Consider the following 56,719-nt stretch of genomic DNA (forward strand, 5'->3'; position numbering starts at 1 on the left):
GGATGACCGGCCGTTTTCGGGGAGGCAGGGACAGCCGACTCGAAAACCCCCAGTCGGAGCCCGACCCGGCCGAAGGCCATTGAAATACGGCCGCGGAGCGGCCCTTCCCTGAGGGGTCGCCGCAGGCGTGGACGCGAGGGTGGCACCCGCTGGCTCTCCAACGCGACACCACACGCCGCGACAAAACCAAACGCGAAGGCGCAAGCCGAGCCCGGCAACCTACCCAGCAACGGCGAACAAATCGGCGATCGGCTGGACCTCAGGCTCGAACCACCGCTTCACCGGCGCAAAACTGCGGCGATGGGCATCGCACGGCCCCAGACGGGAAAGCGCATCGAGATGCTCGGGTACGCCGTAACCCTTGTGCTTCGCAAAGCCATAGCCAGGATGCATCGCATCCAGCGCATGCATGTGCCGGTCGCGGCTGACCTTGGCCAGGATCGAGGCGGCGCTGATCGCCGGCTCGGTGGCGTCGCCGCCGATGACCGCGCGGCCTTCGCAGGGCAGGGTGCGCGGCAGGCGGTTGCCGTCGATCAGCGCGATGTGGGGAGTGTGCGACAAGCCCATCAGGGAACGCGTCATGCCGACCATCGTCGCCTGAAAAATGTTGATCCGGTCGATTTCCTCGCGCTCGACGAAGATCACGGACCAGGCGATCGCGCGTTCGATGATGCGCCCGTAGAGCTTCTCGCGGACGTCCTCGTTCAGCTGCTTGGAGTCGTTGAGGCCACGGATCGGTCGGGCCGGATCCAGGATGACGGCGGATACGACGACCGGCCCGGCCAGCGGGCCGCGGCCGGCCTCGTCCACGCCCGCAACGACGAGGTCGCGGGCGAGCTGGGAGCTGACATTGCGCTTGCGGGGCATGATGCGAAGCCTAGTGTCCGGCGCTGGCCGTCGGCAAGTCCGGTACCGCGATCAGGTCGGCGATGGCGTCCGCCGCGTGATCGGCGGCGCGGCCTTCCAGGCCGCCGCGCAGTTCCTGGTGCAGGAACTCGAAGGCGGCGACGATGGCGCCGCGGCGTTCGCTGTCGCCGAGGAGTTCCAGCGTCGCGCGGGAGAGGTTGTCGGGGGTGCACTCATCCTGCATGAACTCGGGGACCAGCAGGCGTTTGCCGAGGCCACAGGCTCGCGCAAGGATGTTGGGCAGGCTGTAGACGTCCGTTTTCAGCATGCGCAGCGCGACGGCGATCCGGTAGCTGGTGGGCGAGACGCGGTAGCCGACCACCATCGGGCGTTTTGCCAGCATCGCTTCGAGCGTGGCCGTGCCGGAGGCCAGCAGGACCGCGTCCGCGGCCAGCATGACGTCGTGTGCCTGGCCATCGGTGAGTATCGGCGGGGTACCCGGGAAGTTCGCGAGCAGGGCTTGCAGCTGCGCGTGGACGCGTTCGTTGGCCGACGGCACGACGATCCGCACGGCTGGCATGGCTTCCGCGACACGGCGTGCGGCGGCGATGAAGATCGCGCCGACGCGTTCGATTTCGCTGGGTCGACTTCCCGGAAGCACGGCAAGCACCGGGGCGTCGTGGGGCAGACCCAGCGTCTCGCGGGCAGCGGCACGGTCGGAAACCATCGGGAAGCGATCGGCCAGCGGATGGCCCACGAAGCGCGCGTCGATGCCATGCTTCGCGTAGATCGGCGGCTCCATGGGGAACAGGCAGAGCACGCGGTCGGCGGAGCGACCGATTTTCTCGGCACGCTTTTCGCGCCAGGCCCAGACCGAAGGGCTGACGTAATGCACGGTGCGCAGACCGGCCGCCTTGAGCTTGCGCTCCACCCCCAGGTTGAAGTCCGGCGCGTCGATGCCGACGACGACAGCGGGACGCAGCGAAAGAAGTTTGCCAAGGAGCGCTTTGCGGAGGCCGAGCAGGCGGGGCAGGTGTTTCACCACCTCGGCAAAGCCCATGACGGAGAGTTCGCGGATGTCGTACCAGGACTCGAAACCCTGGGCGAGCATGCGCCGGCCGCCGATGCCGACGAAGCGGGCGCCGGGATAGCGCGTACGAAGCGCCTCGATGAGCTCGGCACCGAGCTGGTCGCCGGAGTCTTCGCCCGCGATGAGCGCGATGACCGGTGCGTCGGTGGAGGAGGGGGTGTGCTGCATGGTGTACGGGTCTCCCTCGACCGGCGTGCCGGCCTGGCGAAGTGTCGGCGCCCCCTGGCGCCGACGGGCATTACCGGGCGAGCGAGCGCTCGCTGCGATCCAGGAACTCGAGCATCTGGCGGACGTCTTCGCTGTTCTCCGCTTGCGAGAGCAACTGCTCACGCGCTTCGGCCAGAGGCAGGCCGGCCATGTACAGCGTGCGGTAGGCGCGCTTGATGGCGGCGATGCGGGCCGTGTCGAAGCCACGACGCTTGAGGCCTTCGCTGTTGATGCCGCGCGGACGGCCACGGGTTTCGTTGGCCATCATGACGAACGGCGGAACGTCCGAGCCCACGAGGCAGCCCATGCCGATGAACGCGTGCGCGCCCACCTTGCAGAACTGGTGCACGCCCGAATAGCCCGACATGATGGTCCAGTCGCCGATTTCCGCGTGTCCGGCCAGCGCCGAATAGTTGGAAAACACCACGTGATTGCCGACCTGGCAATCGTGCGCGATGTGCACGTAGGCGAGCAGCCAGTTGTCGTTACCGATGCGCGTGATGCCGCCACCGTCGCCGGTACCGCGGTTGATCGTGACGAACTCGCGGATGAGGTTGCGGTCGCCGATGATGACCTCGGTGCGCTCACCCTGCCACTTCTTGTCCTGCGGTGCGCCACCGATGGAGGCGAACTGCGAGATGCGGTTGTCGCGACCGATGACGGTGGGGCCTTCGATCACCACGTGAGGACCGATGGTGGTTCCCTCGCCGACGACGACGTCCGCACCGATCACGCTGAACGCGCCGATGCTGACGTTATCCGCGATGCGCGCCGACGGATCGATCTGCGCGGAGGGATGAATCATTTGTCGTTCCTCGCTGCGCACATCAGTTCGCAGCAGGCGACGACCTTGCCATCGACGAGGGCCCTGGCTTCGAACAGGCCCATGCCGCGGATGAGGCGCTTAAGCGAGACTTCCATACGCAGCTGGTCGCCCGGGGCGACCACGGCGGAGAAGCGCGCGTTGTCCACCTTGACCAGGTAGAACAGCGGGCTGCCGCTCTGGCCATCCATCTGACTGGTGATCTGCGTGAGCAGGCCGGCGGTCTGTGCCAGGGCTTCGACGATCAGGACGCCGGGCATGACCGGATGACCCGGGAAATGACCCTGAAAGAACGGCTCGTTGATCGAGACGTTCTTGATCGCCACGATCGACTTGCCCGGCTCGATCTCGATGACGCGATCGACCAGCAGAAACGGATAGCGATGCGGCAGGAGTCGCTGGATCTGCTCCACGTCGACGGGGAGCGTCACGGCGGCTTTCGATTCGGTCATTGCCCTTTTTCCTTTTCCAGCGCCGCGATGCGGCGCACGTATTCGTCGAGATGTTTCATGCGCGCCGCGTTCCGCCGCCATTGGCGGTTTTCCTGCAGCGGGGTGCCGGAGGAGTACTCGCCGGCTTCCCTGATCGATGACGTGACCAGGCTCTTCGCCGTGATGGTAACCCGGTCGGCCAGTTCGAGGTGGCCCAGCACCCCCGCGTTACCGCCGATCAGGCAGTAACGGCCGATCTTCGCGCTGCCGGCGACCGCCGAGCACCCGGCCATGGCCGTGTGGGCACCGATATGCACGTTATGGGCGATCTGGATCTGGTTGTCGAGGCGGACATCCTCTTCCAGCACCGTATCTTCCAGCGCGCCGCGATCGATCGTGGTGTTGCTGCCGATCTCGCAGTCGTCCCCGATACGGACCCCGCCGAGCTGGGGAAGCTTGATCCAGTGGTCGCGGTCGAAGGCCAGGCCGAAGCCGTCGGAGCCGATCACCGCGCCCGGGTGGATAAGGACGCGCCTGCCCAGGGTCACGCGGATCACCAGAGTGACCCGGGCGACGAGGCGCGAACCCGCGCCGACCACGCAGCCCGGCCCGATCGTGCAATGCGGGCCCAGGATCGCGTTTTCCTCGATGACGGCGTTGTCCTCGACCACGCAGCACGGACCCACCGATGCGGTGGGGTGAACGCGGGCGGACGGTGCCACCACCGCGCTGGGGTGAATGCCGCGCGGTGACGCGGGGTGTTTTTCGAAGAGGGCGGCGATCTTCGCGTAGGCCACGTAGGGGTCTTTCGCGACGAGCGCGGCACCGTTGCGCAGTGGCAGCTGGTCCGCGCCGAGCACGACGATGCCGGCCTGCGATTCGGCCAGCTGCGAGGTGTATTTCGGGTTGGACAGGAAGGTGAACTGGCTGGCCGTAGCCGCGGCCAGCGTGCCGACGCCGTCGACCGTCGTGGTCGGATCGCCGTGGGCCTCGAGGCCGAAGCGCTCGGCCAGCTCGGCCAGGGTGTACTGCGGATTTCCGCTCACGGGGGGCTCCCAAAGAAAAGGGGTGGCCGGGTTTGCACCGGCCACCCCTCTTATTATCGTACGAAACGGCTATGCCGCTTCGTTGGCTTTTCGCGCGCGGGGCGCGCTCCGACGGTGTTGCTTAGAACGTGTTGCCGAAGGTGAACTGGATGCGCTCGACGAAGCGGTTGTCGGCGTCCTTCTTACGGAACGGCACGGCGAAGTTGATGATCAGCGGGCCGATCGGCGCCTGCCACTGCAGCGACAGACCGGTCGAGGCACGCAGCTCGCTGGCGTCGAACGAGCCGTAGTCCTTGTAGACGTTACCGACGTCGACGAACCAGGAGACGCGGGCGGTGTTCACGTCCTTCAGGAACGGCAGCGGCAGGAACATCTGCGCCGTACCGAGCACCTTGAACGCGCCACCGACCGGCTGGCCGTAGCTGTAGTAGCCGCCCGTGCACTTGCCCTTGCTGTCCGGCGTGGAGGAGGTGCTCCCGCCGTCGCACAGGCGGGGACCCAGGGTGTTGTCCTGGAAGCCGCGGACGTCACGCACACCACCGGCGTAGTAGTTTTCCCAGAACGGGAACGCCACCTTGTCGCCCTTCTGGTACTCGACGATCGGGTTGCCGCTGGCATCCTTCGCGATGGTGCCGTCGGCATTCATCTGGTACGACGTGTTGCTGTAGGTCGTGCCGTAGGTCTTGCCGTAACCGACCTGGCCGTCGAGGTAGAGCACGAAGCCCTTGCCGATCGGCCAGTAGTGGTTGGCTTCGCCGAACAGCTTGTAGTACTGCACGGTGGAACCCGGCAGCGCGCCGGACACCGAGGCCGTCAGCTGGCCGCCGCGGGTCGGAGCCCAGTAGCTGTTACGCGTGTCATGCGTATAGCCGAGGCTGGACGTCCACGAATGGATCGTCTTGTTGCCCAGCGCGTTCTGATAGCCGACCAGCGCTTCCGGCGTGTAATACGACGTGTTGATCAGGTTGGAACTGACACCCAGGCTCGTCGACACGGAGTCGAAGTCGGTGATCGGGAACGACAGGGTCGTTTCGAACGACTTGGTGCTGTACGTGTAGTTCGCCAGATCGGTATCGCCGTAATCCAGCTTGCTGTAACCGAGGTTGTAGCCGAGCTGGATGCCGGAATCCGTGAGGTACGGATTGGTGTAGCTGGCGTTGACGCGCTTGTAGTACGTGCTGGTTTCCGCGCCGATGGAGAAGCGGTCGCCGGTGCCCAGGAAGTTGTTCTGCGACACGGAGGCCGAGAGGATGATGCCCGAGTACTGCGAGTAACCGACGCCGAACATCAGCGAGCCGGCGGACTGCTCCTCGACCTTGGCGGTCAGATCGACCTGATCGACGGTGCCCGGCACGAGTGCCTTGTCGATGTCGACGGTCTTGAAGTAGCCGAGGCGCTGCAGACGGGTCTTCGAACGATCGATGGCGCCCTGCGAATACCACGCGCCTTCGAGCTGACGCATTTCACGACGCAGCACCTCGTCTTCCGTGCGGGTATTGCCCTGGAAGACCACGCGACGGACGTACACGCGCTTGCCCGGCTCGATGAAGAGCGTGAGGTCGGCGGTGCGCTTGTCCTTGTCGAGCTTGGGAATCGGGGTGACCTTGGCGAACGCGTAACCGATGTTGGCGAGGATGCCCTTGATGGCGTCATCGCTGGCTTCGATCGCGCCGCGGTTGAAGGTGTCGCCCTTCTTGATGAAGACCAGCTTGCGCAGGGTTTCTTCCGGAAGGATCAGTTCGCCGAGGAGCTTCACGTCGGAGACGGTATAGACCTCGCCTTCCTTCACCGACGCATCGACGTACATCGCGCGCTTGTCGGGGCTGATCGCGACCTGGGTCGAATCGATACCGAAGTCGGCGTAACCGCGATTCATGTAGTAGTTGCTGAGCTTCTCCAGATCGCCGGAGAGCTTTTCGCGCGAGTACTGGTCGTCCTTGGAGTACCAGGACAGCCAGTTGCTGGTGTTGGACTCGAAACCTTCGCGGATGGCCTTATCGGTGAAGGCCTTGTTGCCGACGACGTTGATCTCCTTGATCTTCGCCGCCTTGCCTTCGCGGATTTCGATGTCGATCGCCACGCGGTTGCGGTCGAGCTGGGTCACGTGCGGATCGACCGACACGTTGTACTTGCCGCGGTTGTAGTACTGACGGATGAGTTCCTGCTGCACGCGGTCGAGTGACAGGCGGTCGAAGGTCTCGCCTTCGGCCAGGCCGATCTCCTTCAGACCCTTGCGCAGGTCGTCTTCCTTGATGTCCTTGTTACCGCGCAGCGTGAGCTTGGCGATAGCCGGGCGTTCGACGACCTTGATCACCAGGATGTCGCCCTGGCGGTCGAGTTCGACGTCGCTGAAGAATTTGGTCTGGTACAGGGCGCGGATGGCGGCCTGGGCCTTGTCGTCGCTAAGGGTTTCACCCTTTTCGATCGGCAGGTAGCTCAGCACCGTGCCTTGCGCGATACGCGTAAGGCCATCGATACGAATGTCGGAAACGACGAACGGCTCGAAAGCGGCAAGCGCATTGGCGGACAGGGAGGCGAGCAAGATCAGGGCGGCGATACGCTTCATCGTCGATTCCGTTGGGTTAATTCCAGTCGCCGGCGGACGAGGCCGGTGACCGAAGAGGAGCACGCGCCGGACTCGTGCCCGGCGTCGTTCGGCTACGGGCGCGGGAGCGTCCGGGGCCTGGGTGATACGGATGTGTCAAGAAACAAGCAGTCGCTGGATGTCGTTGAAGAACGCCAGCCCCATCATGGTGAACAACAGGGCGATGCCTACGTACTGGCCAGCGATCATGGTGCGCTCGCTGACCGGGCTGCCTTTGACCAACTCGATAAGGTAATACAGCAGGTGTCCACCGTCCAAGACCGGGATGGGCAGGAGGTTCAAGATCGCAAGACTCAGCGAGACCAGGGCCAGGAAGCTGAGGAACCAGCCCAGGCCGCGGTTGGCGGAATCGTTGGCGACCTGCGCGATGCCGATGACGCCGGACAGGTTCTTGGTGGACGCCTGACCCGACAACATCTTGCCGATCAGGTTGAAGGTGGAGGTGGTGCCCGCCCAGGTCGCGCGCAGCGACTCGCTGAAAGCCCGTACGGGGCCGTAGCGGAGCGTGGCGGCTTCCATGGCCTGGCTGCTGACGCCGATCAGCCAGCGGCTGGGCTGGCCCTGTTCGGAGCGCATGCGTGCGGTGACGTCGAAGGTCTTCGCCTGGCCGTCGCGCACGATACCGATGGCCAGCTTCGGCGAGATGGCGGCCTGCTCGGGGACCAGCGTGGTGAAGTCGGAGAAGTCGGCGACCGGCTTGCCGTTGACGCTGACGATGCGGTCGCCGCTATGAATACCGGCGGCGGAGGCCGGATCGCCCGGAACCACCTGGCCGACCACGGGCGGCGCCTGCAGGCCGAGGCCGAGCTGAGTCAGGCGCTTGCCGATGTCGTCGCTGTCGGCGAGTTTCTGGATCGGCAGGACGACGTCGCGCTGCGAGCCGTCGGTGCCCTTCACGTGGACAGGCAGTGGTTCGTTGCCGAGCAGGCCGTTGACCACGCCGTTCAGCGCGTCGCTCCAGGTGCCGACGGCCTCGCCGTTGACGGCGAGAAGGCGATCGCCGGGGCGAATGCCGGCCTGTTCGGCGATGCTGCCCTTTTCGGCGGCCACGATGGGAGCGAAGTCGGGCTTGCCGATCATATACATCGCCCAGAAGGCGGCGATGGTGAAAATCAGATTGAATGCCGGACCGGCGGCGACGATGGCGATGCGTTTCCACACGGACTTGCCGGTGAACTCCTGGTCGCGCCAGGCCGGATCGACGTCACCCTCGCGGGCATCGAGCATCTTGACGTAGCCGCCGAGCGGAATCGCCGCCACCTGGTATTCGGTGCCGTCCTTCGCGACGCGACGCCACAGCGGCCGGCCGAAGCCCACGGAAAAGCGGAGCACGCGAACGCCACAGCGGCGTGCGACCCAGTAGTGGCCGAATTCGTGGAAGGTCACCAGCACGCCAAGCGTGACCAGCAGCCAGAACACGGAACCGAGGAAGGGGCTCATCAGGAAAAGAGGGTCTCGAAGATAAAAAACGTTGGAGTGGAGCGAGTTTAGCAGTAAGCGCGGTGGAGCACGCCCCGTGCCGCCCGGCGAGCTTCCCCATCACGCTCCACAAGCGTCTGGACATCGACCACGGGTTTGGCCGGCAGTTCCTCAAGAACGCGTTCGACCACCTCGGAAATACCGAGGAAGGGCAGCGTTCCGGCCAGGAACGCGTCTACCGCGACCTCGTTGGCGGCATTGAGGATGGCGGTGGCGTCGCCTCCGGCCCGGAGGGCGTCGAAGGCCAGGGCCAGGCAGCGGAAGGTGTCCGTGTCGGGTTTTTCGAAGTCGAGACGGGCATGGGCGGCGAGATCGAGCGGTGCGACGCCGGCCTCGATCCGCTCCGGATAGGCGAGGGCGCAGGCGATGGCCGTGCGCATGTCGGGGTTGCCGAGCTGGGCGAGCATCGACCCGTCGACGTAGTCGACCATCGAGTGAACCAGGCTCTGCGGATGCACCACCACGTCGATGGCGTCCGCGGGTGCACCGAACAGATGATGCGCCTCGATCACCTCCAGGCCCTTGTTCATCAGGGTGGCGGAGTCGACCGAGATCTTCCGGCCCATCGACCACTTGGGGTGCGCACAGGCTTCATCGGGCGTGATGCCGCCCAGTTCCGCCCGGGTGCGGCCGCGGAACGGGCCGCCCGAGGCGGTGAGCACCAGCCGGCGCACGCCGGCGCGTGCCAGTTCAGGCCGGCCGCCGGGAAGGCACTGGAAAATGGCGTTGTGCTCGGAGTCGACCGGAATCAGATCGCCGCCACCGGCGCGCAGCGCCTCGAGCAGCAGGGCGCCGCCCATGACGATCGATTCCTTGTTGGCCAGGAGCAGGCGTTTGCCCGCACGTGCGGCGGCCAGCGTCGAGTCGAGTCCCGCGGCACCGACGATGGCGGCCACGACCGTGTCGCAGAGCGGCCCCGCGGCCGCCGCGCTGACCGCGTCGGCGCCGGATGCGACGTCGCAGCGGACGCCAAGCGCCGCGAGGCGACGGGCGAGGTCCGCTTCCATCGAAGGGTCCGCGACGATGGCGAGGTCGGGACGGAAGCGTGCGCAGAGGGCGGCCAGCGCTTCGGTGCCCCGGTTGGCGACGAGGACGGTGGCGCGGAAGCGATCCGGGTGCCGTGCGATGACGTCGAGCGTGCTGCCCCCGATCGAGCCCGTGGCACCGAGGACGGCGACGTTGCGGATAGCCATGGCCTACAGGCCCAGCAGCATCTTGCCCGCCACGAAGATCGGCAGGGCGGCGAAGACGCTGTCGAGGCGGTCCAGCAGTCCGCCGTGGCCCGGGAAGAGGTTGCCCGAATCCTTGACCTCGGCGTGGCGCTTCATGAGGCTCTCGAAAAGATCCCCGACGACGGCGATCGCGACGGTCAGCACGCCCAGCACGCCCAGCCCGATCAGGTGGGCGGCGTCACTCACGCCAAGCATCCAGCCGCCGAGCACGGCGACCAGGGCGCCGCCGAGTACGGCGCCATAGACGCCCGCCCAGGTCTTCCCCGGGCTGATACGTGGAGCGAGCTTGCGGCGGCCGAACTGGCGGCCGCTGAAATAGGCGCCGGTGTCGGCGGCCCAGACGATCATGAGGGAAAGCAGGGTCCACCAGTGGCCACGGTCGCTGCCGTGCAGGGCCATGGCGGCGGCGAAGGTCGGCACGATGACCGGGACGCCCGTGCCGATCTTCAGCAGGCGGTTCTCGGCGTTGGGCGCCGCGGCGAAGGTGAAGTGTCGCAACCAGAAGCAGCAGCCGATCCACCAGGCCACGCCCACGAGAGTCAGTACGGTGAGCAGGCCCGGCGTGGCGATGAGCAGAACGGCGAGCAGCAGCGCGGCGGCACCCGCCACGACGATGCCACGGCCGACGGCGGTGCGGCAGCCCGCCAGAAGGCTCCACTCCCACGCGGCACCGACGAACACCAGCGCGATCACCGCGGCGAAGTACACGGTGGGCGGCAGGAGGATCAGCGCGAGAACCAGTGGAAGCAGGATCAGGGCGGTGGTGATGCGTTGTTTCAGCATGGCGGTCCGGCGTCAGCCTTGGGCGACCTGTTCGCCGGTGCGGCCATAGCGGCGCTCCCGGCGGGCATAGTCGTCGAGAGCCTCGGCGAGGCAGGCCTGGTCGACGTCGGGCCACAGGGTGTCTGTGAAATAGAGCTCGGCGTAGGCGATCTGCCAGAGCAGGAAATTGCTGACGCGACGTTCGCCGCCGGTGCGGATGAACAGATCCAGCGGCGGCTGATCGGCGAGACAGGTGTACGTGGCGAGGCGGGTCTCGTCGATGTCGCCGGGGGCGAACTCGCCACGGCTTGCCGCTTCGGCGGCCAGCCGTGCGGCGTTGGCGATATCCCAGCGGCCGCCGTAGTTGACGGCGATGTTCAGGTTGAGCGCCTGGTTGCCGCCGGTCCGCTCCATGGCGTCGAGCATCCGCTGGCGGAGTTCCGGCGCGAAACCGTCCAGGTCGCCGACGAAGCGAATGCGGACCCCATGGCCATGCAGCTCGTCCACTTCCTTGTCGATCGCCTTCAGGAAGAGCTCCATCAGCGCCGACACCTCGGTGGCGGGGCGATTCCAGTTTTCGCTGGAGAAGGCGAAGAGGGTGAGCGAGGCGATGCCGCGCTGGAGGCAGAACTCGACGGCCTTGCGCACGGCTTTCTGCCCGGCGTGGTGGCCGAACGTGCGCGGGCGAAGGCGCTGTTTGGCCCAGCGCCCGTTGCCATCCATCACGATGGCGAGATGGCGGGGAACCCTGCCTTCGTCGGGCCTCGCGGTCATGGATGCGGTCCGATGGCGCGTCAGAGCGCCATCAGCTCCTTTTCCTTTTCCTTGACGACGTCGTCGACTTCCTTGACGAACTTGTCCGTCAGCTTCTGGATGTCGTCGTCCGCACGCTTCTGGTCGTCTTCCGTGATTTCCTTGTCCTTGAGCAGCTTGCCGACATGCTGCACGGCGTCGCGGCGCACGTTGCGGATGGCGATCTTGGCGGCTTCGCCTTCCTTCGCGACGCTCTTGGCGAGCTCCTTGCGGCGCTCCTCGGTCGGCGGCGGGAAGTTGAGGCGGATGTCCATGCCCATCGTCGTCGGCGTGATGCCGAGGTCGGAAGCCATGATGGCCTTCTCGATCGGGCCGATCATGCTCTTGTCGAACGGCTTGACCGACAGCGAGCGCGCGTCGGGCGTGCTCACGTTGGCGACCTGCGACAGCGGGGTGGGCGAGCCGTAATAGGGAACGACGATATTGTCGAGGATCGACGCGTTGGCGCGGCCGGTCCGGATCGTCTTAAGGTCGTGCTTGAGGGAGTCGATGCTCTTGCCCATGCGGGTCTCAGCATCTTTCTTGATGTCGTTGATCATGGGCTGGTTTCCGGTCGAACTGGTCAGCAGACGAGTATAGCAGTGAGGGCGCGTGCGGCCGTGCCGCAGCGCGCCAAGGATCGTCGGCGCCCCTCAGGGCGCCGGATAGCGGCGGATTCAGCCGGCGTTGACGAGCGTGCCTACGGGCTCGCCCTGCATGATGCGCATGAGGCTGCCCGGCTGGGTCATGTCGTAGATGCGGAGGGGCAGCTTGTTCTCGCGGCACAGGGCGATGGCGGCGGTGTCCATGACCTCGAGACGGCGCTCGATCACCTGGTTGTAAGTGAGGTGGTCATAGCGCTCGGCGGTCGGGTCGCGCTTCGGGTCGGCCGAGTAGATGCCGTCGACCTTGGTCGCCTTGAGCAGCAGATCCGCACCGACTTCGACAGCGCGCAGGGCGGCCGCGGAGTCCGTCGTGAAGAACGGGTTGCCGATACCCGCCGCGAACAGGGCGACGCGGCCCTTCTCGAGGTGGCGAATGGCGCGGCGACGGATGAAGTCTTCGCAGACTTCGTTGATCTTGATGGCGCTCATCGTGCGGGCTTCGCCGCCCAGCTTCTCGATGGCGTCCTGCATGGCGAGCGCATTCATCACGGTGGCCAGCATGCCCATGTGATCGCCGGTGACGCGATCCATGCCCGAGGCAGCCAGGCCGGCGCCGCGGAAGATGTTGCCGCCGCCGATGACGACGCCGATCTGCACGCCGGCATCGCGTACTTCGAGGATCTCCTTGGCGAGGCGGCCGATCACCTTGGGATCGATACCGTAGTCCTCGGTTCCCATCAGGGCTTCACCGGAGAGTTTGAGCAGGATGCGGCGGTGTTTCAGCGGATTGCTCATTCGGGGATCTCCAGTTTGTGTGGGGCAAAACGGCCGTAGTTTAACGCGTGGGCGGTTGTTACAGCTATGTGAATTCCTGCGCCGAGGTCACGTTTTCCGGGTTTCGCGTTTTCGCTCCTGCGTTCGTTCAGGGTTGTGGAAACAAAAAAAGAGCCGCGATCGCTCGCGGCTCTTTCAGGTCCCGCCAGGAGGTGAGGCTTACGCCAGACCGGCCTGCTTCATGACTTCGGCGGCGAAGTCGTCGACGACCTTCTCGATGCCTTCGCCAACGGCCAGACGCTGGACCGAGATGATCTCGGCACCGGCCTTCTTGAGGGCTTCAGCGACCGTGACGTCACCGTCCAGCACGTACGGCTGGCCGACGAGGGTCACTTCGGCGAGGATCTTGTTGACCTTGCCGGAGACGATCTTGTCGAGGATGTCGGCCGGCTTGGCCTTGTCCTTGTCGGTCATCTTGGACAGCTCGATTTCCTTTTCCTTCTCGAGGAAATCGGCCGGGACGTCTTCGACCTTGACGAACTTCGGGTTCATCGCGGCAACGTGCATGGCGATACCCTTGGCCAGCTCTTCCGAGCCGCCCTTCAGGTTGACCAGCACGCCGATGCGGCCGCTGTGCGAGTAGGCGCCGATGGTGTCGGTGCTCTCGATCTTGGCCATGCGACGGACGTCGAACTTCTCACCGATGGTGAGCGTCAGTGCCTTGGCGCCTTCCTCGACCGTGGTGTCGCCGAGCTTCGCGGCCTTGAGGGCCGTGATGTCGTTGACGCCCGACTCGAGGGCGGCGTTGGCGACGTCCTTGGTGAACTGGATGAACTGCTCGTTGCGCGAGGAGAAGTCGGTTTCGCTGTTGACTTCGATCAGGGCGGCGACGCCGGGCTTCTGCGCGATGGCGACGAGGCCTTCGGCAGCGACACGGTCAGCCTTCTTGTCAGCCTTGGCCATGCCGTTCTTGCGCAGCCACTCCATCGCCACTTCGATGTCGCCATTGTTTTCGACGAGCGCCTTCTTGCACTCCATCATGCCGACGCCGGAACGCTGACGCAGTTCATTGACGAGCTTGGCGGAAATCTCAGCCATGGTAGTTCCTCAAAGTTTTGATGGGCGCCGCGGCGGACATGCCGCGGCGCCGGATGAAACGGAAGAGCTGGACGGGGTGGGGCGCTTACGCGCGGCCACGACCACCGTCACGGCCGCCTTCGCGACGCGGAGCACCCTTCTTGGCCGGGGCGCCGCGACGATCGCCGCGAGCGGCCTCGTCCTTGGCGACCGGGTTGCCTTCCTCGTCCATCTCGACGAACTCGTTCGCGTCGCCACGGGCGGCGTTCGGAGCGGCGGCCTTGCCTTCCAGGATGGAGTCGGCAGCGGCGCGGGCGTAGAGCTGGATGGCGCGGATGGCGTCGTCGTTACCCGGGATGGCGTAGTCGACGAGGGCCGGGTCGTAGTTGGTATCGACGACGGCGACGACCGGGATGCCGAGCTTGCGGGCTTCCTGGACGGCGATGTCTTCGTGACCGATGTCGACGATGAACAGGGCGTCCGGCAGGCGGTTCATGTCCTTGATGCCGCCCAGCGAGTTCTGCAGCTTCTCGCGCTCACGGCGACGGGCGAGCACTTCGTGCTTGACCAGCTTCTCGAACGAACCGTCGGTTTCGGCGGCTTCGAGTTCCTTCAGGCGGGCGACCGACTGCTTGACCGTGCGGAAGTTGGTCAGCATGCCGCCGAGCCAGCGGGCGGTGACGAACGGCTGGCCGGCGCGCGAAGCTTCTTCGGCGAGCGACTCACGAGCCGAACGCTTGGTGCCGACGAACAGGATGGTGCCGCCCTTCTGGGCCAGGCCCGAGAGGAAGTTCATCGCGTCGGTGAAGAGCGGAAGGGTCTTCTCGAGGTTGATGATGTGGATCTTGCCGCGGGCGCCGAAGATGTACGGAGCCATCTTGGGGTTCCAGTAACGGGTCTGGTGGCCGAAATGGACGCCGGCTTCCAGCATCTCGCGCATGGTGACTTGTGCCATGGAATTACTCCTGGGCGAACCGCATCGAGCGGTTCTATGGGGGTTGGGACCTCCACGCATCCCCGGCTTCGACCCGGTCCTGTGGGACCAGGCACCCCGAAGGCGGTGCCGATGCGTGTGTGGCGTTAAATGCGACGGTTTGGCCGGGCCAAGGATGGCTCCATGCGGTTACAATCGCGCTTCGTATCGCCGCCGTGGCCACGGATAAGTGGCTTCGCCGGACAGCAAAACTCGCTAATTGTAGCCTTCGGAACCGCCCAGCCGCAAGATCGGGGTGGAATTCCATCGGGGACGCCGCCATTTTCCTGGCAGGCCCTACACCCCGAGGGCAAAGGAACAGAGAGAACCGTCATGGCAGTCGTACCGAAGACCCCTGAAGAGATCCAGAGCATGCGCGAGGCGGGCCGTCTGGCCGCCGAGGTTCTGGCCATGCTGGTGCCGCACGTGAAACCGGGTGTCACCACCGAGCACCTGGATCGCCTGGCCCACGACCACATCGTGAACGTCCAGAAGGCGATCCCCGCCAACGTCGGCTACCGGGGCTTCCCGAAAACGGTCTGCACCTCGGTCAACCATGTGATCTGCCACGGTATTCCGACCGAAACCAAGGTCCTTAAGGACGGCGACATCGTCAATATCGACGTCACGGTCATCAAGGATGGCTGGCACGGCGATACCAGCCGCATGTATTTCGTCGGCACGCCCAGCGTGCTGGCCAAACGGCTGGTCGATACCACCTTCGAGGCCATGATGAAGGGCATCGAGGCGGTCAGGCCGGGCGCCACGCTGGGCGACGTCGGTGCGGCCATCCAGAAGCACGCCGAGGCCGCCGGTTTCTCGGTGGTCCGCGAGTACTGCGGCCACGGCATCGGCAAGGTCTACCACGACGAGCCGCAGGTGCTGCATTACGGCCGCAACGGCACCGGGCTGGAACTGAAGCCGGGCATGACCTTCACCATCGAACCGATGATCAACGCCGGCAAACCGCAGACCAAGTCGCTGCCGGACGGCTGGACCGTGGTCACGAAGGATCATTCGCTGTCCGCGCAGTGGGAGCACACGATCGCCGTGACCGACGACGGTTTCGAGATCCTGACGCCCTGGCCGGACGCCGCCTGACACACGATTTTCGTTTTACTCCACCGAGGGCTTCGACGTGACGCTTCCACCGCTTCCACGCCTGCCCGCCGTGGTCCCCCGCTCGGGCGTGTCGCCCGACGCGCGGCGCGCCCTCCGTCAGTTGATGGGCGACGTCGATCGTGCGCTCACCGTCGCCTTCAACGACGGTGAGGATGCTTCCGCGCTGGCCCGTCGCCGGGCCGAGATCGTGGAGCGCGTGGTCGTCCACGCATGGGGCGCCTGCCTGGGCGATATCGCCGCCGCCGCGCTGTTCGCGGTGGGCGGGTTCGGTCGGGGCATGCTGTTTCCCGCGTCCGATGTCGACCTTCTGGCCCTGGTCGGCGAGAGCTCCCCGGCCCTCTACCGCGCGCTGGAAAACTTCTTCAGCTGCCTGTGGGATATCGGCCTGAAGCCGGGCCACGCCGTGCGGACGGTCGCGCAATGCCGCGAACTGGCCGCGCAGGACGCCAGCGTCTTCACCAGCCTGCTCGACGCGAAGCGTCTGGCCGGCTGGCCGATCCTGGGCCAGGAGCTCCGCGGCATCCTCGACGATCCCGCCCTGTGGCCACCGCGCGCCTACCTGGCCGCGCGCCTGGCGGAGCGCGACGCGCGTCATGCCCGCTACGACGATACCGCCCAGAATCTCGAGCCCAACCTGAAGGACGGGCCGGGTGGTCTGCGCACGCTCGACTCCCTGCGCTGGCTGGGCCGTCGGCTGGCCGACGCCCCGGACTTCGATGCCATGGTCGCGGAGGGTCTGCTGGAACCGGTGGAGGCTGCCCGGCTGACGCGTGCCGAGGAAACCCTGCGTCGTTATCGCTATGCGCTGCATCTGGAGGCAGGGCGTGCCGAAGAGCGCCTCCTGTTCGATTACCAGCGGGCGCTGGCTTCCCGGCTTGGCTTCGAGGACGAGCACGCGAAGAACCTCGGCGTCGAGCAGTTCATGCAGGGCTATTACCGCGCCGCCACGCAGATCGAGCGCTCGGGAACGCAGCTGGTCGAACGTTTCGAGGAAATGCTGGATCCGCAGAGCGAGCCCGAGAGCGTGGGCACCGACTACCTGCGCTACGGTTCACGCATCACCGTGCGCGGTCCCGAGCTGTTCGTGCGCCGCCCGGCGGCTCTGGTGGAGATTTTCATCGCGCGGCTCGACGAGCCGGGTATCACGGGATTCACCGCCGAAACGATGCGGCGTATCCAGCACGCGGTATCGTCGCATGGCGAACTGCTTGCCGATGATCCGAGGGTGCTCGAAGCGTTCCTCACGCTGCTGAAGCGCGGGGCGCCGGCCGTCGAGGCGCTGTGGCGGATGAATCGCCATGGCCTGCTCGCGGCGATTCTTCCCGCGTTCGGCAAGGTGGTCGGGCGCATGCAATACGACCTGTTCCACGTGTACACGGTCGACGAACACACGCTGCGCGTCCTGCGTAACGTCGCGCGCTTCGCGGATCCGGCGGCGCGCCGCGACTTCCCGATCGCGTGCGAGATCTGGCCGCACATCGACAAGCCTGAACTCATGTTGCTGGCGGCCTTGTTCCACGACATCGCCAAGGGGCGCGGCGGCGACCACTCCGTTCTCGGCGAGGAAGACGCCCGCGCCTTCTGCGCACGCCTCGGGCTTCCGGGCGACGACATCGATCTCGTCGCCTGGCTGGTGCGCCATCATCTGCTGATGAGCACGACGGCGCAGCGTCAGGACATTACCGATCCCGATGTCGTGCATCGCTTCGCGGCAACGGTCGGCGACTGGGAGCACCTCGATCATCTTTACCTGCTGACCATCGCCGACATCATCGGCACCAGCCCGAAACTGTGGAATGCCTGGAAGGATCGCCTGCTGGCCGACCTGTACACAGCGACCCGTTTCGCCTTGCGCAGCGATCTCACACCGCCGTCGCACTCGGGCATGCGCGTGCGTGAGTGCCGCGAGCGTGCGCTGGGCATTCTGGTGGGCGAACATGTCGCCGCCGACGAGGTCGCGCGGATCTGGTCCGAATTCCCGGATAGCAGTTTTCTTCGACACCGCCCGGAGCAGATCGCCTGGCAGACCTCGGCCATCCTGCGATCGCGCGGAGCCACGCCGCTGGTCGAGGTGCATCCGTTCTCCGTCCGCGGCAGCACCGAGCTTTTCATCTACACCAGCGACAGGGACGGCCTGTTCGCCACCGTCACCGCGGTCCTCGATCGTCTCCGCTTCTCGGTCGTCGAGGCGCGCGTGCTCGTGTCGAACACGGGCATGGCGCTGGATACCTTCCTGTTGCTGGAGTCGGACTCGCAGGCGCCGGCATCGCTGCAGCGCGCGGAAGAGTTGCGCGCGCGCCTGCGTCACGCGCTTGAGCAACCTGCCGGGCAGGGGCCGCCCAAGCGGAGCATCTCCCGCCACCTTCGCCATTTCCAGATGACGCCACGCATCGAGTTCGTCGATGCGGGCGAGCGCACCCAGCTCGCGCTGGTATGCACCGATCGCCCCGGCCTGCTCGCCGCCGTGGCGCAGGCGCTGGCCGAAGCCGAGGTGCGCGTGCATGATGCGCGGATCGCGACCTTCGGTGAGCGCGTCGAAGATTTCTTCCAACTTACCGATCGCGGCAATGCGCCGTTGTCTTCCGAGCACCGGGAGATCCTGCGCGCCTGCCTGCTTCGCCATATCGGTTTCGAAACCCCCAGGACTGTCGTAAATGCAGATGCAGACGCTTGAATCCGTAATCGATGACGCCTTCGAGCGTCGCGCCGACCTCACCCAGAACGAAATCGAGGGTGGCCTCCGCGACACCGTGAACCAGGTGCTCGATCTGCTCGAATCGGGTGAGCACCGCGTCGCCGAGCCCGACGGCAACGGCGGCTGGAAGGTCAACCAGTGGCTGAAAAAAGCCGTGCTGCTGTATTTCCGGATGAACGGCAACGTCGTCGTCGACGGCGGTCCGTCCAGCGCGTTCGACAAGGTGCCGTTGCGTTTCACCGATGGCGATGCCACCGAATACGGACGGCTCGGTGCGCGCGTGGTGCCCGGTGCGCTGGTCCGTCGCGGCGCGCACATCGCGAAAGACGTCGTGCTCATGCCCAGCTATACCAACATCGGCGCCTTCGTCGGTGCCGGCACCATGGTCGATACGTGGGCGACGGTCGGGTCGTGCGCGCAGATCGGCGCGGGTGTACACCTGTCCGGCGGCGTCGGCATCGGTGGCGTGCTCGAGCCACTGCAGGCCAATCCGACCATCATCGAAGACAACTGCTTCATCGGTGCCCGCTCCGAAGTCGTCGAGGGTGTCGTGGTCGAGAAGGGCTCGGTCATCGGCATGGGCGTGTTCCTCGGCCAGTCGACGCGTATCTACAACCGCGCCACGGGCGAGATTTCCTACGGCCGCGTGCCGGCGGGCAGCGTCGTCGTTTCCGGCAGTCTGCCGTCGAAGGACGGGAGCCATAGCCTGTATGCGGCGATCATCGTCAAGCAGGTCGATGAAAAGACCCGTTCGAAGACCGGCATCAACGAACTCCTGCGCAGCGGCGACTGAATCATGGCGATCATCGTTTACGGTTTGCCGAACTGCGATACGTGCAAGAAAGCGCGCAACTGGCTCGGCCGGTTCGAGGTGGAACACGAGTTCGCGGACTACCGGGCGAACCCGGTGCCTGCGTCGACGCTGAAAGCGTGGTCGGAGAAGCTCGGTGGCTGGGACAAGCTGATCAACAAGGCGTCCACCACGTGGCGCACGTTGTTGCCGCAGCGCAAGGATCCGCGCAGCGACCCGGAGTGGACGCTGCTGCTGAAGGAATATCCCGCGTTGATCAAGCGTCCCGTGGTGGTCGACGGCGACGAGGTCAGCGTCGGCTTCACCGACAACGCCTTCAAAAAGCGCTTCGGAAAATAAATGTCCGCCGTCCTCGACCTGACCTGTGACCTCATCCGCCGCCGTTCGGTCACGCCGGACGATGCCGGCTGTCTGCCGCTGATCGCCGGGCGTCTGGCGGCGGTGGGCTTTCGCATCGAGCATCTGCGTTTTGGCTATGTCGACAATCTCTGGGCGACGCATGGCGACGGCGGTCCGGTGCTGGCCTTTCTCGGCCACACCGACGTCGTGCCGACCGGTCCGGAAGGCGCATGGGCATCGCCGCCGTTCGAGCCGACGGAACGCGACGGCGTTCTCTACGGTCGTGGCGCCGCGGACATGAAGGGCTCGGTCGCGGCGATGGTGGTCGCGCTCGAGCGGTTCGTGTCGACGCATCCGGCGCATGCCGGCACGGTCGGCTTGCTGCTGACCAGCGACGAGGAAGGCGTGGCCTTGCACGGCGTTCGTGAGGTGGTGGAGCACTTCGGAAGAACCGGGCAGCGGATCGATGCGTGCGTCGTGGGCGAGCCTTCGGCGAAAGAGCGCCTGGGCGATCTCATCCGCGTCGGTCGCCGGGGTTCGTTGTCGGGGACGCTTACGGTGCGTGGCGTGCAAGGTCACGTGGCCTATCCCGAGAAGGCGAACAATCCGATCCACGTTTTCGCACCCGCACTCGCCGCGCTGGCGGCGGAACGCTGGGATGAAGGCAACGCCGACTTTCCGCCGACCTCGTTCCAGGTCTCCAACATCAACGCGGGTACGGGGGCGAACAACGTCATCCCCGGCGAGCTGGTGGCCCTCGTCAACTTTCGTTTTTCCACGGCGAGTACCGCTGACGGCCTGCGCGAGCGGGCGGAAACGATCCTGCGCGCCCATGGCGTCGACTTCTCCATCGACTGGCAGCTCTCGGGGCATCCGTTTCTGGCCACGCCGGGCGGGCGCTTGCGCGAGGTCGTCGTCGGCGTCTGTCGCGATGTGTGCGGCATCGATCCCGAGCAGAGCACGGGCGGCGGTACCAGCGACGGCCGGTTTATCGCGCCGATGGGTGCGGAGGTGATCGAGCTCGGCCCGGTGAACGCGACGATCCACAAGGTCGACGAGTGCGTGTCGGTGACGGACCTGGAGCGTTTGCCGGACCTCTACGAGGCCATTTGCGCACGTATGCTTTCGTAAGCTGAGGCCTCTCGCCGACACCCGGATGTGTCGGTCGCGGGCAGCGTGTGCGCCCTTCGGGTGCGAGCATTCGCCACCCAACCGTTCAAGGAAGAACAGCATGAGGCACTGCTTCGTGGCATCCGCGCTGCTATGCGCCCTGGCGCCACTCCCCGGATTCGCCCTCTCGGTCGATGAGGTCAGCGTTCCATCCGTGACGATCCTGACCGTCGAGGCGACCGATACGCCGGACGTCGTGCGAGGTCACCTGGACAGGCTCGTCGGCGAGGGCGGTCGGATCGCGCTGGCCGGGTCTCCGGACGTCCTCGCGCTCATGCGGCCATCGTTCGTCCGCGTATGGCCGGAAACGAACACGATCCTCCTCGACGCCGCCACGGGGCTGGGCATCTTCGGTCTGAACAGTGAGGACGATGCGGCGCGCAAGGCCGCACTCTCGCGCTGGCCGTGGGACGATCCCCTGCCTGCCGCCCGTCGAACCCCGCGCGCTGCCGCCCCGCTCGCTGCCGCCCCGCGCGAAGGACGACACGTCGACTTCCGCGTGCTCGCCGCATCGCCTTCATCGGTCTGCCGCAGCTTCAGTCGCGAAATGCTGCGCGTCCTGTTCGACGGGCGCCTGCCCAGCTCGGAGGAGCGTCACGATTTCCGCCGGGAGGTCCGTCGCTGGTGCCAGTACGGGACGTTGTCGCTGCACCGTGCCGAGGCACCGCAGTTCACCATCGAGCCGTTCGCCCCGTCCGACGTGCCCCGCCTGACGCTGGCGACCGAATGGGCGCTGATTCGTCGCGAGGATCAGACGCAGGGCGGCACGGCAAGCTACCTGCTGTGGGCCAAGACGCTGGGCGACGGCGCCGGAACCGGGTTCACCCGGCGCGACGGGTTTCACGCCTTCCTCGACCCGTCCCGGAACGAACTCCGGTACCTGATGGACGTGGCGATCCATTCGGGCTGGGGCAGCATCGAACACCGCGATGTCGTGACCGCGTGGCCGCTGAACTCGACGTTTCCGGCGACCGGCGATACCCATGTCTTTCGGTGTGACGCACCGCGCGCCTTCCGGCCGGACGACTGCCCGGTGGCTCCGGTACTCCGCAAGCTCTTTCCGCAGGACTCGTCCGGTGGCAGCGTCAACGTGTCGTTCGGCGAAAGCTGGGCCTTCGGCGGCGAGGTGAAATTCTCGCGCTCGATGGATTCGGAGGGCAAGCAGGGCATCTCGATGACCTTCGGCTTCAACCTGATGCGGACCGAATCCACGTCGGCGGGCATCGACCTGCCTCTGGTGCGCGTGCGGAGCAGCGCCGTCAACGAGTCCTATCGCAGCACGTGGTGGACGCCCGACGTACCGGCGCTGTTTCAGTGGATCCTGGCGCGCCGATACCATGGAAGCCTGGCCGACGTCACGGCTCTCGCCTCGACACTCAACCCCCGGCACGAAATCGTCTGGGAAATTCCGCTGGCCGGCAACGAAGGGCGCAAGCTCCCGTACCACGTGGTGTACGAGGCCGGACTGAACACCTGCGCCAACGGGCCGGCCTGCACCTCGTATCAGCTGTCGTACGACCCGACCTACCGTGCGAAGGCGCGTGTCGGGTGGTCGGACGGCATGACCGTCAGTCTGCCTTATCGCTAGGGTTATCGGCCCTTGGGGAACACCGCGACCATGCCCGCGTAGGGCCTGGTCATGAAGGCGGGCGCACCGGCGTAGCCGTCATCCGGGGTGAACGCCTGCGAGATGGTTCCATCGAGAAACAGCGCGTCCCGGCAGCCCAGTTCGTCGCGGAACAGCCGGGCGAAACTGTGGAAGTTCACGGGCGCCCGGCTGACGACGAAGACGGCCTCATGCGATGACTTCGCGCAGACGCCGCTACGCCACTTCATGCTGTCCGATCCGTTGTCGAACTGCGTGTTGACCTCGCCGTCGATCACCAGCATCGGTCCCGACTGCGTCGCCCAGCGCGGTTTGCGCGCGGCGGCCTTGAAGGCTTCCGTCGTGCGCACCTCGACACTGCCGTCGTCATAGACGGCGAAGACACCGTTGGGCAGCAGCGAAAAGTTGCCGGAGCGCGGATTGCCATGAGCGAGGTTGAGCGGGACCAGCGCCTTGCCGTCTTCGACGTAGAGGCCCAGCGGCTTGTAGTCGCGATCGTAGATGCCCGCGTTGGTCGCGAACGACAGCGGCCGGCCCTTACTCGTGGTCCAGGTCTTCAGTGCCTCGATGCTGCCGAAGGGCTGGGCGGTGTCGGGGTTGCGCCAGTGCAGTTCGATGTCTTCCTGCCGGGTGTCGACGGTGACGGCGAAGTACGACTGGCTGTCGAACACCACCTCGCGGCTGTCGACGGCATCGGCGGCCGGCGCACAGCCCATGGCTGACGCGGTGACGGCGGCGGCGACCATGGCGCGGAGGAGGAAAGCGGGGGTCACGCGGGGAAGAGGCGGGTGGGGCATGCGCCGATGGTCGCCGGGTCGGACGGGCGGCGCAAGGGGCCAGACGGCGTCTTCGCGCCTGGAGGGCGTAAACTCCCGGGTTTTTCCCCGGTAGCGTCATCGCCATGCCCTATACGCCCATCGTCGCCACGCTCGGCTACGTGCTCTCGCCAGACGGCCAGCGTGTGCTCATGATCCATCGCAACGCCCGCAAGGACGATCACCACCTGGGCAAGTACAACGGCCTCGGCGGAAAGATGGAACCCGGCGAAGATATCGCCGCCTGCATGCGCCGCGAAATCCTCGAGGAGGCGGGCATCGAATGCCAGGAAATGCGTCTGCGCGGCACGCTGAACTGGCCGGGCTTCGGCAAGCACGGCGAGGACTGGCTGGGTTTCATTTTCATCATCGACCGTTACAGCGGCACGCCGATGGAGTCCAACCCCGAGGGTGCGCTCGAGTGGGTGCCGGTGGATGGGCTGGACGCCCTGCCGATGTGGGAAGGCGACCGTCACTTCCTGCCACTGGTCTTCGATGGCGACCCGCGGCCGTTTCACGGGGTGATGCCGTACAAGGACGGGCGGATGATGTCCTGGAGCGTCACCCGGCTGTAGAGCCGTATCGCCGGCCCTGACGCCGATGGCCCCGGCAGGGCCGCATTCGACCGCGGCCCGCCGGGTTCACGAAACCACGCGATCAACCGGTGGTTTCGATCCGCTCCACGCGACGCAGCCCGCGCGGCAGTACGCCGCCGCGAGTGGCACGGCTGCCGCCGTACTCGACCAGATCGGCCCACTTCAGCGTCAGCTTGCGCTGTCCCGCGTACAGCGTGACCTCGCCCTTGCCTTCGGTGACAACGGCCACGCCAACGACGCGTTCCTCGCCCGAGGCCAGCTTGGCCTTCGGAATCTCGATCAGCTTGTTGCCCTTGCCCTTGTCCAGTTCCGGCAGCTCGGCCACCGAGAACATGAGCAGGTGGCCTTCGCCGGTGACGACCACGATACGGTCGCGCGACGGGTCCGCGGTGATCGCCGGGGCGAGCACGCGCGCGCCATCGCTCAGGCTGATGATCTGCTTGCCCGCCTTCTGCCGACCCGTGAGCGCCTCGAAACGCGTCACGAAGCCGTAGCCGAAGTCCGTGGCAAGGACGATGCGGGTGTCGTTGTCGGCGGTGACCACCGCGTCGAAGCGGGCGCCGGCAGGTGGACTGAAACGGCCGGTCAGCGGCTCGCCGTTTCCGCGTGCGGAAGGCAGCGTATGTGCCGCCGTGGCGTAAGCGCGACCGGTCGAGTCGATGAAGGCGACCTGCTGCGTGGTGCGCGCACGCGAGATCGCCAGCAGGCTGTCGCCGTCGCGGTAGGACAACGCTTCGCCATCGATCTCGTGGCCCTTGCCGGCACGTACCCAGCCCTTCTGCGACAGGACGACGGTGACCGGCTCGGAGGCGACCAGCGCGCTCTCGTCCAGGGCCTGGGCCACGCTGCGTTCGATCAGGGGCGAGCGGCGCTCATCGCCGAACTTCTCGGCGTCGCCGCGCAGCTCTTCCTTGATCAGGCTCTTCAGCTTGGCCGGCGACTTCAGCAGCACGTTGATGCGCGCGCGCTCTTCTTCGAGCTTGTCGCGCTCTTCGTTGAGCTTGAATTCTTCCAGGCGGGCCAGCTGGCGCAGCTTGGTTTCGAGGATGTAGTCGGCCTGTTCGTCATCGAGACGGAAGCGCTCCATCAGCACCGGCTTCGGCTCGTCCTCGGTACGGACGATGCGGATGACTTCGTCGATGTTGAGATAAGCGATGCGCAGCGCTTCAAGCAGGTGCAGGCGACGCTCGACGCGGCCCAGACGATGAGTGAGCCGGCGCGTGACCGTATCGGTACGGAAACGCAGCCACTCGCTCAGGATCATTTTCAGATCCTTCACCTGCGGCCGGCCGTCGAGGCCGATCATGTTCATGTTGACGCGGAAGCTCTTCTCCAGATCCGTCGTGGCGAAGAGGTGCTGCATCATTTCTTCGACGTCGACACGGTTGGAGCGCGGCACGAGGACGAGGCGGATCGGGTTCTCGTGATCGGACTCGTCGCGCAGGTCTTCGATCATCGGCAGTTTTTTCGCGCGCATCTGCGCGGCGATCTGCTCGAGGATCTTGGAAGGCGACACCTGGTGCGGCAGCGCCGTGATGACGATGTTGCCCTCGTCACGGACGTAGACGGCACGCGCGCGCACCGAGCCGGTACCGTTCTGGTACATGGCGGCGAGTTCACGGCGTGGCGTGATGATCTCGGCGTCGGTCGGGTAGTCGGGCCCCTGTACGTGCTCGCAGAGGTCGGCAATCGTCGCGTCGGGGTCGTCGAGCAGGCGGATACAGGCGCTGGCTACCTCGCGCAGGTTGTGCGGAGGGATATCGGTGGCCATGCCGACCGCGATACCCATGGAGCCGTTGAGCAGCACGTGCGGGACGCGAGCCGGGAGCCACGAGGGCTCGTTCATGGTGCCGTCGAAGTTCGGTACCCAGTCGACCGTGCCGTGGCCGAGCTCGGAGAGCAGCACCTCGGCGATCGGCGTCAGTCGCGACTCCGTGTACCGCATGGCGGCGAAGCTCTTCGGATCGTCCGGCGAGCCGAAGTTGCCGTGGCCGTCGACCAGCGGGTAGCGATACGAGAACGGCTGGGCCATGAGGACCATCGCCTCGTAGCACGCCGAGTCGCCATGGGGATGGAACTTGCCGATGACGTCGCCGATGGTACGGGCCGACTTCTTCGGCTTGGCGGTGGCGCCCAGCGCCAGTTCGCTCATGGCGTAGATGATACGGCGCTGGACCGGCTTCAGGCCGTCGCCCACGAAGGGCAGGGCGCGATCCAGCACCACATACATGGAATAGTCGAGATAGGCCCGCTCGGCGTAGTCCTTGAGCGGGATCTGTTCGTAATTGGCTTGCAGATTCATGGGTTTGGCTGTCCGGCTGGCGCGCATCAGCGCGTCGTTAACCGGGTGATGTTGCCAGAAAGCCGTCTCAGGAGCGAAGACTGCCGAAGGACCAAGGCCTCAGCGCAGCGGTTTACCCGCGTCCACGTCCTTCAGGAATCCGATCAGTCCCGTGAAGTACGTGGTCTGGTCGTCGTACATCGCCATATGCGCGCCCCTGGGGCAAAGGAGGAAGCGCGCGTCCGGCATCTTCTTCGCCATGGCTTCCATGTACCTGGGGTCCATCGTGTCGTAACGGGCGCCGATGACCAGCGTGGGCACCCTGATGTTCTTCAGGTCCTTGCTGCGGTCCCAGTGCAGCAGCTTGCCACTGGCACCGAGTTCGCTGGGGCCCTGCATCGAGACGTAGATCTGCTCGTTGATGTGGCCGAACGCGCGTTCCACGGGCTCGGGCCACTGGTCGGCCGGCATGCGCAGCACGTGCTGCTCATAGTGCATCGGCATCAGCAGTGCCATGTAGGCCGGGTCGGCGGTCTTCTTCTCCGCCTCCATGCGCTTGACCTGGGCGAGCTTCTTCTGGTCCATGGCGGGCATGAGCACCTTGTTCGCGTACTCGTTGTACGCGGGGATGCTGTCGACCATGTTGGAGATGATCAGGCCCTTGAGGTGCTGCGGGTACTTCAGCGCATACTCGATCGCGAGCACGCCGCCCCAGGAATGGCCGAGGAGGAAGAAGTTGTCCTTGTCCAGGTGAAGCGCCCGGCGGACCTGCTCCACTTCGTCGACGAAACGGGGAATTTCCCACAGTGATTCATCGGTGGGTTTGTCGCTGAAGGCCGAACCCAGCTGGTCGTAGTAGTAATACTCGATGCCGGCGCCGGGGAAGTAGCTGTCGAACGCCTCGAAATACTCGTGCGTGGCGCCCGGCCCGCCGTGCAGGAGCAGAACCTTGATCGTCGGATTGTTGCCGACGCGCTTGGTCCAGACCTTGAACTTGCCTTTGGGCGTATCGATGACGATCGACTTCTGACCGCCCGAGAGCACGTCGTCGCGTCCGGTGTTGTCGAAATATGAAGCTGGCGGGGTCTGTGAGGCCGACGAGTCTGCAAAGGCACAGAGCGCGGCAAACGTGAAAGTCACGGCGGCTATCAGGCGGCGCATGGTGTATCCCCCGGCATTGATGGCCGATTCTTGCCGGGCGTCGGCCTGCTCCGCAAGTCCTCACGCGACCGTCATCTTCCCAAAGCCAGCCCGAACGGAAGAACCTGCGTTCACCGTACGGCCAACCGGGGCTTGTTTCCATGACCTTTTTGCAGCGGGAAGGTCGATGCGTAAAGACATCTCAGCCGACGGCCTGCGCGGTCTCGCCGCGGTGAACGTGCTCTTGTGCCATCTCTTCCTGGCTTTCCTGCCGGGCGGATTCGCCTGGATCTACCCGGATACCACCACGCCGGACGCCATGCGTGGCGTGGTCGATCAGGTGATCGCCTTCCAGCCGCTTTCGGTGCTTTGGAACGGCCAGTTCGCGGTATGCATCTTCTTCGTGCTCAGCGGGTATGTGCTGACCAAGTCGTTCATCGAGACCGGAGACACCGCGACCTTCCGGTTGCGCGCCTCGCGCCGATACCTGCGCCTCGGCGTACCGATCTTCGGGTCGGTGATGTTCGCCTGGTTCGTCATGGCGATGGGGTGGAGTCACGCGGTCGAGGCGGGTCACCTGTCCGGTTCGACCTGGCTGGCCGATTTCTGGAAGAAGCCGCCGGACTTCATCGAGGCGCTGCGCGATGGCACGTACGGCACGATTCTCGGTGGATGGTCGCGTTTCAATCCGACCCTCTGGACGATGAAGATCGAGCTGCTCGGCTCGATGTTCGTCTTCGCCTATCGCTCATTGACGCTGCCAGGGCGTGCGGCGCCGCTCAACTTCGCGTTCGCGGTGGCGTTGCTCGCGTGGTTCTTTCCCCATGACTGGCCTTACTACACGGCGTTCCTTGCCGGCAGCCATGTTGGCGAGGCACGCCTCACGACGTCGAAACCGCTGCTGGCCCTGGCCGTCGTCGGAGCGATTATCTGCGGTGGCTTCGACGTATCGCCCTGGTACGACTGGACGCACGTGCTGCCGCTTGCGGACAACGAGCGCAAAGCATTCTTCAACGTCGTCGGCGGCATTCTGTTGCTATACGTCGTCCGGTGCGGCAGCTTCGACCGTGTCTTGCAGAGCCGGCCCGCGCAGTTCATGGGGCGCATCTCGTATGCGTTCTATCTTGTCCACCTGCCGATCCTGCTGAGCTTCTCGGCCTGGTTTTTCACCGTCATGGCGGGGCGGCTGGCCCTCGATCCGGTCGCCGCGGCGATGCTCACCGTCCCGGCGACCTTCGTGGTCGTCATCACCGCCGCGATGGTGTTCGATCGCACGTTCGATCGCTGGGGCATCCAGCTGGCAGGCCGCGTCTTTCGGGCACCGCGCTCGTCCGCGAAGACGGTGGCGCTTCGGAGTGTCGACGGTTTCCGCCGACGCGTTCGCTACCACCGTCGTCGCATCATCGGGAAAGAGGCGCCGCAGGCCGGTGTTCCACGTCAGAGGGTGAAGTCGGCCTGCACCGGGAAGTGATCCGAGGGATAACGGCCGTCCTTCGACACCGTAATCGTCCGTACCGAGTTCGCCTCGACACCGCGATAAAGGATCCAGTCGATCCGCTTGGTCGCCTTGCCGGTGAAGTCGTGGAAGGTCTCGGCCGGACCCTCGTGCTTCGGCGCGGCGATCCATGCGTCCTTGAACGTAGCGGTCAGCGCCTTATGCGTTTCGCTGTCCGGGCCCGTGTTGAAGTCGCCGGTGAGAATGACGGGGACATTCGCCGGGAGCTTCGCGATCCACGCGGCGATCTCATGTGCGCTGCGCGAACGCGCATCTTCGTCCTGATCGCGGTAAGGGAAGTGCGTGTCGAGCAGATAGAACCGCTTGTGATCGGAGGTCCGCTCGAAAAGCGCCCAGTTGACCATGCGCGGGAAGATATTGCCCCACGTGATGCTGGCCACCTTGTCCGGAGTGTCGGAGAGCCAGAAGTCGCCCGATTCGACGATCTTCAGGCGATCCTTGCGATAGAAGATGCCCATGTGCTCGTCGCGATGATCGCCATAGCGATCGCGGCCGAACCACGTGTACTCCGGCAGGCGGTCGATCGTGTCGTCGCCTTGCGCCTTATACAGCTCCTGGGTGCCGATCACGTCGGGATGCAGCTGACGGATGGTGTCGGCGAAGAGGTCGCGGCGATGCGTCCATCCATTGAGGCCATCGTTGCCGGTCATGGTGCGCACGTTGAAGGACATGACCTTGAGGTCTTCCGCCATGGCGGGTGTGGCAAGGATGGCAGCGAGGCCGGCAATCAGCGCGAGTTGACGGAAACGAGGCATGGCGGGCGGGGTCCTTCGGTTCGGAATGAGCACCCGACTATAGCCACGTAAACACGTCATTGCCGTGACCGGGTCACAGGGTCGAGGCGCGACATTGCGTCGTGACGCAGCGGTGCCGGCAATGGGGCAAACTACGGCGTTGCCATCGACAGCCATCCGGAAACCGACATGACCGAGCTCGATCCCCAGACGGAGCCTTCGAAGGCGAATGGGCGCCGCACGGCACTCATCGTCATTCTGGTGGCTTTTGTGGCGTCGGCGACGACAGCGATCCTGGCGATCAGTGAATCGCACCGGGCCCGCAAATCCGATGCGGCCGCCCTCAGCGCCGATGTCAGCGATCTTCGCGGCATGGCCGCGGACTGGACCGCGCGCGTCGACGATCTCGAACACGCCCCCGTCGACGCACAGCCTGCTCGCCTCGAGGCGCTGAAGCCGCGTATCGACCAGCTTGCGTCGTGGAAGGCGCGTACTCCGTGCGGCCACGACGCCCGTGATGCACTCCGGGCGTCGGTCGACACGCGCGTGCTGTACCTGCGGCGCGTGCTGGCGAAGGAGACTGTACCGGAGGCGCGGATCGACGAGAGGCGCGCCCTCGAAGACAGCCTGAAGCGCTGTGCCAGCGAGCAGGGCGCTGACGTCAACATCTGAGACGGGTGGGGGCCAGAGGAGGGAGGCAGGTTTCGCTTGCCAAGTCCTTGACCGGGTCCCGCTTTCGGAGAAATACCTGTCTAGGAATATTTCTTACGAAAAATCTCAAATTTTTGTTTGACAGGGCTGCTGCCAGTCCCTAAGTTCATACGTGCCTCATGTATGAAACACCGTCATCTCATCGGCGGCGAGGTGAACGCGTCGCACGGACTCGCGATGGGAAAGCTTGAAGTCGCGTCGGCTCGGGGGAGCATGCGCGACTGGCGGGACGTACCAGGTTTCTTTATTTGCGGGTTCGGGCGAAGCGCAACTTTTTAATGGCCCTTGCTAAGGGTCGTTTTTTCGGGGAGACACCAATGCAGCACCAGATCATCCGCCGTCGCGGAGGCCTTCGGCCGTCCGCGCTGGCGCTAGCGCTCGCCCTTGGCGTGGGTGCGACCGCACCGGCGTTTGCACAGTCCACGACCGGCGACATCTTCGGTCAGGTACCCGCGGCCGCAGGCGAAACCGTATCGGTCACCGGCAGCACGGGTTTTACGCGCGAAGTGCCGGTCGACGCACAGGGCCGGTATCGCATCGGCAACCTTCCCCTCGGGTCGTACACCGTCAGCCTCAAGCGCGATGGCGCCGTCGTCGATTCGCGCAAAGATGTTGCGCTGAAGGTCGGTGGCGCCACCGATGTGTCGTTCCAGGCCCCGGCCACCGCAGCCAGTGCTCAGGCACTGGACTCGGTGACGGTGACGGCCAACAGCCTGCCGCCCATCGACACCACCGCGGTCGATTCGCGCACCGTCGTCACCGCGCAGACGCTGGCGCGTCTTCCGCTGGGACGCAATGCCGAGGCGATCGCCCTGCTGGCGCCGGGTGCCGTCCCGGGCTCGAGCAACCTGGGTAACGGTCGCTACCGCACCGTGTCGTTCGGCGGCTCCGGTGCCTCCGAGAACGCCTACTACATCAACGGCTACAACTCGTCCGACCCGTACCGCAACCTTGGCGGCGTCGGTCTGCCGTACGGCGCGATCGATCAGCAGGAAGTCTATACGGGCGGTTACAGCGCCAAGTACGGTCGCTCGGATGGCGGCGTCATCAGCCAGGTCGGCAAGCGCGGTACCAACGACTGGCACTTCGGTGCACAGGTGCTGTGGGAGCCGAAGTTCGCCTCGTCGACGCCGGGCAGCATCTATTACTCGAACAAGGCCCTCCCGGCCGGGTACGGCTACGCCGACGACACCCTTCCGGGCACGATCTACCGCAATCGTCAGGACAACACCAAGTGGACGACCACGTACAGCGCGTACGTCGGTGGTCCGCTGATCAAGGACAAGCTGTTCTTCTTCGTCGCCGCGGAAGCCGAGAAGTCCGAAGGCACGAGCACGGCGTCGGTCGAAGCCAATCCGGTGGCCAACAACCACTACACGTACAACCTGCCGAAGTACTACGCCAAGCTCGACTGGAACATCAACGACTCGAACATCCTCGAGTTGACGGGTATCCATTCCACCGACGAGCAGCGCGGCAAGTATTACGGCTACGACTACGACACGCGCACCGTGGGTGGCCCGCTCGGTTCGGATGCCGACACCAGCAAGATCACCACGAAGTACGCCATCGCCAAGTACACCAGCTACATCACCGACGACATCACGCTGACCGCGACCTACGGCAAGGGCTGGACCGACGACTATCTGCAGAACCCGACACCGGGCCTTGCGCAGCAGCCGTATATCGACAGCCCTTACCTGCAGAACCCGGCTCTGAACGGCGGCACGCCGATCACCAATCTCAACTCGTCGTCGACCGCGCAGGATCCGAACGCCGGCAGCAAGACGCATGGCCTTCGCCTCGACCTCGAGTGGCAGGTCGGCGATCACCACCTCGCCGGCGGTATCGACAACATGAGCTACGACGCGAGCAACGAAGGCTCGTCGACCAGCGGTCCGGGTTACTACCTGCGCTATCGCAAGGTGGCGGCTGGCAACGAGAACATTCCGATCAGCACGTCGCTCGGCGTCGGCGCTCCGGGTGGTGACGGCTACTACGTCACCCAGCGCGTGTTCAGCACCGTCACCAGCATGTCCGTGGACCAGAGGGCTCAGTACCTGGAAGACCGCTGGCAGGTGACCGACCGCTGGCTGCTGAGCCTCGGCGTACGCAACGATCGCTTCAAGAACTTCAACGACAAGAACCGTCCGTACGTCAACAATGCGGCGCAGTGGGCGCCGCGTCTGGGCGCCAGCTGGGACGTCTACGGCGACTCGTCGCTGAAGCTGTACGCGAACTTCGGCCGCTACTACCTCGCGCTGCCGAACAACGTGGCCGTGCGCGGTGCCTCGCCCTCGACGTATACCGACATCTACTACACCTACACCGGCATCGATCAGCTCGGTCGTCCCACGGGTCTGACCGAGATCTCGCCGGGCGCCGTGTCGTCGGACGGCGAGTACGGTCAGGCGGTCGACCCGATCGCGGTCAGCGCGCGTGACCTGAAATCGCAGTATCAGGACGAAGGCATCATCGGCTTCGACAAGACCCTCGGTGACGGCTGGGTCACCGGTGCCAAGGTGACGTTGCGCAGGCTGCGTACCGCCATCGACGACGTCTGCGACACCGGCCTGCTGGCAGACAAGATCACCGCGCAGGGTGGCGATCCCAACTCCGTGGTCATTCCTGGCTGCGTGATCTTCAACCCGGGCTCATCCAACACCTTCAGCCTCGCCAACGTCGACGGTTCGGGTCGCACCGAAGTCAAGATGAGCAAGGACGACTGGGGCTTCTCGACCGGCGCCAAGCGTGCCTACTACGCGCTCGACATGTACCTCGAGCACCCGTTCGACGGTAAGTGGCAGGGGCGCCTGGACTACACGTTCTCGCGCAGCTACGGCAACACCGAAGGCCAGACCAAGTCCGACATCGGCCAGACCGATATCTCGAAGACGGAAGACTGGGATTCGGCTGAGCTGATGCGTTACGCCAATGGTCTGCTGTCGAATGACCGTACTCATCAGATCAAGGCTTACGGCGCGTATCAGCTGACGCCGGAATGGCTGGTCTCGGGCAACCTTCGTCTCGCCTCCGGTGCGCCGAAGTCGTGCCTTGGTTATGAAGACGGTGAGGAAGACTCGGATCCGATCGGCTACGGCTCGGCTTATCACAACTGCAACGGTCAGCCGTCGCATCCGGGCGAGAAGCGCAACCCGTGGTACCGCCAGGTCGATCTGGCCGTTACCTATCGTCCGGGCTACTTCGACGGCAAGATGGCTTTCGGCCTGAGCGTGTTCAACGTGACCAACGAACGCAAGCCGCTGAACAGCTTCTCGACGTACGAGTCGGCACCGACCACGGTCAACAACAACTACGACCTGGGTCAGTACTACCAGACGCCGCGCTATGCCCGCCTCACGGCGACATACGACTTCTGATCAGCGCCACTTCAGTGATCGCGTAACCAGACAAACGGTCCAGGGAAGGACCCGCTGCAAATCCTCGGATCGCCGCCCGCTCCCACGGGCGGCTTTTTTTGTTTGCGTTGGGTGGCGAAGGTGTGTGAGAGGGCGGCGGGCTGCCGCTTGCCAGTCATGTAAAGAGGGGAGCGAGCGCCGCGGTCATGCCAACGGCGCAAGTAATGCCGCCTGTTAGCGACCGGTAGCGGACTAGCGGGGCAGTTCACCGTGGCTCATCACAGGTCCTTGAGTATGCGCTTGATCTTGTGTGATTTGCTGGCTGAGCGCGTTTTGCTGCTGTTGCGTCTGCTGGAACTGCTGCATGGCGTCGGGCCATTTAGCAGCACTCTCATGCATGGGCGTCATCGCTTCGGTCGTCGGCACGCTGGTTCGCAGATCAAACAGGTGATCCGTCCGACCGGGTGGCATCTGCACCGCCCAGAGCCTGTTGCCGTCTGTGGATAGGGCGATCTGATCAATGCGGTGCAAGCCGTCGAAACGCGCCTGCACAGCGAGTGCCGACGAGATTTGATCCGTGTGCTGGTCGGGCGTCCGCCCGAGGCTTTGGTCCAGTGCCGCCACGTGTCCACGGGCTTGCTTGAACAGTGCATGGTCGGCGTGGTCAGGCTCGTCCAGTCGTGCGGGCGCCACGGGTACATACTGAAATTGATTGGGACCGTCGGCCGTATGGTCGAAGGTGTGCGGGACGGCGGGTTGTGTACTGCTGTCCAGATAAGGAACGGATTGTCTGGACGGCTCGAGGTTCAAACCGCCTTGTTCCATCATGGATTCGCGCAATCCCGCGTGCGCCATGTTGATCTGAACTTGGGGCTTAACGCCATGCCTGTGGGCTGCATTCTGCTCTTCGACGCTGATGGTCGCGACAGCCCACCCGGCGTAATAGTTGGCGTAGTCAGAAACGCCTCCGTGCCCAAGATGCATTGCTTGCCGGTTATCGCCATTTGTGGGCGAGACGGGGCGATCGAAATAGTTATGTCCCATCGCGGCGACGTTGGCAGGCGTTTGCGACATGGTCAGGTCGGCATTCAAGGAAACATTCGCGCGTGGTACGAGTTTGTTGTTAGTGCTTTCAACGAAGTCGTCGACGCGCTGCTGGGCAGCCTGTCGCATGTCGGTCAGGGTGACCGATCCGTTCTGGCGCTCAACGCGACTGCGCAGTGCGTTCCAACCTGCGATTTCGGCTTTGGCCTCATCCTCACGCCCAGATTGAATATGCCTCTCGACCAGCGCCGTGTAGTCATGGACGGGGCCTAGTGTCTTCGCTATCGCACGCACATCTTGTGTATAGAGCGCGCGCGCTTGCTCGGCGGCCTGAGCGTTAAAGCCGTGCTGTATCTCGTGCCCAATGACGAACGTCAGATCATTCGGCCGGTAACCGATGCCTGGCGAGTGGGGTGGCGCGCTGGTCAGTGCGTCGCTTGGCAGATTCATGGCGTGATTCGACACGCTGTAGCTGCCGCCGGTGCCAGACGTGGGAGAGGTGAACTCAAACGACTCGAGGATACGGTGCGGCCCCTGCTTCGGCTGTGGCGGCGCGGCAGTCGTGGCGGCCCGCTTGAGTTCATCCGCCAGGACGGGCGAACCGTTCATTGTGTCCTGCAGATTGGTCAGCATGTCCGCAGTCACAGGATGCTTAGCACCCGACGTATCAGCGAAGGATTTTCCGCCGAAGTCCACGATCATGGACTGCACGCTCAGCACCGCACGGACCTCCGTCGACGAGGCGCGCACGGAAGATGTTGGCAGCGTCACGATGCCGACGGCGCGGTCGTAATCGCCTACCGGGCGATCCGCACTCTCGGCAGGCGAAAGTGCGAAACCGTTCAACGCACCCGATGAGGCCGACTTCCCGAGGTTGGTCGTCAGGTCGGCATCAGATGCCATTGCGGCTCGTAACTGGTTCACGTCCGCTGGCGTGACACCCGGTTGCTGCGCAAAGTGATGAATGGCCGCTTCAAGGGCCGAGTTCGGGGATGCCATGGGAACCTCCTGTTCTTTCAGAGACTGTCGTCGGTCTGAAGGCTCATAACGCACAAGCTCTCACCCGGGCCCTGAACTACGTCCCGGCGGGTTACGGTGAGCCAGACGTCGTTCCTGACGAAATTCACCCAATCGATGCCGCCGATCTCCGATGGTGACGACTTCTCGACGAAGCCATGGGCCACTAGGTCTTGTCGCAGGGCGGCCATCGTGAGACTACAGACGGTTGACGGGTCGGCAGAGCGGTCGGGGTTGTAGAACCAAAAACCGAAACCGGGCTTGAAGGCTTTCTTCGGCGGAATGACTTTTACGCCGTAGATCCATCCGTTGCCGAGGTCTGGGCTCCGATAAGCGAGCGAATCGTCATCCGGAATCAGCGTGCCACCAAACTGTTTCCCGACCCGCTCAGGCGTGATTTCAGCAGTTGAATTCAGGCTAGTGAGGAAGCTGATCAGCACTTGGGTGGCATGGGCGGCAGCCGCCGAGTGCTGAGGGGCAACAGGAGTCATGCGAGGTCCTTCTGGGGGCGTGGCGGGTGTCGTAGAAGCGGGCGCGGGCGCCGTTGCTCTGTAAGCACTGATGCCGCTTTGCGCGGGCAGTACAACCGAAAGGACGGTGGCGCTCGCTGACGCGGCTGCGCTGGATAGCGCCGCGGCCGTCAGAACCGCGAGACATTGATTCGGCAAGGGACTCATTGGCTCGGCATCCTCGACTCCTTGAGATGGGTCGCAGGAGCGACCTTGGGCTGAGGGCATGATAGCGGCTGGTTGAACCTGTTGCATGAGGATTTCGCCCTTGCGTCATTGGCTCGACGCTCTTACAGGAGGAGGGTGAGCGCGACCACTCGAATGTCGTTGACACGCTCGAGGAAGAAGGCACGATCCTCAACGCGGGTATCCGGCGGTGGTAGGAGTAGAGGCCGTCGCCAGAATTGGGTTGCAGTTACATCGGCGGCGCACATGTTTCGGGGCTTCGTTGAAGGGCGATCGGCCTGATGATGGGGGCTGCGGCATGGACTCGTGAAGTCCGCCAAAGGCAGGAGAGCCGCCCTCCGAAATGGAGGCCGAGTGGTCGTTCAGGTTACGAACTTTCCAAGTCTCCTAAGCCCCTCGCGTGTCGGTGGGTCCGGTCGACTGTCTGATATGGCGCCGGGCGGTCAGGCTGTCGTGCTCGGGTCGATCAATCTGCCGGTTGAAGGATCTCCTAGAAAAACCCGGATACAATTATTCTCGCGGGCTTTTTCGCATCGCGCTCCCAGGGGCTGCCGGCGGTGAGCGTCAGAGCGAACCTGGTTGTCCTAACCGTTATATTGTTTCCTTACGCCTCTTGAGACGCCTTCTCTGATAGGACTTTCGATAGAAATGTCGACCTGTCTATACGTATACATTGCGATACTCGCGGCACCCTGTTGGACGCAGACCAGTTAGGTCAAACTTCACCGCAGGCGAGCGCGGACTGCTAGCCCAGACAAGGAGTGGGGACCAGTGTCGAGCCAGATTAGATCGATTCCCGAGGTGCCAAGTGGCCTCGTTGAGGCGGCGACTCGGGGGACGTTAGTCCCTTTTATTGGAGCTGGCGTCTCCAACATCGCCGGGTGCCCTCGTTGGTCCGAATTCGCGGATCGAGCCCTAGATTCCCTCGTGAAAACCGTGAGCGGCATGCTGCTCACTCTTCTTCATGTAGCCGACTAAAGATTTCTGGTTTGCGGTAAGTTCAGCCACGAGCCAACGCCTCCATTTCCGCGAGTTCCTGCACGATCATCTCGTTGTTCCGGACGTTTGCTCTCGCTCGCCCTGTCGCGCCCATCTCCGATGTCGAGGTCAACTGTCGGCAGAGCGATATCCAACCAGTCGTCGTAATTTGTCGTGACAAACTTCGAGCCCAAAGCGGAGATATGACTGTAGATGCGGCGGCCATTGGGGTGAGAACTCCACTCCTTGGATGGATGAAGAATTCCTCGATAGTCGATCTCTACACCTTTCCTCTCAGCCGTTAACTTAGCCACGGAAAGCTTGACTCGTGCCGACAACGTTGAAAGCTGCGAGCCCTGCGCAGCACTGAGCGCGCCGCTTTGATTCGAGGCTACGCGAACGCCCTGGATGGACTGAAATCAAGTGAAGACTTGACTCTACGTCGGTCACTTCTCGATGCATTTTTACCTTATCTGCAAGGCTTGGTGGGGTCTGCCCAATTTTGGGAGGAAGCGGCTGAGGATGCCGGCCGCTTTGAGCCGGATAGGGACTGGATCCCCCCGGTCATTGTCGAAGTGGTCAAGAAACTGGCGTCGGACGACACCATTCCCTTGTTGGAATCTGACTGTGACTTGATGCTCTCTATCGTGCTTGCGGTTAAGGCGAACGCACCGGGTATCTCGATGTCCGATGATCCTATGACGAGCGCAATCAACAATTCGCGCGGTATGGCCGTCGAAGCGCTTTTACAGTTCGTCCTGCGGCGTTGTCGTGATGCGGATAAGGTAGAGAAAACGCATCTGGATGTCTGGTTGGCGCTTAAGGGCGAACTTGACGCGGAAGTCGCCTGCTGCGGCGATGGCGGGTGTCTTGAATCCTCCACCCTATTGGCGTCGTACTTGGCGCAGCTTATATATGTCGATTCCGACTGGGTTTCCGAGAACATCCAGCGAATTTTCTCAGAAGCGCACAGCGACAATTTTGTGTGCGCTATCGCCGGGCTCTCATTCGCAAACGCCAATGGGAGACTCTACGAGATTCTACGGGAGGCGAATGTTCCACGGAGGGCTCTTCGATCGGAGCATATCAAGGGAAGTGCTCGGGAACGTTTGCTCGAACGCATCGCTTTGGCCTACGGTTGGGGCCTCGTTGAAGTCCATTCTCCCGAGTTGGCCGAGATGTTTTCTAGCGATCGAATCGATGACCTCATCGAGGTCGCATCTACGATTTCTCGCTGGTCGAGCGAGAAAATAAGCGACGAACAGGTCTCGCGTGTGACGGATTTCGCTAGGTCGGTAGTCGCTTTCGGCCTCGAAGATGCGACAGCGCGAAAAAAGCTTCTGAGAGTGGCTGCGCGGTTCATCTCGTTCCTGCCATCGCTGTCTGACGACGACATGAGCTGGCTGCTGCCTATCGCCTCGTACGCACATTCTAGCTACGGAAGCGATGAGTTCTTGGAGTCATTGGATCGCTTAGGCGGCAAGAATGCGCTGAACGTGCAGCGGATAGTCGAGGCCTTCCTAGAGAACTACGAATTTTCTGACGACTTCCGAGGAAGGCTTCAGTCGATCGTGCGAAAAATCGATCAAGGCGGTCGGCATCTTGAAGCGCTTCTTATCGTTGAGCAGATCGTAAAGCGGGGTGGTGGGGCGCAGTGGGTTGCTCTGTACAAGGAGCTTGTCGAAGAGGGTCACCGCACGAATCTAGGAAACGAATGATGGCCTCATCGATTGGCTCGGGCGCCATATCCGCAGTGGGCCACAACCTGCACATGTGGCGACACCGATTTGAACGCGAGTTCGTCCCTGCCAGCCATCGAGTGGTAGACGTTTTTCTTGCGCGCCTAATACCGACTTTCGCATCGGCGGGGGAGGAGGCCCAGAGCTACGGTAAGGAGCTATGGGATCGCGCAATGTCGGATTGGGGTGATCCCGATATAAGCGAAGCTGAAGTTGCGGACGCTGTTCGTGAGGCCGAGGTTGAGTATTACCTCAACCTTACCGGGATGGAGCAAGGAATCCTCAATTGCTGCGCATTGTTCTTGTACCACCTGTTCGAACAGCACTTACTGACTTTTCACCGACAAGAGCTGCTGCATTGGCGGGAGCAGAACGACACCAAGTTGCTGAAGCACGATGAGATTCATAGCAGGCTTTATAAAAAGGGCATTTGTACCAAGTCCTTTGCGAGCTGGGGGAAGCTTGAAGAATTGCGGCACCTCGCGAACACGTTAAAGCACGGCGAGGGTAAGAGTAGCCGCGAGCTCGCATCGCTGGCTCCGGATCTGTTCTGCCGTGTCGGGGGCGTTGCCGGGGTGGCATTTAGTATGTCACCCCGCGTGTATACCCCGCTTCTCGGTGACGATGTGTTCGTAACTGAGCGTCATGTCCGCGAATACGCGGTCGCGATCGAAGGGTTTTGGTGTGAATTGTTAGCGGCAATGGAGCCTAAGGCCGGTGCCACTTGGTAGAGATGGTTGGCACCTTGATCAGTGATGTGTCGTCGCTTGCGCATGCGACCGCCGTCACCCTCGTCAAGCAGCTAAGTTGCAACTAGCCCCGGCGAAACCTAGGCAGACGCTGGAATCTTGCAGGATTCGAGAAACCTCCATCGCTCGCGGTTCGACGATGTGTTTCGCCCAAAGTCAGTACTCGATAGGAACGGGCACCGAATGGGCACAGATCCGCTCCATTCGACCTACAGCTCTGGCAGGCTTCTTCTAAGTATCTGATGGGAATGGTGGCTCGGGACGGAATCGAACCGCCGACACGGGGATTTTCAATCCCCTGCTCTACCAACTGAGCTACCGAGCCACAGGTGCCTGCAACGATCGTTGCGGCGAGTGGAGCCGCGTATTAAATCGGGTGCGGGCTCCGGCGTCAAGCCTCTTGTTCAGGCGGGACGTAACCGGCGGGCTGAACCACATCGCCGCCGAAGAAATACTTCTCCATTTCGCCGCTGAGGAACGTGCGCGTCTTCGGGTCGAGGGGCGACAGGCGCATCTCGTTGATCAGCATGGTCTGGTGGGACAGCCACTGGGCCCACGCTTCTTTCGAGACGCTGTCGTAGACGCGTTTGCCCAGGTCGCCGGGCCAGGGGGCGAAGTCGAGGCCTTCGGCGTCGCGGCCGAGCTTTACGCAGTGGACCATGCGCGTCATGGGGATATCTCCGGAAGGTTGTCGAGCAGCGTGCGGACGGGTGCCGGCAGGCCGAGCGTGGTGAGCTCGTCGCGGGCGCACCAGCGCTGGTCGTCGCGGTCTGCCACGGCGGTCAGCGGGGTCGCATGGTCGAACAGGATGGGTGAAACGTCCAGCCGGTAGTGGCTGAAGACGTGGGTAAAGGCGGGCAGGGGATCGGCCGAGCCGACGCGTGCCAGGCGGAGCGCGACCGTCGGCGCGGCGTCGGCATCGGGTGCCTCGGGCAGACTCCACAGGCCGGACCACACGCCTTGCGGGCCACGCTTCTCCAGCAGCACCCGACCCTGCGCGTCGCGCAACAACAGCATCGCGAGGGCGCGCGTGGGTACCTTTTTGCCGGGCTTGGCGGTGGGCAGTACGGCGGTCAGTCCGTCACGATGCGCGACGCAGGTGGCCGCCTGCGGGCAGAGCATGCAGGCCGGCTTGCTGCGCACACAGACGGTGGCGCCGAGATCCATGATCGCCTGCGTGTAGTCGGCGGTACGGGTCGCCGGTGTGTGCTCATCCGCATGAATCCACAGGCGCTTCTCGACCGCGCTTTCGCCCGGGTGACCGGCGATGCCGTGATAGCGGGTCAGCACGCGCTTGACGTTGCCATCGAGGATGGGGAAGCGCAGCCCATAGGCCTGCGCCAGGATCGCGCCGGCGGTGGAGCGGCCGATGCCGGGCAGGGCGATCAGCGCATGGAGATCGCGCGGCAGCTCACCGGCGTGACGTTCGACGCACAGCTGCGCGGCACGGTGCAGAAACCGTGCTCGCCGGTAGTAGCCGAGCCCCGACCAGAGTGCGAGGACGGTGTCCTCGTCGGCTTCGGCAAGCGAGGCCAGCGTAGGCAGCCGCTCGACGAACCGCTGGAAGTAACCGATGACGGTGACCACCTGGGTCTGCTGCAGCATGATCTCGGACAGCCACACGCGGTAAGCATCGCGCGGATGCTGCCAGGGCAGGTCCTTGCGTCCGTGGTGGTCGTACCAGCGCAGCAGTTCACGGGCGAACGGATTCACGGCGTGAGCCCGGTGGCCGGGCGCGAAGCGGTGCTCGCTGACGCTGGCGCGGTTGCCGGCGTGACGTCCGGCGTCGCGCGGATACGCAAGCCCTTGATGTGCACGCTGTCGGTGTCGACGGCCGCCGCGTCGACGCTGCCAAGCAGGGGCGGAAGCGTCGGTGCGCCGCCCGCGTTGATGCCGCTCCACCATTCGGCCACGGCCAGCGGTGGCACGCGCAGGTCGGCATGGTCGGTCGGACCGTCGAGCTTCAGCGCGACGAACAGGGGATCCTGCTGATTCGCGGGTGTGACGTTGAGGACCACGTCGAAAGGCGACGCATCGTGCCGTGTCATGCGCCCGGCCAGTGAGGCACCGACGTCCGCACCGCCGCGCCAGGTGGCTTCGCCGCGCAGGCTCGCGGCGAAGCGATCCTGGCTGGCGAGATCGAGCGTGAGATCGTTGAGCGTGAGCACGCCACGCGAAAGGACCGGGCGCGTGCGAAGCGTCATCGAGTACGGCTTCTCGCTGGACGATGCCGCGAGTCTGAGGTCGAACACACGGCCATCGGCCAGGCGGCCCGCGTCGATGTCCACGTTGGACAGGAGAAGACGGTTGCCCCGGGTCAGCGTGCCACGGGTGACGCGGAACCCCGCGTCGATGCCCGGCAGGATCGCGCCCGCGGTCGACGGTCGCGAGGGGAGCGTGTCGATATACGCGGACACGGCGTCCATGTCGATGCGCGCGCCTTCCACTTCGAGTCGCGACACCGTGGTGTCCTGACCGAGCAACGTGCGCCACGGCAGCACCAGCTTGCCGCGCGAAGCGACGATCAGAGGTGTGCCCGAGCCACGGGCGCGCAAGGTCAGTCCCTCGAGCTCGAGCGCCGGCTTGGGCCAGAGCGTCGGACTGGCCGGGCTGGCCAGCCCGAGGTCGAGACCCGCCTCCTCGGCACGCGATTGCAGCATCGCCGTGAACCGTTCCGGCTGCAGAACCACATAAGTGGCGACCAGTGCCGCGACGAGGATGCCCATGAGCAGCCCGCCGACGGCGAGCAATCCGATGCGTAGTCGCCGGTTCACGGCAGCGACCTGTCATGCATGCGCGTCACTCAGCCGCCAAGGTTGGCAGGGAGCAGGCCGTCCACGAAAGCGGCGGCGTCGAACACGCGCAGATCGGTGGCGGTTTCGCCCAGTCCGACGTAGCGGATCGGCAGGCTGAACTCGCGGGCGAGCGCGAACATCACGCCGCCCTTGGCCGTGCCGTCGAGCTTGGTCACCACGAGTCCCGTGACACCCGCCGTGTCGCGGAACTGGCGGAGCTGGCTGATGGCGTTCTGACCGGTGGTGCCGTCGATCACCATGAGGACTTCATGTGGCGCGGCGGCGTCGAGCTTCTTCATGACGCGGACGATCTTGCCCAGTTCATCCATCAGGCCGCCCTGCGTGTGCAGACGACCGGCGGTGTCGGCGATAAGCACCTGCGTGCCGCGCGAGCGCGCCGCCTGCAGGGCATCGAAGATGACGCTGGCGGAGTCGGCGTCCTGGCCCTGCGAGACGACCGGAACCTTGTTGCGCTCGCCCCAGGTTTTCAGCTGTTCGACGGCGGCGGCGCGAAAGGTGTCGCCCGCCGCGAGCATTACGCCGCGGCCTTCGTCGACGTAGCGGCGCGCGAGCTTGCCGATGGTCGTGGTCTTGCCCACACCGTTGATGCCGACGGTGAGGATGACGAACGGGCTGTGCGTCGAGACGTCGAGCGGCTTTTCCACCGGCTTGAGCAGCGCGACCAGTTCGTCGCGCAGCACCTTGAGCATCGCGCCGGCGTCGGCGAACTCGCGCTTGTGCATGCGTTTGCGCAGGCCCTCGACCAGCTGGGTGCTGGCTTCGACGCCGACATCGGCGGTGATCAGGGCGGTTTCCAGCTCGTCGAGCAGGTCGTCGTCGAGCTTGGGGTGGCGGACAAACAGCGCGCCCAGGCTCCTGGCGAAACCGCTGCCGGACAGCCGGTCGCGCCAGCTGCGCTTTGCGGACGCCTCGGGCGCGGGTGTGGCCTCATGCGCGGCCTCGGCAACGAGGGTGTCTTCCGCCTCGGGCTCGACCTCGGGAGCCTCGGGCTCGGGGGCTACCGTTTCCGCCAGCGCCTCGGCGACCAGGCTGCCCAGGTCGGTGGCGGCGGGGTCGGCGGCGCGATCGACGCGCTCATCCGTTGCCGGGGCCTCGGTCGTCGCCGGTTCGGCGGGCTTCTTCTTCCAGAACTTGAGCATTGCGGGAGGGATTCAAAGACAATAGGCGAATGCTAGCACTCCCGCCCACACTGGCCGCTGAGCGATGACCGCCTCCGGCCGCATCCGCGTCATCGGCGGAAACCTGCGCAACTCCCGGCTCGACGTGCCCGATCTGCCGGGGCTGCGCCCCACGGCCGAGCGCGTGCGGGAAACCCTGTTCAACTGGCTGCGGCCGGTGGTGGCGGGCTCCCGCTGCCTCGACGCCTTCGCCGGCACCGGTGCCCTCGGCATCGAGGCCCTGTCGCGCGGCGCGGGCAGCGTCACCTTCGTCGAGCGGGAGCCCCGGCTGGCGGCGGCGCTCAAGGCGAACCTGTCGCGGCTGAAGACCGACGGAGAGGTGGTCGGCGATGACGCGGTTCGCTGGCTGAAGGGATCCGGCAAGCCGTTCGATCTGGTTTTTCTCGATCCGCCTTTCGCGCTGGATGCCTGGGCCGGCGCCGCCGCACAGCTCGAAAGCGGGGGCTGGCTGACGCCGACGGCCTGGATCTACGTGGAGTCGCCGCGTGGCGCGGTCTTCACCTTGCCCCCGACGTGGCTCGCGCACCGGCAGGGTCAGGCGGGAGAGGTGACGTACACCCTCTATCGCCGCGCCCCGGCCGATCCGCTAAGCTAGCCCGCGTTTTCCCTGACCCCAGTGTCCATGACTCATCCGCCGGCCAATCCCCGACTTGCCGTTTATCCGGGCACGTTCGATCCCATCACGAACGGTCACGCCGACCTCGTGTCGCGTGCCGCGCCGCTGTTCGACCGGATCGTGGTCGCGGTGGCGGAGAGTCGTAACAAGGGCCCCGGTTTCAGCCTGGGCGAGCGCATCGCGCTGGCCCGTCTGGCGCTGGCCGACCTGCCGAACGTGGAGGTGCGCGGTTTCGACTGCCTGCTCGCCCACTTCGTAACGGAAATCGGCGCGGGTGTGATCCTTCGCGGCCTGCGCGCCGTGTCGGACTTCGAATACGAATTCCAGCTCGCCAGCATGAACCGTCACCTGATTCCTCAGGCCGAGACGCTGTTCCTGACCCCGGCGGAGCAATACAGCTTTATCTCTTCCTCGCTCGTGCGTGAAATCGGTCGCCTGGGTGGCGATATCTCCGGCTTCGTGCATCCGGCGGTGCAGCAGGCCATGCGCCAACGCTGGCGCAACTCTTGAAATCAAAGGTGATCATCATGCGTAAGTTCGTCCTCGCCGCGTCCGTGGCCCTGACCGCCGCCCTGGCCCTCTCGGCCTGCAACAAGTCCGAAGATGCCGATCAGGCCGCCACGACGCAGGAAGCTGCCGTCGCCAAGCCGTCCAACCCGACCGACACCAAGGCCTGGAGCCAGTATTTCGGCCAGATCGTGCGGAAGAACATGCAGGGCATGACGGCTGATCGGCCGTTCCCGTACTTCGTCCCGGCCGGTGACGACCAGAACGGCCAGGACGGTCGCGCGCGTCAGCTCGAGAACGTGCAGGGCACCGTGGCCCGCGGCGTCACGCCGGGCAACATGCTCGTCTTCGGTGGCCCGGAGTCGGCCAAGACCGCCGACCTCATCGTCGAAGCCTTCAAGAGCGCCAACGCGGGTTCGTTCAAGGGCGTGATCATCCTGTTCATCGGCGACCAGGCCGACCAGCAGCGCGTCACCGACGCCCTGACGCCGACCGGCGCTACGGTCCGCTTCGTCGCGATGTAATCGTTTCGGACGCGAATCGCGTAAACGAAGGGCGCCTCAGGGCGCCCTTCTCGTAAACGCGCTAAAATGCGCGCATGTCCCTGATCATCCTCGATACCTGCGTCAACTGCGACGTCTGCGAACCGGTGTGCCCGAACAAGGCCATTTCGCTCGGCGAGCAGTACTACGTGATCGATCCCGCCCTCTGCACCGAGTGTGTCGGCCATTTCGACAACCCGCAGTGCGTGGAGGTCTGCCCGGTGGAGTGCATCCCGCACGATCCCGACCGCGTGGAAACGCACGATCAGCTGATGCTGAAGTACGAGCATCTGATGGCCCGCGCGGCCTCGTAAGCGCCTCGCGCGCGTCCATGGGTTAATCTCGCGGGTAGCGATATTCCCACCCGGAGAAATTTCATGGTCCATGCCCCGTCGTGGCGCGTGCTCGCCGCGAGCCTTGTCGTTGTCTTCAGTGCCGGCGCGCTCAACGCGCAGAACGCCCCGGCCGCTTCCGGCGGCCCCGGACACGCCGCCATCGCCAGTGCCAATTTCATGGCGACCAACGCGGGCTTCGAGGTCCTGGGCAAGGGCGGTAACGCTTTCGACGCCGCGGTGGCCGTGTCGTCCACGCTCGCCGTGGTCGAGCAGCAGAGTTCAGGCATCGGCGGTGGCTTCATGGCCCTGCTGCATCGTGCATCGGACAACCGCGATGTCTTCATCGACGCGCGCGAAACCGCGCCGAAGGCCGTCGACATGAAGGTCTACGTCGGCAAGGACGGCAAGCCCAACCGCGACACGTCGACCAACGGCCCGCTCTCGTCCGGCATTCCCGGCGAGCCCGCCGGTATCGTCTGGATGGCGGAGCATTACGGCAAACTGCCTTTGTCGGTATCGCTGGCGCCTGCCATCCGCATCGCGAAAGAGGGCTTTCAGCCCGATTCGCGGTTTCTCGGCACCATCGAGGATCGCAAGGACGTGCTGGCGCGCTATCCCGCCTCGTCGGCCATCTTCCTGCCCGGCGGCAAGGTCCCGTCTCCCGGCTGGACGCTGCGCCAGCCCGACCTGGCGAAGACGCTGGAACGCATCGCCGCCAGGGGCCACGACGGCTTTTACAAAGGCGAGACCGCGAAGCTGATGGTTTCGGCATCGCGTGCCGCCGGCGGTAACTGGACCGCGGCCGATCTGGATGGCTACAAGGTCAAGGAGCGCGAGCCGCTCAGCGTCGACTACAAGGGCTATCGCATCGTTACCGCGCCACCGCCGTCGTCGGGAGGCGTGGCGATCGCCGAGGTGCTGAACATCCTCTCCGGCTTCGACCTGAGCAAGGCGGACCTGGCTCATTCGACGCATCTCACCATCGAGGCCATGCGTCGGGCGTTCCGCGATCACAACGAATACCTGGGTGACCCGGACTTCGTGAAGATGCCGCTCGACATGCTTCTGTCGAAGTACTACGCGGACGGCCTGCGCGCGACGATCTCACCCGACAAGGCCACCCCGTCGGATCTGCTGCCCACCTCGATGGCGCCCGAGCCGGGCATGCACACCACGCATTTCTCGGTGATTGACGCGGACGGCAACATGGTGGCGTCGACCCTGACGGTGAACCTCGAGTTCGGTTCGGCCTTCGTGGCGAAGGGTACCGGCGTCGTGCTCAACGACGAGATGGATGACTTCGCCCTGGTGCCGGGACAGCCGAATGCGTTTGGCCTGCGTGGGGCGCTGGCCAATGCGCCGGAGCCGGGCAAGCGCATGCTTTCATCGATGTCGCCGAGCTTCGTGTTCGGTGCGGATCGCACGGCGGTGCTCGGTTCACCGGGTGGTTCGACCATCATCACGCAGGTGCTCGAGGGCATCCTCGCCTTTATCGATGGCAAGAGCGCCTCGGAAATCACCGCGCAGAAGCGTTACCACCACCAGTACCTGCCGGACCGCGTCGACGTGGAAGCCGGCGTCTTCGACGATGCCACGGCCAGGGCGCTGACCGACATGGGCCACGTGTTGAAGAATCGCTCGCCGTGGGGTTTCATGAACGTCGTCACCTGGGATCACCGTACCGGTAAGCTTGACGCCGCCAGCGATCCGCGTCGTCCGTCCGGTCTCGGCAAGGTGCAGTAAGTTGCGTTACGGGGGCAGGATGAGGTCGAAGCAAAAAGTGAAACACACCGGGATGGCCTGGGGAACGCGTCTGTCCGGTGCGGTACTGCTTCTGGTCGGGCTCGGCCTGATCGCCTGGAACGAGCGCCGTGTGATGGATTACGGCGCCGCCCTTGCGCGTCACGGCGGCTCACCTGTGCTCGATCTCGGCGCCGAAGGCCGGCCCGCGGCGGGCCAGTTCGGTGCGCTGACCCGCGTCAGTGGCATGCCGAAGATCATGGATGCGCCGCGCGACCGCGAATTCAACGTCCGCGCCGACTCGCCCGTCCTCATTCGCCATGTCGAGATGTACCAGTGGCGCGAGATCACCGTGGGCGGCAACACGCACTACGAGGTGGACTGGGTCGACCGGCCGATCGATGCGACGAATTTCGCCAGGCCCGCGGGCCACGTGAACCCGGGTGCGTTCCCGATCCAGGGACGGCAGTTCGAGGCCGGCGAGGTCAAGCTCGGTAACTTCAAGCTGTCCGCACCCATCCTGCGCGCGTTCCCGGGGCAGGTCGACGTCACGCCGGACGAAAAAGCGTTGCCGTCCAATTTCGCGGCGACCTTCCAGCGTGTCGGCGACGCGCTGGTGACCAGTGCGAAGCCATCCAATCCGCGCCTGGGCGACCTCCGCATCACATGGCAGGCCGTGCCGTTGCAGGCGATGACGGTACTGGCCCGGATCGAGGGCGACACGCTGGTGCCGGGCACGCCCGCGCGAGAGGGCGACGCCGGTTTCGATGTGCAGGTAGGCGACCGTAGCTTGCTGGACGTCATGCCCGCGCTCCCCGAGCCTCCGGGCGCGGTGTTGCCGGTGCGCATCGCGGCGTTTCTCGCCGCCTCGCTGGGTGCGCTTTTGCTCGCCTGGACCAGCCGCCTGCGGCGCGACGTTCTCTTCGCCGCCGGCACCGGCGCGGTCATCATCGCGGCGGTCGCCGGGGTGATGTGGATGGCTGGCGACGCGATGGCGGCAAGCGTATGGTTGCTCGTCGCTGTGCTGGGGGCAGGCCTGGCCATCTGGCGCGTGCAGCAACGAACCTCATCGGCATCGAACTGAAGCGGGAAATCGCGCCATGCGTATCACTGGACTATATGCGGCCCTGGTCGCGCTGCTGATGATCTTCCTCGGCGCGCGCGTGATGCTCTTACGTCGTCGTACGAGCATCGGACTGGGCGACGGCGGCAACCGTGCCGTGGCCTGCGCCGCGCGGGCACACGGTAACGCGACGGAGTACGTGCCGATCGCGTTGATCCTGCTGCTGATACTGGAACTCAACCAGACGTTGCCGATGCTGCTACACGTGTTCGGCATCGTGCTGGTGATCGCGCGCGTGCTGCATGCGATCGGGCTGTCGAAGACACCCGGGACATCGCCCGGGCGTCTTTTCGGCGCCGGGCTGACCTTGCTGGTGATCGCCGCGATGGCGGCGATGCTCATCTGGCAATACGTGGTGATTCACGTGATCGCGCCCTCGCTGGTCTGAGGGCGGGCTGTCTCAGGCCGCGGCGCTCAGGCCGCGGCGGACCCATCGGCGAAGGCGTAGACGTGATCGGCCCAGCTCGTGGCTTCGACGTACATCGTGGCCATGGTCGCCATGTGCTGGTCGCGCAGCGCGTTATCGCTTTCCACTTCGCCCTGTTCCCAGTGGCGCACCTGATCCAGGATGCTGGCGAACGGACCGGTTCCGTCGAGCAGCGCTTCGCGGATTTCGATAGCCAGCGGCAGATGCTCGAGCACGTACGCCATCGACACGTTCATCAGCGTGTCCAGTAGCGAGAACAGGCCGGCGGTGAACGCCATTTCCTGCAGCTCCGGCTTGATGCTGCGCGCAAGCTTCTCGCACATGTGCGCACGAACCAGCGCGAGACGCAGGAGTTCCGGCGGGCGCTCGTCCATGCCCGACACGGCCATGGTGAAGATCCAGTTGCGCATGCGGTTGACGCCGAAGAACACCGCGGCCTGTTCCACCGACTTCAGCTGGCGGGGCAGGGCGAAATAAGCGGAATTCACGCAACCCAGCAGCTTGTAGCTGAGGATGGCGTCGTCGCGGACGATCTTGCCGAGTTCGACGGGACCGTTTTCCGGATCCTGCAGCGCGCCCATGAGGCGCAGCACGCCGAGCTTGCTGGGAGTGAGTCGCGGCATGTCGACGCGCTCGGGGCGGAGCAGGTATTTACCCTGGAAGCCGTCGACGTCCTGATCGGCGTAATCCACGAAGGTTTCGTGGGTATCGATGCCGGTGACAATGACCTTGACCCCGAACGCCTGGACGTAGTCCATGTGCGCGCGGGCGGCGACCGGATGGCGATGATCGACGGCGACCTTGGCGAACTGGACGATGCGCAGCAAGGCGTCGACGCCGGCTCGGTGTTCCGGATCGGCGGGCAGGTTGAAGTCTTCGAGCATGAACAGGCAGCCGTGGCTCTTGAGCTCACGCAGCTTGATCAGCAGTTGTTCGTCGCTGCCCACGTCGGCGCTGATGCTCGCGCCCAGGCGTGCGTTGTGACGCAGGATGTCGGCGTGTTCGAGCAGCAGCTCGCGCGACATGTGCAGGAAGGCGCGGTTGTCGCGCACGAGGCGCTTGAGGCTGCCATCCGCGATCGCGCTGAGCGTGGCCTGCGTATGCGCCACGGCGGCCGCTTCGATATCGGTACCGACCGGCCGCGGAAAAATCAGTTCGTAAGCGAACAGCGACTGTTTCTTGTCGAGGATGGGGACGCGGACGATGGGGAGGATGCCGTCGTCGTTCACCGCTGTCGGCTGGGGGGATGCTGCCATTGCTTTCTCTTACGCCGTCTGGGTGAGCCTGCAGTATCGCGTGTTCCGTAGCGTCAGACCTGTGCAAGCGTCCCGGAACGGAGTCTTACTTTTGAAACGCCGTTCGGTCCGTAAGTGGAGCCGCCCGGCGCATCGCCCGAAAGGAGCGAGAGCGCGTGACGCACATGATTCATGCGCTGCGCCACGATGCGCCCGTTGACGTCGTTGAGCCGACGGCATTCGAGCAGGCGCTCGATGGTCGGCGACCAGCGTTCGTCCTGCAGGCTGTCGACGCCCGCGGCATCGCTGAGCTGACGGCGCTCGACATCGAGTTTCTCGATGCGGTCGAGCAGTCTGCTCTTGGTCCGGCCTGCGACTTCCAGTGCGGGCATGTTCGCCTGATCGAGCGCCATGCGCTCGTCGATCAGGCTGGCGTGCAGCGCATCGACGTCACGGGCGAGGTCGCCCATGACGGCGCCGAGCGCCGCGTCGAAGTCGGAGGCGGATGCCGCGGTCATGCGCTGCCTGCGCCTCCGATCTGGCTTTCCATCGAAAGAAATTTGCTGGCGATCGCCTGCGAGTCCGGCTTGTAGGTACCGGACTCGATGTCCGTACGCAGCTTCTCGAGCTTCGCGGCGCGGCCGGGATCGTCGGCGCGGCTGGCGGCGTCGAGCGCCTTGGCCGAGTCGGTGATATTGACGCTGTCGTCGCTGGCGCGGACCGGGCTGGCGGTCTGCGTCGAGGCGGTCGAGCCGGCGGCCGCGTTCTGGGTGCGAAGCTGCACCGGCGGCTGCTGGTTCGGAATACCGGGCTTGATGGTCGTGGTCATGATCTTTCCTCGGATCTGATGTCCTTCAGAATCCTTATCGGCGGTCCATCGGGGAACTTTAACTGGCGCGGCGCCAGAAATGTGACGCGGTTGGTATTTCGTTCACGGAAGCACCGCGACGACCCCCGGCCCGCGTACCACGGCGTCCAGCACCTTCCCGGAAGACGCATTGCGGACCTTGAGGCGTGATCCCATGTCACCGGCGCCCATGGCCACCCCGTCCGCACGGATGACCACGCCGTCGACGCTGGCTTCCATGCTCACGGCATCGCCGATGCGCACGGCCTGTCGCCCGGCGAGCATGCCCGGGGTGAGTACGGTACCTGCGTTGAGCGGCCGGGCCAGCGCACGGCCTCCGACCTGGTCCAGGGCGGCGATGTAGCCGTAGGCGAGGGTGGCGACGTCGCGTTCTTCCGTGTGGACATCCGCGGGGCCGAGGCCGTCGCCGCGTGTCAGCGGCCGGCTGGTGACCAGCACGGGCGCGAAGAGCTGGACCTTGACCGGTACCCGCACCGTCCAGCCCCCCGGCATGGGGCAATGGACCGTCACGCTGACGCGTGCGCCCAGAGCCCGGTTACCCGGCAGCGACGCGTCGAGTGGCGCGGCACAGTCGGCCAGCTTCAGGCGGCTGTCGAGCGGCACGGCCTCGAGCACTATGCGGGAGCCCGGCGGGGCGCGGTTCGCCCGCAACCAGTTCACCGCGGCATCGCGCACCCCGTCGACGGACTGCGTGGCTGCCGCCGGAAGCGGGCAGCCGAGCAGGGCCGCGAGGGCGAGTCCGCCAGCGACAAACCGGTGAATCACGCAGCGCGCTCCGCGAGGGACGCCGAAAGGCCCTGCGTGACGGCGTCGAGTTCCTTGTTGAGCCCCGGGACCATGTGGCTGGCGTCGGCGTGACGGCCTTCCCCAAGGGTGATGGCGTACGTCGAAGCCAGCGCGGTGAAACGCTCGCCCGCCGCGCGGATGCCGTCGGCGGCCGCATCCGGGCGGCGTTCGCGGAACTGGTCGATGCAGCGCATCAGTGGCGTCGTGTCGAGCCAGCGGCGATCGAGGCTGGCCGGATCGCGCGACGCCAGTTCGACGGCGTAGCGCAGGCCCTGGCAAGCTTCGCGGATCATCTGGCTGAGGCTGGCCGCGTCGAGCGCGCCCTCGGTCTCCAGGCGCGCCAGGCTGAGGCGGTGAGCGAGCACGGCGGCGCGCGCGGCGGCATCGGCCTGGCGGCGCGATTCATTGCCGATGCGGCCGAGCGAGGTCTGCGTGGTCTGGATCGCGGTGATCCGACCGGCCAGCGCGGTCATGCCTTCGCGTGCCGCGTCGAGGCTGCCGCGGGCGCCGCGCACGGCCTCATCCACGCGACCCAGCGATGCCTGCATACCGGCGATGCCGGACTGGGTCTGGTCGAGGCGACGCAGGCTGTTCTGCACGGCGTCGTCGAGCTGGCCCGAGAATTCACCGACCGTCTGCGTGACCTGGTCGATTTCCGCGGTGGCCTGGGTGGTCTTCTCGGCCAGCTGCTTCACTTCGTCGGCGACGACGGCGAAACCGCGACCGGCTTCGCCGGCGCGCGCGGCTTCGATCGCGGCGTTGAGCGCGACGAGATTGGTCTGATGGGCGATGTCCTGCACGGCCGCGGTGAGCTTGCGGATCGCCGTGAAATATTCGGAGAACTGAGCGTGGTTGCGGCTCATGCCCGAGAGGGCGCTGCGCAGGAGGCGCAGCTGGCCGTCGAGGTCGCCCGCGGTCGCCTGGCCCTGACTGCCCGATTCCGCCATGCCGGTGACGCTGCCGTGGGCATGGTCGATCGCCGTCGAGATCCTGGCGCTGGCTTCCGTCAATCGACCGGCGGTATCGCGCGCGCCTTCGAGGTTGCCGACCAGCTCCTGCAGGCTGACGCCGAGCGCCTGCGCATTGGTCAGGACCATGCCTTGCTGCTCGATGGCCTGGATCGTCGTCGCCGGTGCGGTGCGCGGCGCCTCCGCAGGCTTGAGCAGTGCGCCCAGGGCGCTGGCGGCCGCCGGATACTGCGCGGAGAGGGCGCGGACTCGTGCGGCGTCACCGGTGGCGGCGGCGCTGGCGAGAAGGCGGACGTGCTGGCTCCAGAGGAGGGTCATGATTTCGCTTTCGCTTGTTCGGATGGTCGCCCCTAGTAATCGTCCAGGAGCCGTCGTTCTTGAGCCAAGCAATCCGTGTGCCAGTCGGGTACCTCAAGGTATGGGTGACCGCGCCGATACGTTCCGCGACACCTTATGCAGATGCCCAGGCACGACATGGCCCGCCCGTTGCTCGACACCGTGGAAACCTTCACCCGCCTGGCGGGACACAACCGCGTGGCCATGCTGCTGTTCCGTCTCGGCGACCGCCAGGCGTTCGGCATCAATGTCTTCAAGGTACGTGAGGTGCTCCGCCGGCCGCGTCTGGAGCGTATGCCCAGCATGCACGCGCTGGTGTCGGGCAGCTTCGACTACCGGGGCAGCACCATCCCCGTGATCGACCTGGCCGCCGCCATGGGCTACCCGCCGCTGGCCACCGTGGACAGCGCGCACCTCATCGTGACCGAGTTCAACCGCTCCGTGCAGGGTTTCCTGGTATCCGACGTGGATCGGATCGTCCACGTCGACGGCACCAATATGGCCGCGCCGCCGCCGGCGCTCGGCTATGGGGCGCGGGTCAACGCCGTGACGCGTCTCGACGGCGACCTGCTCGCCGTGGTCGACGTCGAGCAGGTGCTGGCCCATGTGGATCCCCGGGCGGTCGAGCTGTCCGACCGCGTGCAGCAGGCCGCCCATATCCAGCACGCGGGCAGTCGCCGTGTCCTCGTGGTGGACGACTCGCTGGTCGCCCGCACGCAGATCGTCGACCTGTTCCGCAAGATGGACCTGGAATGTGTCGTGGCCAAAGACGGCAAGGAAGGCCTGGAAAAGCTGCGCGAACTCGCGGCGGGTCCGGTCGCCGACCGGGTCGCCCTGGTCGTGTCCGACATCGAGATGCCGCTGATGGACGGTTACGCGTTGACGCGTGCCATCCGCGAAGAGGCCGGCCTGCGTCATCACAAGGTCCTGCTGCACAGCTCGCTGAGCGGTGTGTTCAACGAGGCGATGGTCGAGCGCGTCGGCGCCGACCGGTTCATCGCCAAGTTCCAGCCCGACGTGCTTGCCACGGCCGTGCTCGAGCTGCTCCCGGCCTGACGTCGCCCTGACGCGGCACCGCCGTACGCGCGTCGGAATTCCGGCGCTGGCGGCTTCGGGCTCGTCGCAAGACCTTGCAAACGGCGCTGCGGCGCCGTTTCGTCGTTAGTCCCCAGCCGTGGCACGGCTCTTGCTCAACCCCTCGGGCCAAGGTCACGAGAGGGGACGAGCCCATGATCGATTCATCCGACAAGCTGTTCGGCGTACACGCCCAGGCCCTTGGCCTGTGGCAGCGTCGTGCCGAGGTCATTTCATCCAACCTCGCCAACGCCGACACGCCGGGCTTCCTCGCCCGCGACCTCGATTTCAAGAAAGCGATGACCGCCGCGACCGGGGCCACCGATGGCCACACCTTGCAGATGGCGTCGACCGAAGACGGTCACATCGGCGGCAACCCCGCCGTGGCGCTCGACCAGGCCAACAAGCTGGCCTACCGCGCCGAGACCCAGCCGACCATGGACGGCAACACCGTCGACACCCAGGTCGAGCAGTCGCAGTTCGCCGCCAACGCGATCCATTACCAGGCATCGCTCAGCTTCATCAACGCGCAGATCCACACCATGCGCCTCGCCATCACCGGGACCGCCTCATGAGTCTCCTGAAGATTTTCGACGTCGCCGGTTCCGGCATGGCCGCGCAGTCCGCGCGACTGAACACCACCGCCAGCAACATGGCCAACGCGGACAGCCTGTCCAGCAGCGAGGCCACCGCCTACCGCGCCAGGCAGCCGACCTTCGCGGCCGTGCAGCAGCAGGTGGACGGCCAGATGGAAAACGGCGGTGTCCGCGCGCTCGGCGTGACCGAGAGCCAGGCACCGATCCAGTCGCGTTACGAGCCGGCCAATCCGCTGGCCGACACGAACGGCTACGTCTATTCGAGCAACGTCAATCCGGTCGACGAGCTGGTCAACATGATCTCCGCGTCCCGCTCCTACCAGAACAACGTCGAAGTCATGAACAGCGCCAAGCAGCTCATGCAGAAGACGCTGGACCTCGGCAAATAAGGCACTCCCATGGTCGCTTCCGTCAGCACTACCAGTTCCACGTCCTCGACGTCTTCCAGCAGCCAGCTGAAGGAACAGACCCTCAGCCAGTCGGATTTCCTGAAACTCATGGTCACCCAGATGACCAACCAGGACCCGACCAAGCCGATGGATTCCACCCAGATGGTGGCGCAGATGGCGCAGTTTTCTCAGGTGGCCGCGACGCAGGAGCTGCAGAGCTCGTTCGACACGCTGGCGACCAACCTCACCGGCGATCAGTTCGTCCGTGCCGCCAGTCTGGTCGGCCAGGAGGTGCTCGTGCCGTCCACCGCGGGACAGCTGACCAACAGCGAGATGGATGGCGCCGTCAACGTCGGTACTTCCGGCACCTACGTCAACGTGCAGATCAAGGACGCCTCCGGCAACGTCGTCCGCACGATTTCCCTGGGCCAGCCCGATGCGGGCCTCACCAAGTTTTCCTGGGACGGTAAATCCGACGACGGCACGCAGCTGACCGACGGTGTCTACCAGATGACCGCTACTTCCGGCGGCAACGCGATCGATACGTTCGTTCGCGGAAAGGTGGAAGGCGTCGGTGCCTCGGGCACGGACGGAACCTATGTGCAGGTGGCCGGCTACGGCGGCGCCCTGCTGAGCCAGATCGCGCAAATCATGTAATTCCAGCGAGGAAACACACCCATGCCTTTCGATATCGCCCTCAGCGGCATCAACGCGGCGTCTTCCGACCTGGAAGTCACCGCCAACAACATCGCCAACGTCAACACGGTCGGCTTCAAGGGCTCGCGCGCCGAGTTCTCGCAGGTGTATTCCGTGGCCGGTGAAAACCTGTCCGCCACGGCGGCGGGCAGCGGCGTCCGCCTGACCAACATCGCCCAGCAGTTCGGCGACGGCAACGTCACCCAGACCGGTAACTCCTACGACTTCGCGCTCAGCGGCGCGGGCTTCTTCACCTTGCGTGATTCTTCGGGTTATTCGTACTCGCGCGCCGGTAACTTCCACCCGGACGACAATGGCAACATCGTCAACGCGACCGGCCAGAACCTGCAGGTTTACCCGCCGACCGCGACAGGCGGCTTCGACATCAGCGCCCTGAAGGACCTGAAGATCAGCACGGGCACCAGTGCGGCCAAGGCCAGCGGCACGATCGGCCTGACCGCCAACCTGTCCTCGTCGGACACGGCCAAGACGGTCGCCTTCGATCCGACCAACGACCAGAGCTACAACTACGTGTCGACCTTCCAGTCGTACGACTCGCTGGGTGCCACGCACACCACCAACGTCTACTACGCCAAGGACGCGACCAATCCGAATACGTGGAACGCGT

At 65.0% G+C, this 56,719-nt stretch carries 53 protein-coding genes and 1 tRNA gene (1 of these 54 cut by a window edge); 24 read left to right on the top strand and 30 right to left on the bottom strand.

From position 1 onward, the window contains the following. Nucleotides 1-219: 219 nt before the first annotated feature. The 14 genes from rnhB to rpsB all read right to left on the bottom strand — a co-directional run bounded on the left by rnhB (nucleotide 220) and on the right by rpsB (nucleotide 14,724). Nucleotides 220-867, bottom strand: coding sequence for a ribonuclease HII (rnhB, locus tag BLT40_RS00005; RefSeq protein ID WP_051943363.1), 648 nt, complete (start codon nucleotides 865-867; stop codon nucleotides 220-222). Between the two features lie 10 nt (nucleotides 868-877). Continuing rightward, nucleotides 878-2,104, bottom strand: coding sequence for a lipid-A-disaccharide synthase (gene lpxB / locus BLT40_RS00010; protein WP_043695400.1), 1,227 nt, complete (start codon nucleotides 2,102-2,104; stop codon nucleotides 878-880). Nucleotides 2,105-2,174: 70 nt separating this feature from the next. Next, nucleotides 2,175-2,948: an acyl-ACP--UDP-N-acetylglucosamine O-acyltransferase gene (lpxA, locus tag BLT40_RS00015; RefSeq protein WP_036111044.1), complete on the bottom strand. Its 774-nt coding sequence runs from the start codon at nucleotides 2,946-2,948 to the stop codon at nucleotides 2,175-2,177. Beyond that, nucleotides 2,945-3,418 carry a 3-hydroxyacyl-ACP dehydratase FabZ gene (fabZ, locus tag BLT40_RS00020; RefSeq protein ID WP_036111046.1) on the bottom strand — a complete coding sequence of 158 codons (474 nt, stop codon included), beginning with the start codon at nucleotides 3,416-3,418 and terminating at the stop codon, nucleotides 2,945-2,947. Before fabZ ends, lpxA begins: the two co-directional genes overlap by 4 nt. Further along, nucleotides 3,415-4,443 (bottom strand): UDP-3-O-(3-hydroxymyristoyl)glucosamine N-acyltransferase, encoded by a 1,029-nt coding sequence (gene lpxD, locus BLT40_RS00025; RefSeq protein WP_036111050.1) that lies wholly within the window; start codon nucleotides 4,441-4,443, stop codon nucleotides 3,415-3,417. Before lpxD ends, fabZ begins: the two co-directional genes overlap by 4 nt. A 121-nt stretch (nucleotides 4,444-4,564) precedes the next feature. After that, a complete protein-coding gene (gene bamA / locus BLT40_RS00030) occupies nucleotides 4,565-7,009 on the bottom strand; it encodes an outer membrane protein assembly factor BamA (RefSeq protein WP_036111052.1) in 2,445 nt (814 codons plus the stop codon). 135 nt (nucleotides 7,010-7,144) lie between these two features. Beyond that, the gene (gene rseP, locus BLT40_RS00035) at nucleotides 7,145-8,488 is read right to left on the bottom strand and encodes an RIP metalloprotease RseP (protein ID WP_043695397.1); all 1,344 of its coding nucleotides are present in this window, start codon (nucleotides 8,486-8,488) and stop codon (nucleotides 7,145-7,147) included. A gap of 47 nt (nucleotides 8,489-8,535) precedes the next feature. Beyond that, nucleotides 8,536-9,714, bottom strand: coding sequence for a 1-deoxy-D-xylulose-5-phosphate reductoisomerase (locus BLT40_RS00040; protein ID WP_079522576.1), 1,179 nt, complete (start codon nucleotides 9,712-9,714; stop codon nucleotides 8,536-8,538). A 9-nt stretch (nucleotides 9,715-9,723) separates the two neighbouring features. Continuing rightward, nucleotides 9,724-10,542 carry a phosphatidate cytidylyltransferase gene (locus BLT40_RS00045; protein WP_090350565.1) on the bottom strand — a complete coding sequence of 273 codons (819 nt, stop codon included), beginning with the start codon at nucleotides 10,540-10,542 and terminating at the stop codon, nucleotides 9,724-9,726. Nucleotides 10,543-10,554: 12 nt separating this feature from the next. Next, complete coding sequence (gene uppS, locus BLT40_RS00050) at nucleotides 10,555-11,295, bottom strand: polyprenyl diphosphate synthase (protein ID WP_090350572.1); 741 nt, start codon at nucleotides 11,293-11,295, stop codon at nucleotides 10,555-10,557. Between the two features lie 20 nt (nucleotides 11,296-11,315). Then, a complete protein-coding gene (frr, locus tag BLT40_RS00055; RefSeq protein WP_036111065.1) occupies nucleotides 11,316-11,873 on the bottom strand; it encodes a ribosome recycling factor in 558 nt (185 codons plus the stop codon). A gap of 117 nt (nucleotides 11,874-11,990) precedes the next feature. Continuing rightward, entirely contained in the window at nucleotides 11,991-12,713 is a 723-nt protein-coding gene (gene pyrH, locus BLT40_RS00060; protein WP_036111068.1) for a UMP kinase, read from the bottom strand. Between the two features lie 198 nt (nucleotides 12,714-12,911). Beyond that, nucleotides 12,912-13,790 carry a translation elongation factor Ts gene (tsf, locus tag BLT40_RS00065; RefSeq protein ID WP_036111071.1) on the bottom strand — a complete coding sequence of 293 codons (879 nt, stop codon included), beginning with the start codon at nucleotides 13,788-13,790 and terminating at the stop codon, nucleotides 12,912-12,914. An 85-nt stretch (nucleotides 13,791-13,875) separates the two neighbouring features. Next, complete coding sequence (gene rpsB / locus BLT40_RS00070) at nucleotides 13,876-14,724, bottom strand: 30S ribosomal protein S2 (protein WP_036111073.1); 849 nt, start codon at nucleotides 14,722-14,724, stop codon at nucleotides 13,876-13,878. A gap of 351 nt (nucleotides 14,725-15,075) precedes the next feature. Between rpsB and map the strand changes: the two genes are divergently transcribed. From map to BLT40_RS00100, 6 genes are all read left to right on the top strand, one after another. Beyond that, nucleotides 15,076-15,843 (top strand): type I methionyl aminopeptidase, encoded by a 768-nt coding sequence (gene map, locus BLT40_RS00075; RefSeq protein WP_090350575.1) that lies wholly within the window; start codon nucleotides 15,076-15,078, stop codon nucleotides 15,841-15,843. A 124-nt stretch (nucleotides 15,844-15,967) separates the two neighbouring features. Continuing rightward, a complete protein-coding gene (gene glnD, locus BLT40_RS00080; RefSeq protein WP_090352477.1) occupies nucleotides 15,968-18,538 on the top strand; it encodes a [protein-PII] uridylyltransferase in 2,571 nt (856 codons plus the stop codon). Continuing rightward, nucleotides 18,525-19,352, top strand: coding sequence for a 2,3,4,5-tetrahydropyridine-2,6-dicarboxylate N-succinyltransferase (gene dapD, locus BLT40_RS00085; RefSeq protein ID WP_079522578.1), 828 nt, complete (start codon nucleotides 18,525-18,527; stop codon nucleotides 19,350-19,352). The genes glnD and dapD overlap by 14 nt, the downstream gene beginning before the upstream one ends. A 3-nt stretch (nucleotides 19,353-19,355) precedes the next feature. Next, entirely contained in the window at nucleotides 19,356-19,709 is a 354-nt protein-coding gene (locus tag BLT40_RS00090; RefSeq protein WP_079522506.1) for a Spx/MgsR family RNA polymerase-binding regulatory protein, read from the top strand. Continuing rightward, nucleotides 19,710-20,840 carry a succinyl-diaminopimelate desuccinylase gene (gene dapE, locus BLT40_RS00095; protein WP_090350579.1) on the top strand — a complete coding sequence of 377 codons (1,131 nt, stop codon included), beginning with the start codon at nucleotides 19,710-19,712 and terminating at the stop codon, nucleotides 20,838-20,840. Nucleotides 20,841-20,940: 100 nt separating this feature from the next. Next, nucleotides 20,941-22,467 (top strand): hypothetical protein, encoded by a 1,527-nt coding sequence (locus tag BLT40_RS00100; protein WP_090350582.1) that lies wholly within the window; start codon nucleotides 20,941-20,943, stop codon nucleotides 22,465-22,467. 2 nt (nucleotides 22,468-22,469) lie between these two features. On the opposite strand, the gene BLT40_RS00105 is transcribed toward BLT40_RS00100, so the two are convergent. Next, complete coding sequence (locus tag BLT40_RS00105; RefSeq protein WP_343123885.1) at nucleotides 22,470-23,282, bottom strand: phosphodiester glycosidase family protein; 813 nt, start codon at nucleotides 23,280-23,282, stop codon at nucleotides 22,470-22,472. 104 nt (nucleotides 23,283-23,386) lie between these two features. Here BLT40_RS00105 and BLT40_RS00110 point away from each other — a divergent pair, with 104 nt between their 5' ends. Then, a complete protein-coding gene (locus BLT40_RS00110) occupies nucleotides 23,387-23,875 on the top strand; it encodes an NUDIX hydrolase (protein ID WP_090350589.1) in 489 nt (162 codons plus the stop codon). A gap of 82 nt (nucleotides 23,876-23,957) precedes the next feature. Here the strand turns inward: BLT40_RS00110 and parC are convergent, their stop codons facing one another. Continuing rightward, complete coding sequence (gene parC / locus BLT40_RS00115) at nucleotides 23,958-26,198, bottom strand: DNA topoisomerase IV subunit A (protein WP_090350593.1); 2,241 nt, start codon at nucleotides 26,196-26,198, stop codon at nucleotides 23,958-23,960. Between the two features lie 99 nt (nucleotides 26,199-26,297). Continuing rightward, nucleotides 26,298-27,338 carry a proline iminopeptidase-family hydrolase gene (locus BLT40_RS00120; protein WP_090350596.1) on the bottom strand — a complete coding sequence of 347 codons (1,041 nt, stop codon included), beginning with the start codon at nucleotides 27,336-27,338 and terminating at the stop codon, nucleotides 26,298-26,300. A 166-nt stretch (nucleotides 27,339-27,504) separates the two neighbouring features. On the opposite strand from BLT40_RS00120, the gene BLT40_RS00125 reads away from it, so the two are divergent. Then, complete coding sequence (locus tag BLT40_RS00125) at nucleotides 27,505-28,788, top strand: acyltransferase family protein (RefSeq protein ID WP_176809058.1); 1,284 nt, start codon at nucleotides 27,505-27,507, stop codon at nucleotides 28,786-28,788. Here BLT40_RS00125 and BLT40_RS00130 read toward each other — a convergent pair. Further along, nucleotides 28,755-29,588, bottom strand: a complete 834-nt coding sequence (locus BLT40_RS00130; RefSeq protein WP_090350603.1) for an endonuclease/exonuclease/phosphatase family protein — start codon at nucleotides 29,586-29,588, stop codon at nucleotides 28,755-28,757. The genes BLT40_RS00125 and BLT40_RS00130 overlap by 34 nt on opposite strands. A 168-nt stretch (nucleotides 29,589-29,756) precedes the next feature. Here BLT40_RS00130 and BLT40_RS00135 point away from each other — a divergent pair, with 168 nt between their 5' ends. Next, a complete protein-coding gene (locus BLT40_RS00135) occupies nucleotides 29,757-30,239 on the top strand; it encodes a hypothetical protein (protein ID WP_090350607.1) in 483 nt (160 codons plus the stop codon). A gap of 356 nt (nucleotides 30,240-30,595) precedes the next feature. Beyond that, the gene (locus BLT40_RS00140) at nucleotides 30,596-33,658 is read left to right on the top strand and encodes a TonB-dependent receptor (RefSeq protein WP_090350610.1); all 3,063 of its coding nucleotides are present in this window, start codon (nucleotides 30,596-30,598) and stop codon (nucleotides 33,656-33,658) included. Between the two features lie 231 nt (nucleotides 33,659-33,889). On the opposite strand, the gene BLT40_RS00145 is transcribed toward BLT40_RS00140, so the two are convergent. Together BLT40_RS00145 and BLT40_RS00150 are read right to left on the bottom strand one after the other, a co-directional pair. Continuing rightward, nucleotides 33,890-35,680: an XVIPCD domain-containing protein gene (locus BLT40_RS00145; RefSeq protein WP_090350614.1), complete on the bottom strand. Its 1,791-nt coding sequence runs from the start codon at nucleotides 35,678-35,680 to the stop codon at nucleotides 33,890-33,892. 17 nt (nucleotides 35,681-35,697) lie between these two features. Beyond that, on the bottom strand, nucleotides 35,698-36,189 hold the full coding sequence (locus tag BLT40_RS00150) for a hypothetical protein (protein WP_090350617.1): 492 nt from the start codon (nucleotides 36,187-36,189) through the stop codon (nucleotides 35,698-35,700). 1,562 nt (nucleotides 36,190-37,751) lie between these two features. Here BLT40_RS00150 and BLT40_RS00155 point away from each other — a divergent pair. Next, nucleotides 37,752-39,089 carry a hypothetical protein gene (locus BLT40_RS00155; protein WP_143025806.1) on the top strand — a complete coding sequence of 446 codons (1,338 nt, stop codon included), beginning with the start codon at nucleotides 37,752-37,754 and terminating at the stop codon, nucleotides 39,087-39,089. After that, nucleotides 39,089-39,841, top strand: a complete 753-nt coding sequence (locus BLT40_RS00160; protein ID WP_090350624.1) for a hypothetical protein — start codon at nucleotides 39,089-39,091, stop codon at nucleotides 39,839-39,841. The genes BLT40_RS00155 and BLT40_RS00160 overlap by 1 nt, the downstream gene beginning before the upstream one ends. A gap of 267 nt (nucleotides 39,842-40,108) precedes the next feature. Here BLT40_RS00160 and BLT40_RS00165 read toward each other — a convergent pair. The 5 genes from BLT40_RS00165 to ftsY all read right to left on the bottom strand — a co-directional run bounded on the left by BLT40_RS00165 (nucleotide 40,109) and on the right by ftsY (nucleotide 43,814). Continuing rightward, nucleotides 40,109-40,184, bottom strand: a tRNA-Phe gene (locus BLT40_RS00165). 66 nt (nucleotides 40,185-40,250) lie between these two features. Further along, entirely contained in the window at nucleotides 40,251-40,529 is a 279-nt protein-coding gene (locus BLT40_RS00170; protein WP_036111120.1) for an oxidative damage protection protein, read from the bottom strand. Next, the gene (gene mutY / locus BLT40_RS00175; protein WP_255363900.1) at nucleotides 40,526-41,572 is read right to left on the bottom strand and encodes an A/G-specific adenine glycosylase; all 1,047 of its coding nucleotides are present in this window, start codon (nucleotides 41,570-41,572) and stop codon (nucleotides 40,526-40,528) included. Before mutY ends, BLT40_RS00170 begins: the two co-directional genes overlap by 4 nt. Next, nucleotides 41,569-42,633, bottom strand: a complete 1,065-nt coding sequence (locus BLT40_RS20465) for an AsmA family protein (RefSeq protein ID WP_255363901.1) — start codon at nucleotides 42,631-42,633, stop codon at nucleotides 41,569-41,571. The genes mutY and BLT40_RS20465 overlap by 4 nt, the downstream gene beginning before the upstream one ends. Nucleotides 42,634-42,662: 29 nt before the next feature. After that, entirely contained in the window at nucleotides 42,663-43,814 is a 1,152-nt protein-coding gene (gene ftsY, locus BLT40_RS00180; protein WP_090350632.1) for a signal recognition particle-docking protein FtsY, read from the bottom strand. A gap of 64 nt (nucleotides 43,815-43,878) precedes the next feature. Here ftsY and rsmD point away from each other — a divergent pair, with 64 nt between their 5' ends. From rsmD to BLT40_RS00215, 7 genes are all read left to right on the top strand, one after another. Next, on the top strand, nucleotides 43,879-44,448 hold the full coding sequence (rsmD, locus tag BLT40_RS00185; protein ID WP_090350636.1) for a 16S rRNA (guanine(966)-N(2))-methyltransferase RsmD: 570 nt from the start codon (nucleotides 43,879-43,881) through the stop codon (nucleotides 44,446-44,448). Between the two features lie 27 nt (nucleotides 44,449-44,475). Beyond that, nucleotides 44,476-44,979 carry a pantetheine-phosphate adenylyltransferase gene (gene coaD, locus BLT40_RS00190; RefSeq protein ID WP_036111135.1) on the top strand — a complete coding sequence of 168 codons (504 nt, stop codon included), beginning with the start codon at nucleotides 44,476-44,478 and terminating at the stop codon, nucleotides 44,977-44,979. Nucleotides 44,980-44,996: 17 nt separating this feature from the next. Beyond that, on the top strand, nucleotides 44,997-45,500 hold the full coding sequence (locus tag BLT40_RS00195) for a hypothetical protein (protein ID WP_036111138.1): 504 nt from the start codon (nucleotides 44,997-44,999) through the stop codon (nucleotides 45,498-45,500). 74 nt (nucleotides 45,501-45,574) lie between these two features. Next, complete coding sequence (locus BLT40_RS00200; protein WP_036111140.1) at nucleotides 45,575-45,832, top strand: YfhL family 4Fe-4S dicluster ferredoxin; 258 nt, start codon at nucleotides 45,575-45,577, stop codon at nucleotides 45,830-45,832. Between the two features lie 63 nt (nucleotides 45,833-45,895). Next, on the top strand, nucleotides 45,896-47,596 hold the full coding sequence (gene ggt / locus BLT40_RS00205; RefSeq protein WP_036111143.1) for a gamma-glutamyltransferase: 1,701 nt from the start codon (nucleotides 45,896-45,898) through the stop codon (nucleotides 47,594-47,596). A gap of 37 nt (nucleotides 47,597-47,633) precedes the next feature. Next, nucleotides 47,634-48,677, top strand: coding sequence for a TMEM43 family protein (locus tag BLT40_RS00210; protein WP_255363902.1), 1,044 nt, complete (start codon nucleotides 47,634-47,636; stop codon nucleotides 48,675-48,677). Nucleotides 48,678-48,693: 16 nt separating this feature from the next. Next, nucleotides 48,694-49,104 (top strand): MAPEG family protein, encoded by a 411-nt coding sequence (locus tag BLT40_RS00215; protein ID WP_036111149.1) that lies wholly within the window; start codon nucleotides 48,694-48,696, stop codon nucleotides 49,102-49,104. A gap of 26 nt (nucleotides 49,105-49,130) precedes the next feature. On the opposite strand, the gene BLT40_RS00220 is transcribed toward BLT40_RS00215, so the two are convergent. The 5 genes from BLT40_RS00220 to BLT40_RS00240 all read right to left on the bottom strand — a co-directional run bounded on the left by BLT40_RS00220 (nucleotide 49,131) and on the right by BLT40_RS00240 (nucleotide 53,318). Continuing rightward, nucleotides 49,131-50,399, bottom strand: coding sequence for an EAL and HDOD domain-containing protein (locus BLT40_RS00220; protein WP_079522525.1), 1,269 nt, complete (start codon nucleotides 50,397-50,399; stop codon nucleotides 49,131-49,133). Between the two features lie 53 nt (nucleotides 50,400-50,452). Next, entirely contained in the window at nucleotides 50,453-50,896 is a 444-nt protein-coding gene (locus BLT40_RS00225; protein WP_036111154.1) for a flagella synthesis protein FlgN, read from the bottom strand. Next, nucleotides 50,893-51,207 (bottom strand): flagellar biosynthesis anti-sigma factor FlgM, encoded by a 315-nt coding sequence (flgM, locus tag BLT40_RS00230; RefSeq protein WP_079522526.1) that lies wholly within the window; start codon nucleotides 51,205-51,207, stop codon nucleotides 50,893-50,895. Before flgM ends, BLT40_RS00225 begins: the two co-directional genes overlap by 4 nt. Before the next feature lie 102 nt (nucleotides 51,208-51,309). Beyond that, on the bottom strand, nucleotides 51,310-52,011 hold the full coding sequence (gene flgA, locus BLT40_RS00235; RefSeq protein ID WP_255363903.1) for a flagellar basal body P-ring formation chaperone FlgA: 702 nt from the start codon (nucleotides 52,009-52,011) through the stop codon (nucleotides 51,310-51,312). Beyond that, on the bottom strand, nucleotides 52,008-53,318 hold the full coding sequence (locus tag BLT40_RS00240) for a methyl-accepting chemotaxis protein (RefSeq protein WP_090350641.1): 1,311 nt from the start codon (nucleotides 53,316-53,318) through the stop codon (nucleotides 52,008-52,010). Before BLT40_RS00240 ends, flgA begins: the two co-directional genes overlap by 4 nt. 156 nt (nucleotides 53,319-53,474) lie before the next feature. Here BLT40_RS00240 and BLT40_RS00245 point away from each other — a divergent pair, with 156 nt between their 5' ends. The 5 genes from BLT40_RS00245 to flgE all read left to right on the top strand — a co-directional run. Further along, a complete protein-coding gene (locus BLT40_RS00245; protein WP_079522580.1) occupies nucleotides 53,475-54,392 on the top strand; it encodes a chemotaxis protein in 918 nt (305 codons plus the stop codon). 173 nt (nucleotides 54,393-54,565) lie between these two features. After that, nucleotides 54,566-54,985, top strand: coding sequence for a flagellar basal body rod protein FlgB (gene flgB / locus BLT40_RS00250; protein WP_036111161.1), 420 nt, complete (start codon nucleotides 54,566-54,568; stop codon nucleotides 54,983-54,985). Beyond that, nucleotides 54,982-55,395 carry a flagellar basal body rod protein FlgC gene (gene flgC, locus BLT40_RS00255; RefSeq protein WP_036111164.1) on the top strand — a complete coding sequence of 138 codons (414 nt, stop codon included), beginning with the start codon at nucleotides 54,982-54,984 and terminating at the stop codon, nucleotides 55,393-55,395. The genes flgB and flgC overlap by 4 nt, the downstream gene beginning before the upstream one ends. A 9-nt stretch (nucleotides 55,396-55,404) precedes the next feature. Then, nucleotides 55,405-56,052 carry a flagellar hook assembly protein FlgD gene (locus tag BLT40_RS00260; RefSeq protein ID WP_036111168.1) on the top strand — a complete coding sequence of 216 codons (648 nt, stop codon included), beginning with the start codon at nucleotides 55,405-55,407 and terminating at the stop codon, nucleotides 56,050-56,052. 21 nt (nucleotides 56,053-56,073) lie between these two features. Further along, a protein-coding gene (gene flgE / locus BLT40_RS00265; protein WP_036111170.1) for a flagellar hook protein FlgE crosses the window boundary here: on the top strand, nucleotides 56,074-56,719 show its 5' portion. It continues 578 nt past the right edge of the window; 646 of the gene's 1,224 nt are visible here — the first part of the coding sequence; it begins with the start codon at nucleotides 56,074-56,076; its stop codon lies off the right edge, out of view.

The organism is Dyella sp. 333MFSha, from assembly GCF_900102405.1.
Taxonomy (GTDB): Bacteria; Pseudomonadota; Gammaproteobacteria; order Xanthomonadales; family Rhodanobacteraceae; genus Luteibacter; species Luteibacter mycovicinus.

Coding starts and splice junctions, on each gene's coding strand:
- BLT40_RS00120 (WP_090350596.1), bottom strand. CDS start 27,338: ATGCGCCGCCTGATAGCCGCCGTGACTTTCACGTTTGCCGCGCTCTGT.
- BLT40_RS00245 (WP_079522580.1), top strand. CDS start 53,475: ATGGCCCGCCCGTTGCTCGACACCGTGGAAACCTTCACCCGCCTGGCG.
- BLT40_RS00125 (WP_176809058.1), top strand. CDS start 27,505: ATGCGTAAAGACATCTCAGCCGACGGCCTGCGCGGTCTCGCCGCGGTG.
- BLT40_RS00170 (WP_036111120.1), bottom strand. CDS start 40,529: ATGACGCGCATGGTCCACTGCGTAAAGCTCGGCCGCGACGCCGAAGGC.
- BLT40_RS00160 (WP_090350624.1), top strand. CDS start 39,089: ATGGCCTCATCGATTGGCTCGGGCGCCATATCCGCAGTGGGCCACAAC.
- flgC (WP_036111164.1), top strand. CDS start 54,982: ATGAGTCTCCTGAAGATTTTCGACGTCGCCGGTTCCGGCATGGCCGCG.
- uppS (WP_090350572.1), bottom strand. CDS start 11,295: ATGACCGCGAGGCCCGACGAAGGCAGGGTTCCCCGCCATCTCGCCATC.
- BLT40_RS00150 (WP_090350617.1), bottom strand. CDS start 36,189: ATGACTCCTGTTGCCCCTCAGCACTCGGCGGCTGCCGCCCATGCCACC.
- BLT40_RS00130 (WP_090350603.1), bottom strand. CDS start 29,588: ATGCCTCGTTTCCGTCAACTCGCGCTGATTGCCGGCCTCGCTGCCATC.
- parC (WP_090350593.1), bottom strand. CDS start 26,198: ATGAATCTGCAAGCCAATTACGAACAGATCCCGCTCAAGGACTACGCC.
- BLT40_RS00105 (WP_343123885.1), bottom strand. CDS start 23,282: ATGCCCCACCCGCCTCTTCCCCGCGTGACCCCCGCTTTCCTCCTCCGC.
- BLT40_RS00195 (WP_036111138.1), top strand. CDS start 44,997: ATGCGTAAGTTCGTCCTCGCCGCGTCCGTGGCCCTGACCGCCGCCCTG.
- BLT40_RS00135 (WP_090350607.1), top strand. CDS start 29,757: ATGACCGAGCTCGATCCCCAGACGGAGCCTTCGAAGGCGAATGGGCGC.
- BLT40_RS00110 (WP_090350589.1), top strand. CDS start 23,387: ATGCCCTATACGCCCATCGTCGCCACGCTCGGCTACGTGCTCTCGCCA.
- tsf (WP_036111071.1), bottom strand. CDS start 13,790: ATGGCTGAGATTTCCGCCAAGCTCGTCAATGAACTGCGTCAGCGTTCC.
- rsmD (WP_090350636.1), top strand. CDS start 43,879: ATGACCGCCTCCGGCCGCATCCGCGTCATCGGCGGAAACCTGCGCAAC.
- rnhB (WP_051943363.1), bottom strand. CDS start 867: ATGCCCCGCAAGCGCAATGTCAGCTCCCAGCTCGCCCGCGACCTCGTC.
- bamA (WP_036111052.1), bottom strand. CDS start 7,009: ATGAAGCGTATCGCCGCCCTGATCTTGCTCGCCTCCCTGTCCGCCAAT.
- flgB (WP_036111161.1), top strand. CDS start 54,566: ATGATCGATTCATCCGACAAGCTGTTCGGCGTACACGCCCAGGCCCTT.
- BLT40_RS00200 (WP_036111140.1), top strand. CDS start 45,575: ATGTCCCTGATCATCCTCGATACCTGCGTCAACTGCGACGTCTGCGAA.
- dapE (WP_090350579.1), top strand. CDS start 19,710: ATGTCCGCCGTCCTCGACCTGACCTGTGACCTCATCCGCCGCCGTTCG.
- ftsY (WP_090350632.1), bottom strand. CDS start 43,814: ATGCTCAAGTTCTGGAAGAAGAAGCCCGCCGAACCGGCGACGACCGAG.
- lpxB (WP_043695400.1), bottom strand. CDS start 2,104: ATGCAGCACACCCCCTCCTCCACCGACGCACCGGTCATCGCGCTCATC.
- flgM (WP_079522526.1), bottom strand. CDS start 51,207: ATGACCACGACCATCAAGCCCGGTATTCCGAACCAGCAGCCGCCGGTG.
- map (WP_090350575.1), top strand. CDS start 15,076: ATGGCAGTCGTACCGAAGACCCCTGAAGAGATCCAGAGCATGCGCGAG.
- BLT40_RS00215 (WP_036111149.1), top strand. CDS start 48,694: ATGCGTATCACTGGACTATATGCGGCCCTGGTCGCGCTGCTGATGATC.
- BLT40_RS00220 (WP_079522525.1), bottom strand. CDS start 50,399: ATGGCAGCATCCCCCCAGCCGACAGCGGTGAACGACGACGGCATCCTC.
- glnD (WP_090352477.1), top strand. CDS start 15,968: ATGGGCGACGTCGATCGTGCGCTCACCGTCGCCTTCAACGACGGTGAG.
- BLT40_RS00090 (WP_079522506.1), top strand. CDS start 19,356: ATGGCGATCATCGTTTACGGTTTGCCGAACTGCGATACGTGCAAGAAA.
- BLT40_RS00260 (WP_036111168.1), top strand. CDS start 55,405: ATGGTCGCTTCCGTCAGCACTACCAGTTCCACGTCCTCGACGTCTTCC.
- pyrH (WP_036111068.1), bottom strand. CDS start 12,713: ATGAGCAATCCGCTGAAACACCGCCGCATCCTGCTCAAACTCTCCGGT.
- frr (WP_036111065.1), bottom strand. CDS start 11,873: ATGATCAACGACATCAAGAAAGATGCTGAGACCCGCATGGGCAAGAGC.
- rpsB (WP_036111073.1), bottom strand. CDS start 14,724: ATGGCACAAGTCACCATGCGCGAGATGCTGGAAGCCGGCGTCCATTTC.
- BLT40_RS00140 (WP_090350610.1), top strand. CDS start 30,596: ATGCAGCACCAGATCATCCGCCGTCGCGGAGGCCTTCGGCCGTCCGCG.
- BLT40_RS00045 (WP_090350565.1), bottom strand. CDS start 10,542: ATGCTGAAACAACGCATCACCACCGCCCTGATCCTGCTTCCACTGGTT.
- dapD (WP_079522578.1), top strand. CDS start 18,525: ATGCAGACGCTTGAATCCGTAATCGATGACGCCTTCGAGCGTCGCGCC.
- BLT40_RS00240 (WP_090350641.1), bottom strand. CDS start 53,318: ATGACCCTCCTCTGGAGCCAGCACGTCCGCCTTCTCGCCAGCGCCGCC.
- ggt (WP_036111143.1), top strand. CDS start 45,896: ATGGTCCATGCCCCGTCGTGGCGCGTGCTCGCCGCGAGCCTTGTCGTT.
- BLT40_RS00100 (WP_090350582.1), top strand. CDS start 20,941: ATGAGGCACTGCTTCGTGGCATCCGCGCTGCTATGCGCCCTGGCGCCA.
- BLT40_RS00225 (WP_036111154.1), bottom strand. CDS start 50,896: ATGACCGCGGCATCCGCCTCCGACTTCGACGCGGCGCTCGGCGCCGTC.
- lpxA (WP_036111044.1), bottom strand. CDS start 2,948: ATGATTCATCCCTCCGCGCAGATCGATCCGTCGGCGCGCATCGCGGAT.
- BLT40_RS00145 (WP_090350614.1), bottom strand. CDS start 35,680: ATGGCATCCCCGAACTCGGCCCTTGAAGCGGCCATTCATCACTTTGCG.
- coaD (WP_036111135.1), top strand. CDS start 44,476: ATGACTCATCCGCCGGCCAATCCCCGACTTGCCGTTTATCCGGGCACG.
- fabZ (WP_036111046.1), bottom strand. CDS start 3,418: ATGACCGAATCGAAAGCCGCCGTGACGCTCCCCGTCGACGTGGAGCAG.
- rseP (WP_043695397.1), bottom strand. CDS start 8,488: ATGAGCCCCTTCCTCGGTTCCGTGTTCTGGCTGCTGGTCACGCTTGGC.